The 57671-nt window shown below is 62.6% G+C and carries 31 protein-coding genes (2 of these 31 running past the window's edge); 23 read left to right on the top strand and 8 right to left on the bottom strand.

Annotated elements, in window-relative coordinates; all coding sequences use genetic code 11:
• The 3 genes in view from U862_RS0110615 to U862_RS0110625 are tightly spaced (at most 59 nt apart) and all read left to right on the top strand, a layout consistent with a single transcriptional unit that may run on beyond the window.
• Positions 1–2975 carry the end of a non-ribosomal peptide synthetase gene (locus U862_RS0110615; RefSeq protein WP_025110384.1) on the top strand. It extends 8032 nt beyond the left edge of the window, so only the last 2975 of its 11007 coding nucleotides appear in the window; the start codon falls outside the window, past its left edge; it ends in the stop codon at positions 2973–2975.
• Positions 2975–14737: an amino acid adenylation domain-containing protein gene (locus U862_RS0110620; RefSeq protein ID WP_025110385.1), complete on the top strand. Its 11763-nt coding sequence runs from the start codon at positions 2975–2977 to the stop codon at positions 14735–14737. Before U862_RS0110615 ends, U862_RS0110620 begins: the two co-directional genes overlap by 1 nt.
• 59 nt (positions 14738–14796) lie before the next feature.
• A complete protein-coding gene (locus tag U862_RS0110625) occupies positions 14797–15753 on the top strand; it encodes an alpha/beta hydrolase (RefSeq protein ID WP_025110386.1) in 957 nt (318 codons plus the stop codon).
• A gap of 135 nt (positions 15754–15888) precedes the next feature.
• Here the strand turns inward: U862_RS0110625 and U862_RS0110630 are convergent, their stop codons facing one another.
• The 5 genes from U862_RS0110630 to pvdM all read right to left on the bottom strand — a co-directional run bounded on the left by U862_RS0110630 (position 15889) and on the right by pvdM (position 23982).
• Positions 15889–18354, bottom strand: coding sequence for a TonB-dependent siderophore receptor (locus U862_RS0110630; protein WP_025110387.1), 2466 nt, complete (start codon positions 18352–18354; stop codon positions 15889–15891).
• Between the two features lie 185 nt (positions 18355–18539).
• A complete protein-coding gene (locus U862_RS0110635) occupies positions 18540–20189 on the bottom strand; it encodes a cyclic peptide export ABC transporter (protein ID WP_025110388.1) in 1650 nt (549 codons plus the stop codon).
• 208 nt (positions 20190–20397) lie between these two features.
• Positions 20398–21291, bottom strand: a complete 894-nt coding sequence (locus U862_RS0110640) for a formylglycine-generating enzyme family protein (RefSeq protein WP_025110389.1) — start codon at positions 21289–21291, stop codon at positions 20398–20400.
• Positions 21292–21323: 32 nt separating this feature from the next.
• Complete coding sequence (locus U862_RS0110645) at positions 21324–22604, bottom strand: aminotransferase class V-fold PLP-dependent enzyme (RefSeq protein ID WP_025110390.1); 1281 nt, start codon at positions 22602–22604, stop codon at positions 21324–21326.
• Between the two features lie 28 nt (positions 22605–22632).
• Positions 22633–23982, bottom strand: a complete 1350-nt coding sequence (pvdM, locus tag U862_RS0110650) for a pyoverdine-tailoring dipeptidase-like protein PvdM (protein WP_025110391.1) — start codon at positions 23980–23982, stop codon at positions 22633–22635.
• A 173-nt stretch (positions 23983–24155) separates the two neighbouring features.
• Here pvdM and U862_RS0110655 point away from each other — a divergent pair, with 173 nt between their 5' ends.
• Positions 24156–25784, top strand: coding sequence for a hypothetical protein (locus tag U862_RS0110655; RefSeq protein WP_025110392.1), 1629 nt, complete (start codon positions 24156–24158; stop codon positions 25782–25784).
• Positions 25785–26077: 293 nt separating this feature from the next.
• On the opposite strand, the gene U862_RS0110660 is transcribed toward U862_RS0110655, so the two are convergent.
• Genes U862_RS0110660 through U862_RS0110670 form a run of 3 tightly spaced genes read right to left on the bottom strand, consistent with a single transcriptional unit; the run spans position 26078 to position 30632 of the window.
• Entirely contained in the window at positions 26078–27478 is a 1401-nt protein-coding gene (locus tag U862_RS0110660; RefSeq protein WP_025110393.1) for an efflux transporter outer membrane subunit, read from the bottom strand.
• 7 nt (positions 27479–27485) lie between these two features.
• Entirely contained in the window at positions 27486–29459 is a 1974-nt protein-coding gene (locus U862_RS0110665) for a MacB family efflux pump subunit (RefSeq protein ID WP_025110394.1), read from the bottom strand.
• A complete protein-coding gene (locus U862_RS0110670) occupies positions 29460–30632 on the bottom strand; it encodes an efflux RND transporter periplasmic adaptor subunit (RefSeq protein ID WP_025110395.1) in 1173 nt (390 codons plus the stop codon).
• Positions 30633–30955: 323 nt separating this feature from the next.
• On the opposite strand from U862_RS0110670, the gene U862_RS0110675 reads away from it, so the two are divergent.
• The 19 genes from U862_RS0110675 to U862_RS0110770 all read left to right on the top strand — a co-directional run.
• A complete protein-coding gene (locus U862_RS0110675) occupies positions 30956–31438 on the top strand; it encodes a sigma-70 family RNA polymerase sigma factor (protein ID WP_025110396.1) in 483 nt (160 codons plus the stop codon).
• Between the two features lie 134 nt (positions 31439–31572).
• Positions 31573–32910 (top strand): lysine N(6)-hydroxylase/L-ornithine N(5)-oxygenase family protein, encoded by a 1338-nt coding sequence (locus U862_RS0110680; RefSeq protein ID WP_025110397.1) that lies wholly within the window; start codon positions 31573–31575, stop codon positions 32908–32910.
• Between the two features lie 589 nt (positions 32911–33499).
• On the top strand, positions 33500–36199 hold the full coding sequence (gene mgtA / locus U862_RS0110690; protein ID WP_025110399.1) for a magnesium-translocating P-type ATPase: 2700 nt from the start codon (positions 33500–33502) through the stop codon (positions 36197–36199).
• Positions 36200–36275: 76 nt separating this feature from the next.
• Complete coding sequence (locus U862_RS0110695; protein ID WP_007968289.1) at positions 36276–36992, top strand: MgtC/SapB family protein; 717 nt, start codon at positions 36276–36278, stop codon at positions 36990–36992.
• Between the two features lie 109 nt (positions 36993–37101).
• Complete coding sequence (locus U862_RS0110700; protein ID WP_025110400.1) at positions 37102–38289, top strand: EAL domain-containing protein; 1188 nt, start codon at positions 37102–37104, stop codon at positions 38287–38289.
• A gap of 162 nt (positions 38290–38451) precedes the next feature.
• Positions 38452–39078, top strand: a complete 627-nt coding sequence (locus tag U862_RS0110705; RefSeq protein WP_025110401.1) for a response regulator transcription factor — start codon at positions 38452–38454, stop codon at positions 39076–39078.
• Positions 39079–42708 (top strand): transporter substrate-binding domain-containing protein, encoded by a 3630-nt coding sequence (locus U862_RS0110710; protein ID WP_025110402.1) that lies wholly within the window; start codon positions 39079–39081, stop codon positions 42706–42708.
• Positions 42709–42886: 178 nt separating this feature from the next.
• Entirely contained in the window at positions 42887–43432 is a 546-nt protein-coding gene (locus U862_RS0110715; RefSeq protein ID WP_025110403.1) for a fimbrial protein, read from the top strand.
• Positions 43433–43502: 70 nt separating this feature from the next.
• On the top strand, positions 43503–44243 hold the full coding sequence (locus U862_RS0110720; protein WP_025110404.1) for a molecular chaperone: 741 nt from the start codon (positions 43503–43505) through the stop codon (positions 44241–44243).
• Positions 44244–44277: 34 nt separating this feature from the next.
• Positions 44278–46875, top strand: coding sequence for a fimbria/pilus outer membrane usher protein (locus tag U862_RS0110725; protein ID WP_025110405.1), 2598 nt, complete (start codon positions 44278–44280; stop codon positions 46873–46875).
• Positions 46875–47975 (top strand): fimbrial protein, encoded by a 1101-nt coding sequence (locus U862_RS0110730; protein WP_025110406.1) that lies wholly within the window; start codon positions 46875–46877, stop codon positions 47973–47975. Before U862_RS0110725 ends, U862_RS0110730 begins: the two co-directional genes overlap by 1 nt.
• 83 nt (positions 47976–48058) lie before the next feature.
• Positions 48059–48472, top strand: coding sequence for a DUF4398 domain-containing protein (locus U862_RS0110735; protein WP_025110407.1), 414 nt, complete (start codon positions 48059–48061; stop codon positions 48470–48472).
• A gap of 10 nt (positions 48473–48482) precedes the next feature.
• Positions 48483–49256, top strand: a complete 774-nt coding sequence (locus tag U862_RS0110740; protein WP_025110408.1) for an OmpA family protein — start codon at positions 48483–48485, stop codon at positions 49254–49256.
• Positions 49257–49425: 169 nt separating this feature from the next.
• The gene (locus tag U862_RS0110745) at positions 49426–51738 is read left to right on the top strand and encodes an autotransporter outer membrane beta-barrel domain-containing protein (RefSeq protein WP_025110409.1); all 2313 of its coding nucleotides are present in this window, start codon (positions 49426–49428) and stop codon (positions 51736–51738) included.
• Between the two features lie 143 nt (positions 51739–51881).
• Positions 51882–52271, top strand: a complete 390-nt coding sequence (locus tag U862_RS0110750) for a hypothetical protein (RefSeq protein WP_025110410.1) — start codon at positions 51882–51884, stop codon at positions 52269–52271.
• Between the two features lie 94 nt (positions 52272–52365).
• A complete protein-coding gene (locus tag U862_RS0110755; protein ID WP_025110411.1) occupies positions 52366–53574 on the top strand; it encodes an EAL domain-containing protein in 1209 nt (402 codons plus the stop codon).
• Between the two features lie 87 nt (positions 53575–53661).
• On the top strand, positions 53662–54096 hold the full coding sequence (locus tag U862_RS0110760; RefSeq protein ID WP_025110412.1) for a hypothetical protein: 435 nt from the start codon (positions 53662–53664) through the stop codon (positions 54094–54096).
• Between the two features lie 143 nt (positions 54097–54239).
• Positions 54240–54866: a response regulator transcription factor gene (locus tag U862_RS0110765; protein ID WP_025110413.1), complete on the top strand. Its 627-nt coding sequence runs from the start codon at positions 54240–54242 to the stop codon at positions 54864–54866.
• Between the two features lie 8 nt (positions 54867–54874).
• Positions 54875–57671, top strand: the 5' portion of a protein-coding gene (locus U862_RS0110770; RefSeq protein WP_025110414.1) for a transporter substrate-binding domain-containing protein. The gene runs 422 nt beyond the window's last position; only the first 2797 of its 3219 coding nucleotides appear in the window; it begins with the start codon at positions 54875–54877; the stop codon falls past the right edge of the window.

A 57671-nucleotide genomic window follows, 5' to 3' on the forward strand; every position in this document is an offset into this window, starting at 1 on the left:
TGCCGCTGCAACTCGATCAGCATCAGATCGACGCGGCGTCCCTTGACGCGGCTATCGCTGCGCAAATCGCCCGGCCGTTCGACCTGCGCAACGGCCCGTTGTGGCGGATGCTGTTGCTGCAGCTCGGCGCCGAGGAACATGTGCTGGTGCTGACCGTGCACCACATCGCCGCCGATGGCTGGTCGATGCAGGTCATGGTCGATGAGTTCAGTGCGCTGTATCAGGCCGCTGTCGAAGGGCGTGCCGCCGACCTCAAGCAACTGCCGGTGAGCTACAGCGATTACGCGCTCTGGCAGCGCGACTGGCTGGAAGCGGGCGAGGGCGAGCGTCAGCTCGGTCAGTGGCGCGAGCGCCTGGCCGGCAGTCAGGCGCCGCTTGAGCTGCCAAGTGAGTTGAGCCGTCCGGCGCGCCGCAGCGAGCGTGGTGCCAGCCTGTTGCTGAACGTTGATGCGCCATTGCTGGCAGCGCTGCGTGAATGTGCACAGGCGCAGCAAGTGACCTTGTTCATGTTGTTGCTGGCGAGCCTGCAAACCGTGCTGCACCGCCAGAGCGGGCAGGCGTCGATCAACGTCGGCGTGCCGAGTGCGGGCCGTTCGCGCCTGGAAACCGAAGGCCTGATCGGCTTCTTCATCAACACCCAGGTGCTGCGTGCCGAGATCGACGGTCAGCAATCCTTCAGCAGCCTGCTGCAACAGATCAAGCAGGTGGCGTTGCAGGCGCAGGCCAATCAGGACCTGCCGTTCGAGCAACTGGTCGATGCGTTGCAGCCGGATCGCAGCCTCAATCACAGCCCGTTGTTCCAGGTGCTGTTCAACCATCAGCAGCAACTGGGCGCCAGTGTCGAGCGCACGGTGGCCGATTTGCAGGTCGAGCGTCTGCACTGGCAGCAAACCACCACGCAGTTCGACCTGGTCCTCGACACGCAGGAGCAGGGCGACACGCTGGACGCGAGCCTGACCTACGCCACCGACGTGTATGACCCGGCCTCGATGCAGCGCTTCGCCGAGCAATGGCTGAACCTGCTGCGCGCGGTGGCGGCTGATCCGCAGCAGCGAGTGGCCGAGTTGCCATTGCTGCCGAGCGCCGAGCGTCAGGCGTTGATCGCCGAGTGGAACCCGCGGTTCGAGGTGCAACCGCCGTCGCCGACCCTGCACCAGTTGTTCGAAGCACAGGTCGCGCTGCGTCCTCAGGCGATTGCGCTGGTCTACGAGGGCGAACGCCTGAGTTATGCCGCACTGAATGCCCAGGCCAACCGCCTGGCGCGCAAGCTGCGCGAGCAGGGTGTCGGTGCGGAAGTGCGGGTCGGTATCGCCACCGAGCGTGCGTTGCCGCTGGTGGTTGGTGTGCTGGCGATTCTCAAGGCCGGTGGTGCCTACGTGCCGCTCGATCCGCAATACCCGGCAGAGCGCCTGAGCTACATGATCGAAGACAGCGGCATCACCTTGCTGCTGACTCAGCAACACCTGCGCGACGGCTTGCCGGCGCGCGATACGGTGCAGGTGCTGTGCCTCGACGCGCTGGCGCTGGACGCCTACAGCGCGGACGATCTGCCGAGCCTGAGCAGCCCGGACAATCTCGCCTATGTGATCTACACCTCGGGCTCCACCGGTCGGCCAAAAGGGGCGTTGCTCAGCCACGCCAACGTCGGGCGCCTGTTGAGCGCGACCGCCGGTGAATTCAACTTCGGCGCGGACGATGTCTGGACCCTGTTCCATTCCTACGCGTTCGATTTCTCGGTGTGGGAACTGTTCGGTGCGCTGTGCACCGGCGGGCGTCTGGTGATCGTGCCGTATTACATCAGCCGCGAGCCGCAGGAGTTCCATCGCCTGCTGTGCGACGAAGGTGTGACGGTGTTGAACCAGACCCCGACCGCGTTCCGCCAACTGTTGCCGATTGCCTGCGCCAGTCCGCGCCACCTTGCCCTGCGCCAGGTGATTTTTGGTGGTGAAGCGCTGGAAGTGGCGAGCCTGCGGCCATGGTTCGAGCGCTTCGGCGATCAACAACCGACCCTGGTGAACATGTACGGCATCACCGAAACCACGGTGCACGTCACCTACCGTGCGATCCGCCTGGCGGACCTCGACGGCAAGGCGCAGAGCCCGATCGGCCTGCCGATTCGCGACCTGCGCTGGTACTTGCTCGACAGCCAGTTGCAACCGGTGCCGGTGGGCGTGGCGGGCGAGTTGTACATCGGCGGTGCAGGCCTGGCGCGCGGTTACCACGGACGCTTCGACCTGACCGCCGAGCGTTTTGTGCCGAGCCCGTTCGATGCCGCGCAGCGCCTGTATCGCAGCGGCGATCTGGCGCGCCAGCGGCACGACGGCAGCATCGACTACCTGGGGCGCATCGACCAGCAAGTGAAGATCCGTGGCTTTCGCATCGAACTGGGAGAGATCGAGGCCGCGCTGCTCGCGCAACCCGGCGTGCGCCACGCGGTACTGAGCGTGCACAGCGACGAGGGCGGCCCGCAACTGTGCGCCTACGTGGTGGCCGAGCAACCCCCGGCCGACCTGATCGCCTGGCGTGACGACCTGCGCGCGGCGCTCAAGGTCGATCTGCCGGACTACATGGTGCCGAGCCACTGGTTGCTGCTCGATGCCTTGCCGCTGACCAGCAACGGCAAGCTCGACCGCAAGGCCCTGCCGTTGCCCGATGCCCAGGCCCTGCAGCGTCCTTATGAAGCTCCCGAAGGCGACCTCGAACGGCAATTGGCGGCGATCTGGGCCGACGTGCTGGGCGTGGCGCAAGTCGGGCGACGCGACAACTTCTTTGAATTGGGCGGGCACTCGCTGCTCGCCGCCCAGGCCAGCGCCCGTGTGGAGCTGGAACTGGGCATCGAGCTGGCGCTGCGTGCGCTGTTCGAATCCAGCGACCTTCAGGCTTATGCCGCCATGGCCGGGCAACTCGCCCCGACTGACAACGATGCACGTCTGGATGCGCTTGAGTCGCTTCTCGACGAGATGGAGATCAACTGATGGAACACACTACCGCCTGGCGCATCGCTACCCGTTTTGCCGCGTTGCCGGCAGACAAGCGCCGCGAATTTCTGCAACGCATGCAAGAGCAGGGCGTGAGCTTCGGCCAACTGCCGATCCCGCCGGCCGCCGAGCCACAAACGACGTTCGAACTGTCGTACGCGCAGCAACGCCAGTGGTTTCTCTGGCAGCTTGACCCGCAGAGCGCCGCCTACAACATTCCTGCTGTCCTGCGTCTGCAAGGGCCGCTGAACGTCGCTGCGCTGCAACACAGTTTCGACGTGCTGCTGGAGCGTCACCAGAGCCTGCGCAGCCGCTTCGTCGAAGACGACGGTCAGGTCAGGCAAACCCTGGCGGCGGTGACCTCGCTGCCGATCGAACGGCATGACCTGCGCGCGCAGCCAGCGGCCGAGCGTCTGGCCTGCGCCCTGCATCAGGTGCAAGCGGACATTGCCCGGCCTTTCGATTTGCAGCACGGTCCGCTGTTGCGCGTCAGCCTGTTGCAACTGGATACCGAAGACCACGTGCTGGTATTGACCCTGCACCACATCGTCACCGACGGCTGGTCGATGGGCGTGCTGATCGAAGAATTCTCGCGCCTGTATGCCGGCCATTCGCAGGGCCAGGACGCGCAGCTTGAGGCGTTGCCGATCGAGTATTCGGACTACGCCGCCTGGCAACGCCGCTGGATGGAGGCCGGCGAGCTGGAGCGCCAGTTGAACTGGTGGCGCGAGACCCTGGGCACCGAGCAGCCGCTGCTGGAACTGCCTACCGACCGTCCGCGTCCGGCCCAGCCAAGCCAGCGCGGTGCACGCCTGGAATTCGCCCTGGAGGCCGATCTGGCTGCCGGTCTGATGTCCTTGGCGAAACAGGCCGGTGTCACCCCGTTCATGTTGCTGCTGGCCAGTTTCCAGGCTTTGCTCTATCGCTACAGCGGGCAGTCGGACCTGCGCATCGGTGTGCCGATCGGTAACCGCAACCGCGCCGAAACCCGTGGCCTGATCGGCTTCTTCGTCAACACCCAGGTGATGCGTGTCGAGGTCGATGGGCGTCAGACCTTCAGCCAGTTGCTCGAGCAGACCCGCACCGCCTCGCTGGACGCGCAGGACTATCAGGACTTGCCGTTCGAGCGTCTGGTGCAGGCGCTGCAAGGCGATCGCAGCCTCAGCCACAGCCCGCTGTTCCAGGTGATGTTCAACCATCAACAGACCAAAGCGAGCGCCGTCGGTGGCTTGCTCGCCGGGCTGCGGGTCGAGGCGCTGAACGCCACGACGCCGACCACCCAGTTCGATCTGCAACTCGATACTCAGGAAGTCGGCGACCAGTTGTTCGCCAGCCTGACCTACGCCACCGATCTGTTCGACGCCGAGCGCATCGAACACCTGGCCCGGCATTGGCGCAATCTGCTGGCCGGGGCGCTGGCGAACCCGCAATGCCCGCTGGCCGAGCTGCCGCTGCTGGACGCGGAGGAGCGTCTGCACATTCTCGATGAACTCAATGACACCGCGCAGACGTACCCTGGCGAGGTCTGTGTGCAGCGCCACTTCGAAGCGCATGCAGCACGGCAACCTGACGCGACGGCGCTGGTGTTCCAGGGCCAGAGCCTCGGTTATGCCGAGCTGAACCGGCGCGCCAACCGTCTGGCCCATCACCTGCGTGCGCAAGGCGTCGGTGCGGAAGTGATCGTCGGGATCGCCTGCGAGCGCTCGCTGGAAATGGTCGTCGGCTTGCTGGCGATTCTCAAAGCCGGCGGCGCCTATGTGCCGCTGGACCCGGAATACCCGCTCGATCGCCTGAGCTACATGATCGAAGACAGCGGCATTTCCTTGCTGCTGACCCAGGAGCATCTGCTGGCGCAACTGCCGACGCCGGACTCGGTGCGCACCCTGTGCCTGCAAGCGGATGCCGACTGGCTGAACGAACTGCCAGACAGCGACTTGCCCAATCTGGCGCTGGCGGAAAACCTCGCCTATGTGATTTACACCTCCGGTTCCACCGGCAAGCCCAAGGGCGCCGGCAACCGTCATGTGGCGCTGCACAACCGTCTGGAATGGATGCAGCAGGCCTACAACCTGCAACCGAGCGACCGGGTGCTGCAGAAGACCCCGTTCAGTTTCGACGTGTCGGTCTGGGAGTTTTTCTGGCCGTTGATGAAGGGCGCGACACTGGTCATCGCCGCGCCTGGCGAGCATCGCGATCCGCAGCGTCTTGCTGCGCTGATCGTCGAACAGTCGATCACCACGCTGCACTTCGTGCCGTCGATGCTCTCGGCGTTCATCAGCGCCGACGAGTCGCTGGCCTGCACTTCGCTGACGCGGATCATCTGCAGCGGCGAAGCGTTGCCGATGGAGTTGCAGCGCCAGACCCTGCGCAGCCTGCCGCAAGCCAATCTGTACAACCTCTATGGCCCGACCGAAGCGGCCATCGACGTGACCCACTGGACCTGCGTGGAAGAGGGTCGTGACAGCGTGCCGATCGGTCTTCCGATTGCCAACCTGCGCACCTTGATTCTCGACAGCGAATTGCAGCCATTACCGCTGGGCGCCGTGGGTGAGTTGTACCTGGGCGGTATCGGCCTGGCTCGCGGTTACCATCGACGCGGCGCGTTGACCGCCGAACGTTTTGTCGTCGACCCGTTCGGCAGCGGCGAGCGTCTGTACCGCACCGGTGACCTGGCGCGTTACCGCGGCGACGGGGCCATCGAGTACTGCGGCCGGATCGACCATCAGGTGAAGATTCGCGGGCTGCGTATCGAACTCGGCGAGATCGAAGCGCGCCTGCAAGAACACCCCGAAGTTCAGGACGCGGTGGTGCTGGCGCTGGACGGGCCGAGCGGCAAGCAGTTGGTGGCGTACGTGGTGCCGCAGGATCGGGCGCTGCCCAATGCCGATCTCACGCGGCAGAATGCCTGGCGCGAAACCCTGAAAACGCATTTGCTGGCGAGCCTGCCGGACTACATGGTGCCGGCGCAGACCGTGCTGATCGAGCAGATGCCGCTCAGCCCCAATGGCAAACTCGAACGCAAGCGTCTGCCGGCGCCCACGCTGCAAGTCAGTCAGCGTGCGTTCGAGGCACCGCAAACCACGCACGAACAAGCGCTGGCGCAGATCTGGCAGGACGTGCTCGGCGTCGAGCAGGTCGGGCGTCAGGACAACTTCTTTGAGCTGGGCGGCGACTCGATCATCTCGATTCAGGTGGTCAGCCGCGCCCGCCGCGCCGGCCTGAGCCTGCAACCGCGTGATCTGTTCCAGCAGCAGACGCTGCAGGCGCTGGCCGCCGTGGTCAAGGTCCAGGCCGCACCGCTGGCTCCACAGGGGCCGGTGGAGGGCGGGCAGGTGCTGACGCCGATTCAGCGCTGGTTTTTCGACGAGCCGATCCCGCAACGCCAGCACTGGAATCAGGCGGTGCTGCTGGCACCGCGTCAGCCGCTGGAACTGCCGCGCCTGCAAACGGCGTTGCAACGTCTGCTCAAACAACACGACGCCTTGCGCCTGCGCTTCAGCCAGGTCGACGGTCAGTGGTCGGCGCGCTACGTGGGTGCCGACAGTGCCGACGTCATCGACATGCTCTGGACTGCCCGGGTCGCCAGCGATGCGTCGCTGGAATCGGTGTGCGAAGAAGCCCAGCGCAGCCTGAGCCTGCAGGACGGCCCGTTGCTGCGCATCGCCTTGATCGCGCAGGCTGACGGCAGCCAGAGACTGTTGCTGGTGATCCACCATTTGGCGGTGGACGGGGTCTCCTGGCGGGTGTTGCTGGAAGACTTGCAGGCGGCTTATCAGGACAAGGAACTGCCGGCCAAGACCAGCGCATTCCAGACCTGGGCGCTGAAGCTGCAAGACTATGCGCGCAGTGAGGCGGCGCTCGCTGAACTGGCGTGGTGGCAGGCGCAACTGGGCCAGGCCAGCGACCGCTTGCCGGCGGCCAATGCTCAGGCCAGTCAGGCCGGGCATTTGCGTCAGGGCGTGAGCATTGCGCTGGACCGCGAGCAGACCCGTCGTTTGCTGCAGCAGGCACCGGCCGCCTATCGCACCCAGGTCAATGACCTGCTGCTGACCGCGCTGGCCCGTACCCTGAGTCGCTGGAGCGGGAACGCGTCGGCGCTGATCCAGCTCGAAGGGCATGGTCGCGAAGACCTGTTCGACGACATCGACCTGACCCGCACGGTCGGCTGGTTCTCCAGCCTGTTCCCGGTGTGCCTGACACCGACGGCGGACATCGCCGGTTCGATCAAGGCGATCAAACAGCAGTTGCGCGAGATCCCCGGCAAAGGCCTGGGTTACGGGTTGCTGCGCTACATGGGCGATACCGCGGCCCAGGCGGCGCTGAGCGAATTGCCGCAGGCGCGGGTGACGTTCAACTACCTGGGGCAGTTCGACCAGAGTTTTGCCGAGGACGCGCTGTTCAGCCCCGCCAGCGAAGCCAGCGGCGCTGCGCAAGCGGCCGATGCACCGTTGCCCAACTGGTTGTCGGTGGACGGTCAGGTGTATGGCGGTGAACTGAAGCTGGACTGGACCTTCAGCCGCGAATGCTTTGACCACGTTGAAATCGAACAACTGGCGGCAGACTATCGCCAAGAGTTGCTGGCGCTGATCGAGCACTGCCTGAGCGATGAGGCCGGTGGCGTGACTCCGGCGGATTTCCCGCTCGCACGTTTGAATCAGGCGCAACTCGATGGCTTGCCGGTGACGGCGACGCAGATCGAGGACCTGTACCCGCTGTCGCCGATGCAGGCCGGCCTGCTGTTTCACAGCCTGTTCGAGTCGGCGTCCGGGGCCTATGTCAATCAACTCAATGTCGAGGCCAAGGGGCTGGACGCCGAGCGACTGGGGCAGGCCTGGCAGGCGGTGATCGATGCGCATCCGATTCTGCGCAGCAGTTTCCACTTCCCGCAGGGTTTCGAGGCGCCGGTGCAACTGGTGCATCGTCAGTTGCAACTGCCGTTCCGTTGCCTGGACTGGCGTGGCCGTGCCGATCAGGCCGAGGCGCTGGCGCAACTGATCGACAGCGAGCGTCTGCAACTTGACCCGGCTCAGGCGCCGCTGATGCGTTTGAGCCTGGTGCGGCTGGACGATCAGCGTCAGCAATTGATCTACACCCACCACCATTTGCTGCTCGATGGCTGGAGCAACTCGCTGCTGCTCAGTGAAGTGCTGCAGCGTTATGCCGGGGAAGCGGTGCAGGCCCCGAGCGGGCGGTTTGCCGATTACATCGGCTGGCTGCAACGCCAGGATGCACAGGCTGACGAGCGCTTCTGGCTGGAGCAACTGGCGCCGTTGGACAACCCGACCCTGTTGGCCCAGAGCCTGGCGCATGGCGATCTGAAACAGTCGGACAGCCAGGCCTTTGCCGACCATCTGCAGCGCTTCGACGTGGCCGCGACCCAGCGCCTGAGCGAGTTCGCCCGTCAGCAGAAAGTCACCCTCAACACCTTGCTGCAAGGCGCCTGGGCGCTGCTGCTGCAACGCTACAGCGGCCAGCGTTGCGTGGCGTTCGGTGCGACCGTTGCCGGGCGCCCGGTGGACCTGCCGGGAGCGGAGAGCCAGTTGGGCCTGTTCATCAACACCTTGCCGGTGATCAGTTGCCCGGACGCGGTGGAAACCGTCAGCCAGTGGCTGAGCCGTTTGCAGGCGCAGAACCTGGAGCTGCGTGAGCACGAGTTCACCGCGCTGGGCGATATTCAGCGCTGGGCCGGACGTGCCGGTGAGCCATTGTTCGACAGCCTGCTGGTGTTCGAAAACTTCCCGGTGGCCGAGGCCTTGCAACAGGGCGCGCCGGCCGGCCTGAGCTTCTCGATCCCGCAGAACCATGAACGCACCAACTTCCCGCTGACCCTGGCGGCCACCGCAGAAAACACCCTGAGCCTGAACTGGAGTTACCAGTGCGGCCACTTCAGCGCCGAGGCCATTGCCCGCATGAGCGCGCATCTGGCGGCGTTGCTCAATGCAATGGTCGATGCACCCGAGGGCGCCTTGAGCGAACTGGATTTGCTGACCGCCAGCGAGCGCGTGCAGCAATTGCATACCTGGAACCCGGCCTTTGCCGCGAACGAAAATCCGCTGTGCGTGCATCAACTGATCGAAGCCCAGGCCGAGATCCGGCCGCAGGCCACGGCGCTGATTTTTGGCGAAGTGGAGCTGACCTTCGCCGAGCTCAACCGCCGCGCCAATCGCCTGGCCCATCGCCTGCGCAACCTCGGTGTCGGCCCGGAGGTGCGGGTCGGCCTGGCGATGCAGCGGTCGCCGGAAATGATCGTCGGCCTGCTGGCGATCCTCAAGGCCGGTGGTGCCTACGTGCCGCTCGACCCGGCGTACCCCGCCGAGCGCCTGCAATACCTGATGCAGGACAGCGGCATTGTGCTGATGCTCAGCCAATCGTGGCTGCGGGAAACACTGGCGCTGCCGGACGATCTGCCGGTACTGGACATCGACCGCGAGCCGCTGGAGATGATGGCCGACAGCAACCCGGTCAACCTGACCTGCGGGGAAAACCTTGCATACCTGATCTACACCTCGGGTTCCACCGGGCGGCCGAAAGGCGTCAGCGTGGCCCACGGCCCGCTGGCGATGCACTGCCTGGCGATCGGCGAGTTGTACGGCATGACCCCCGAGGATCGCGAGTTGCAGTTTGCCTCGATCAGTTTCGACGGCGCCCACGAACGCTGGTTGACGCCGTTGGTGTTCGGTTCGGCGGTGATGCCGCGTGACGATGAGTTGTGGAGCGTTGAGCGCACCTGCGCGGAAATCCAGCAGCACGGCATCACCATCGCCTGCTTCACCCCAAGCTATCTGCTGCAGATCGCCGATTTCATGGGCGAAGCGGGGCGAGAGCTGCCGATCCGTTCCTACACGCCGTGCGCCGAGGGCATGCCCAAGCATGCGTTCGACGAAGTTCAGCAGGTGCTGCAACCAAAGCGCCTGATCAATGGTTACGGCCCGACCGAAACCGTGATCACGCCGCTGATCTGGCTGGCCTACCCGGACACCGAATTCGATTCGGCCTTCATGCCGATCGGCCGGCCGGTGGGTAACCGCAGCGCCTACATTCTTGACGGCGGCTTGCAGCCATTGCCGGTGGGTGTGGCCGGTGAGCTGTACCTGGGCGGCGAGGGCGTGGCCCGGGGTTATCACCAGCGTCCGGACCTGACCGCCGAGCGTTTCGTGCCGGATCCGTTCGTGCCGGGTGCGCGCCTGTATCGCAGTGGTGACCTGGCGCGCTTTCGTGCCGACGGCGTGGTGGAATACCTGGGCCGTATCGACCAGCAAGTGAAAATTCGCGGTTTCCGCATCGAACTGGGTGAAATCGAAGCCTGCCTGCTTGAGCACGAAGGCGTGCGCGAAGCTCTGGTGATCGATCGTGACGGACCGGTGAGCCGCCAGTTGGTCGGCTACATCGTGCCGCGCGATCCACTGGCCAACGAGCAGGATCTGCAGGCCGCGTTGACCGCGCACCTGCGCAGCCGTCTGCCGGCGCACATGTTGCCGGCGCACCTGATGTGCCTGGCGGCATTGCCGCTGACCCCCAATGGCAAGCTCGACCGCAAGGGCTTGCCGGCACCGGACGTCGCGCGCCAGAGTCAGGACCAGGTGCCGGCCGCGACACCGGCCGAAGCGCTGCTGGTGGAGATCTGGCAGGAGCTGCTGGGCCTGGACGCGCTGGGCGTTACCGAAAACTTCTTCGAGCTGGGCGGTGACTCGATCATCTCTCTGCAAGCGGTCAGCCGCGCCGGGCAACGCGGGTTGGTGTTCAGTCCGAAGCAGTTGTTCGAACAGCAGACCATCCGTGCATTGGCAGCCGTGGCGGTCACTCGTGAAGCGACCTTGAGCGAGGCGCCGACCGTCGCGCCGTTCGCACTGGTGCCGCACATCGACGTCGCCGCTCGCGAAGGGTTGCAGGACCTGTATCCGCTGTCGCCGATGCAGCAGGGCATGTTGTTCCATTGCCTGGATTCACCGGAACTGAACCCCTACGTCAACCAGTTGAGCGTGGCGGTGGACGGCTTGCAGGTGCCGCGTTTCCGTGCAGCCTGGCAAACCTTGATCAAGCGCCATGAGGTGCTGCGTGCGGCGTTCCGCTGGCGCGACGGCCTGGCCGATCCGCTGCAGGCGGTGTTCGCCGATGTCGAGCTGCCAATCGAAGAACTCGACTGGCGCGAGCGCAGCGACACCGAACAGGCGCTGAGCGAACTGGCCGCTGCCGAGCAGGCCAAGGGTTTCGACCTGAGCTGCCCGCCGCTGATGCGTTTTGTGCTGGTGCGTCTGGACGCTGAGCGTTATCAGATGATCTGGGTCTACCATCACCTGTTGCTCGACGGCTGGAGTGCGTCGCGCCTGCTCGGCGAGATGCTGCGCCTGTATCACCACGCCAGCCTGCCGGCACTCAATGGCCGTTACGCCGATTACATCGGCTGGCTGCAACGTCAGGACAGCGCGCAGGCCGAAGGCTTCTGGCGCGAGCGTCTGGCGCTGCTGGAAGCGCCGACGATTCTGGCCAAGGCCAGCGGTGCGACCGGTTCCGGGCACGGCGTGATGTACACCGATCTTGACGCCGAAGCGACACGCAAACTGCACGGTTTTGCCAAGCGTCAGCGCGTGACCCTCAACACCTTGGTGCAGGCCGCCTGGCTGCTGCTGTTGCAACGTCACAGCGGCCAGCGCAGCGTGGCGTTCGGCGCCACGGTGGCGGGGCGCCCGACTGGCCTGCCGGGTGCGCAGGAAATGCTCGGCCTGTTCATCAACACCTTGCCGGTGATCCAGACCCTCGACCCGCAACAGCCGTTGGGCGAGTGGTTGCGTGAATTGCAGGACTACAACCTGACCGTACGTGACTATGAACATACGCCGTTGTCGGACATTCAGCGCTGGGCCGGACTCGGTGGCCAGGGCCTGTTCGACAGCATCATCGTGTTCGAAAACCATCCGGTTGATCGTGCCTTGCGCGGTGGCGAGGAGGGCGAGTTGCGCTTTGCCGAAGTCGGCAGCGCCGGCGTCACCAACGTGCCGATGGACTTGATGGTCAGCGCCAACGAAGACGGCCTGGAGGTCGAATACCTGTACCTGCGCGATCGCTTCAGTGACGCCGAGGTCGAGCAGATCCGCGCGCAACTGGAAGGTTTGCTGCGCACTCTGCCTGAAGATGAGCACTGCCTGATCGGCAATCTCGGTCTGCCGGGCGCGCGTCTGGGCCTGCCACAAGCATCGGCCGACGACAGCGATCTGTTGCATAGCTTCAATGAGCACGTGCGCAACCAGCCGCAGAAAACCGCGCTGTTCTGTGAGGATCGTGAAGTCAGCTACGCCGAGCTAGAAGCACGGGCCAATGGCCTGGCCGCGCAATTGATCGAGCGTGGCATCGGTGCGGAAAGTCTGGTGGCGGTGGCATTGCCGCGCTCGGAACGCACGATCATTGCGTTCCTCGCGGTGCTCAAGGCTGGCGCGGCGTACTTGCCGCTGGACCTGGCGTATCCGCCGGAGCGTCTGGCCTACATGCTTGACGATTCGGCGGCCAGCCTGTTGCTCTGCGACAGCGATCTGGGTGAGCGCCTGACCCTGGCCGACAACGTGCCGCGCCTGTTGCTCGATCAAATGCCGCACGACAACAATGCGCAATGCCCGTTGTCCCAGCCGCTGGCAGGGCACCTCGCGTACCTGATCTACACCTCCGGTTCCACCGGCCAGCCCAAAGGCGTGGCGGTGGCGCGCGGACCGATTGCCCGGCATTGCCGCGGCATCATCGACCTGTACGAACTGGTGCCGGACAGCCGTGAATTGCACTTCATGTCATTTGCCTTCGACGGTGCTCAGGAGCGTTGGCTGAGCGTGTTGCTGGCCGGTGGCAGTCTGGTGGTTCGCGAGGACAATCTGTGGACGCCGGAGCAGACCCTGCAAGTGCTGGAACGTCATCAGGTCACCGTCGCCTGCTTCCCGCCGGCCTACCTGCAACAGATGGCCGAAGTGGCTGAGCGTCTGGGCAATCCGCCAGCGGTGCAGGTGTATTGCTTTGGCGGTGATGCGGTGCCGGAAGCCAGTTTCGAACAGGTCAAGCGTGCCCTGCGGCCACAGCGTCTGGTCAACGGCTATGGCCCGACCGAAACCGTGGTCACGCCGCTGCTGTGGCGAGCCGAAGCCAGCGAACGCTGCGAGGCGGCCTATGCGCCGATTGGCCGTGGCGTGGCCGGGCGTGGTTTGTACGTGCTCGACGCCGACCTCAATCCGTTGCCGGCCGGGGTCAGTGGCGAGTTGTATCTGGGCGGCGAATGTCTGGCGCGCGGTTACCACCAGCGTCCGGGCATGAGCGCCGAACGCTTCATTCCCGATCCGTTCGAGGCGGGCGGCCGCATGTACCGCACCGGCGACCTGGTGCGCCAGCGTGAATGCGGCTTGATCGACTACCTCGGTCGTCTCGACCAGCAGGTGAAGATTCGCGGTTTCCGCATCGAACTCGGCGAAATCGAAGCACGCCTGCGTGAATGCGCCGGGGTGCTGGATGCCGCCGTGGTGGTGCACGACACGCCGACCGGCAAGCAGTTGGTGGGCTATGTGGTCGCGGCAGGTGTGACCGGTCTGGATCGGCGCATCAAGGCTGAGCTGCAGGCGCAGTTGCCCGACTACATGGTGCCGGCGCGGATCATGGTGCTGGAGCGCTTCCCGCTGTCGGCCAACGGCAAGATCGACCGTCGGGCGTTGCCACAACCGGAGTGGGCGCTGGGTGGCTATCGCGCCCCGCGCAATGCGCTGGAGCAAGCACTGGCAACGATCTGGCAGGAAGTGCTCGGGGTGCCGCAAATCGGCATCGACGATAACTTCTTCGAACTCGGTGGCGACTCGTTGCAGGTGCTCAAGGTCATTTCGCGGGTGCGCAGTCAACCGCAACTGGGTTTCGAACTGAAGCTGCGCGATCTGATGCAGAAGCCGTGCATCGCCGAACTCAGCGGCTATCAGGCGCAGGAGACGGCCACCGCGCCGGATCCGCTGCTGGCGCTCAATAGTCGCCTCAGCCATGTGCCGGCGCTGTTCTGCCTGCACGCCGGTTTCGGCACGGTGTTCGATTACGAGCCGCTGGCCCGGCGTCTGGAAGGTCGGCGCACAGTCTACGGCCTGCAATGCCGGATGCTGCTCGACCCGCAATGGCAGGATGAATCGTTGCTGGCGATGGCCCAGGCCTACGCCCAGCGCATTCGTGCGCAGCAACCGGAAGGCCCGTATTACCTGTTGGGCTGGTCGCTGGGCGGGGCGTTGGTGCAACTGGTGGCCCACGAGCTGGAAAGCCAGGGCGAAACCGTCGCGTTTGCCGGTCTGGTCGACAGCTACGTGGCCGGCACCGCCGAGGCGGGAGACTGGCGTGAAGACCTCGCGGACTTCCTGAAGTTTGTGCTCGGCCTGTCGCTCGAAGAGGCTCAGGTGCTGATGGCTGAAAAAGCCGCTGGCCTCAACGAACAAGCCGCCGCCGCTGCAGTCATCGAGGCCGCCATGCACGGTTCCAGCGGCGATGCCGCGTTGGGCGCCGATGAGTTCACGCGGATCTTCGTCACCGGTGCTGCGCTCAAGCAACTGGCGCTGGCCCAGCGGCAATTGCCGATGGCTCAGGTGGCGGCGCATCGCTGGTGGGTGGCTGAACGCGACGATGAACGCGAGGTGTTTGCCGCCCAGGTCGGGCGCCACGGCGTCGACCGTTTACTGGCCGGCGGGCACTACGAACTGATGCGCGGCGACGAGTTGCTCGATCAGTTGCAAGCGTTGCTCGAACGGCGCACCACTGTCGCTTGATAACTGCCGTGCAGCCAAGGCTGCCCGGTCATTCACCTGTTTTTGGAAGGATGTAAACGATGGCTGTACTGCCAGAACTGCAAGCATTTCTCGAACTCGCCGAGTTTGGCCGACTGACCGGTAAAAGCCGTGCGATGCATGAGCAGACCCCGCAACAGGCACGTGTCGATTTCGAAGCGGCGTCGGGCTTTCTCGATGTGCCGCTGGACAGCGTCAGCTGTCAGGATTTCACCCTCGCTGCACGCGATGGTCACAGTCTGGCGGCGCGCCTGTATCGCACCGGGCAAGCCGCCGACGGTCTGCAACCGGTGATGTTGTACTTCCACGGTGGCGGCTACGTGGTCGGCAGTCTCGATTCTCATGATGCACTGTGCCGACGTCTGGCGGCGCAGGGTGGTTTCGCGCTGTTGACGGTGGACTATCGCCTGGCGCCGGAATGGCGGTTCCCGACCCCGGTACAGGACGCTTGCGATGCCGCCAACTGGCTGGTGCGCGAAGGCGCAAGTCTGGGTCTGGACGCGGCGCGGACGGTGCTGGCCGGTGACAGTGTCGGAGCGACGCTGGCGACGGTATTGGCGTTGATCGCGGTTCGTGAGCCTGAGGCGTTGAGTCTGCGGCCCAAGGCGCAGGTCCTGGTGTACCCGGTGACGGACGCCACGACGCATCGCGCCTCGCATCGCGATTTCGCCGAAGGCTATCTGCTGGAGACCCCGACGCTGGACTGGTTCTACGCACATTACGCCCGCACCCCGGAAGATCTGGCCGACTGGCGCTGCTCGCCGTTGCTGGCGGACGACTTGTCTGGCATCGCGCCGGCGCTGGTGTACCTGGCCGGCCATGACCCGTTGTATGACGAAGGCCGTGCCTATGCCGAGCGTCTGCGCGCCGCCGGCAATGATCTGACCCTGCTCGAACAACCGGGCATGACCCACGACTTCCTGCGCATGGCCGGGCTGCTGAGTGAGGTCGAGGCGATCCATGCCGAGGTGGCGCAGTGGGTGCGCTCACACCTCTGACCTGATCCCGGAACCGCCATTGCCGAGTCGGCAATGGCGGTTTTTTTGTGCCCGACACACAGCCCGCGAGGCCAACGACAGGACAAAAAAAATGCCCGCATCTTGCGATGCGGGCATTGGCGTTTGCGATGTGAATCAGAAGTTGTACTTGGCGGTGAGTTGCAGGTTGCGCGGCTCGCCGTAGAACGTGGTGTCGAAGTTGCCCAGGCCCGTCAGGTACTTCTTGTCGAAGACGTTGTTGGCGTTGACGGTGAAGCTCAGGTGCTCGTCGTACTCGTACTTGGTCATCAGGTCCACCAGCGAGTAGCCGCCTTGCTTGATGCGGGTGTAGTCGCCGGCCGGTGCGCTGTAGATCTTGCCGTAGAACGCGCTCTGCCAGCTCACACCGCCGCCGACTGTGACCTTGTTCAGCACACCCGGCAGGCGGTAAGTGGTGAACGTGCGGAACACGTGCTCGGGTTTGGTGGTGGACAGCGGGTAGCCGTAGATCCGTTGCTCGTCCTGGTCACGGGTACGGGCGTAGGTGTAGCCGGCGGACAGGTTCCAGCCTTCTTGCAGTTCACCGGCCAGTTCCAGTTCGACACCGTTGGTGGTGGCGCCGTCGATGGCTTTGTAGATGCCTTCGTTGGTCACCGGGTTGGTGCCGATCGATTCGGCAACGTTGTCCTGCTCGATGCGGAAGAACGCCAGGCTGGCGTTGAGGCGGCCATCGAAGTAGGCGGCCTTCAGACCGGTTTCGTAGGCGTTGCCTTCGACCGGCGCGAGGGTCTTGCCGTCGGCATCCTTGTAAATCTGCGGCTGGTAGATGTTGGTGTAGCTGCCGTACACCGAGTAGGTGTCGTTGAGGTCGTAGACCACACCGGCGTAAGGCGTGACGACGCCGTGTTCCTTGTAGCTGGCATGGGTGTCGGACATGCCGGTGCCCGCATTGTAGGAGTAGTCCTCGTTGTACTTGAAGGTACTCAGGCGGCTGCCGAGGATTACCGAGAGGTCGTCAGTCGGGCGCAGGCGCGTGGCGAGGTAGATGCCGTTCTGGCTCTGGGTGCGCTCGTATTTGCCGTTCTTCGGGAACTCCTGTTTCGGCAGATGGCCGTTCCAGTCATAGATGCTGCCCGGTACCTGGCTGAAAGCGCTGGTGTCAAACGTCGCACCGGTCTGGCGCGAGTGCGAGGCCATGATGCCGGCCACCAGTTCGTGCTCGCGACCGCCCAGGGTGAATGGACCGGAGACGTTGATGTCCGCCGAATCCTGGACGCGGTGACCTTCCCAGCGGCCCCAGTAGAGGAACATGCCTTCGCCGGTGGCGCGATTTGGATTGCCGCCGCTGGCCGAGGCCAGTTGCGTGTCGTGATCGGTGATTTTTTCGTTGAGGCTGACCTTGAGTTTCCAGTCGTTGGCCAGGGCCTGCTCCAGCGAGGTGAAGTAGGTCACGGAGTCGAAATCGCGACGGCTCCAGTCGGCGCCCGGGTTGAAGCTGCGCGGGAAGTCAGTCCGTCCGCCGTCGGAGAAGTACACCGGGTTGCCGGTCCACGACGAACCGCGCGGGGTCACGCTCTGTTTGTCGATGCCGAAGGTCAGCAAGGTGTCTTCGCTGAGGTCGGCTTCGAGGATGCCGTAGTACACATCCTTTTTCTGCGTGTAGTGATCGATGTAGGAGTTCTTGTCCTGATAGGCGCCGACGAAGCGCCCGCGCACCGAACCGCTGTCGTTGAGCGGGCCGGAGATATCGCCTTCGGTGCGATAGTTGTCCCACGAGCCGGCCGTGCCGGTGACCGACGCCTTGAATTCCTTGGTCGGCTTCTTGCGCACCAGGTTGACGGTGGCCGACGGGTCGCCCGAGCCGGTCATCAGGCCAGTGGCGCCCTTGATGATTTCGACGCGATCGTAGGTGGCCATGTCGACGTGGGTCGCGCCTTCGTCGTACACGCCGTCGTAGACGTTGTTGACGCCGTCGTACTGGAAGTTGGTGATGGCAAAGCCGCGAGTCGCGTATTCGGTGCGGTCGCTGTCATATTGCTGCACGGAGATGCCGGGGGTGTTGCGCAGCACGTCGCCGATGTTCTTTTCGCCACGGTCGTCCATTTGCTGACGGGTGACCACGGTCACCGATTGCGGCGTTTCGCGAATGGTCAGCGGCAGCTTGGTCGCGGTGGTGGTGGCGCCGGTGGTGTAGGAGCCGCTGTCTTCGGTGGTCAGGCCCAGCGCCTGGCCGGAAATGGTGGTCGCGCCCAGTTGCAGGGTCGAACCTGCGCCGCCCGAGACCAGGGTGACGCTGCTGCCATTGATCTGGAAGGAAATCCCGCTGTCCTTGAGCATTGCGGCCAGCGCTTCGGAAGGCTCCAGCGAACCGGACACCGCACGGGATTTGATCCCGGCCACCTGGTCCGGGCTGTAGAGGATCTGCAGGTTGGTTTGCAGGCCCAGTTCGGTCAGCGCGCTGGACAGCGGTTGCACCGCAATGTTGACCTTGACCGGTGCCGCATTGGCCATCGAGCTCCCCAGCAAGGTGGCGGTCAGCAGGACACTGGTCAGCAGGGTTTTATGCAAAGTCGGACGCTGTACGGCCAGCGCGAGAGGTGTGCGGCGTGGAAGAGGGTGCATTACTTGCCTGAGCTCCTGAACGTGTTGTGCAGAGTTTTTGTTAATAGGAATTATTATTAAGACGGAGTGATGGCGAAAAACCGGAAACAAACCCGACAAATAAATCGCTGCCGGTCCGGTTCTGTGCGCTGAAAAGAGGGGGGGCGCCTTGCGGATCAAATCGCGCAAGGCGTCTGGCGGGTGTGTCAGGCCGGGGTCAATTCACTGACCACCCGGCCGCGCTCCATGCGTACCAGTTGATCGGCGACATCGAAATAGCGGTCGTCGTGGGAAATCACGATGATGGTTTTGCCCAGTCGCTTGAGGTCGGGCAACAGCTCGGTATAGAAGATGCGGCGGAAGGTCGGGTCCTGATCGGCCGCCCACTCGTCGAACACCAGCACCGGGCGTTCTTCCAGCCACGCATTGACCAGCGCAAGGCGCTTGCGCTGACCGGTGGACAGGTCGGTGGTGGTGAAATTGCCGTCCTTGACGCTGACCTTGTGCGCGATCTCCAGCCGTTGCAGATATTTGTTGGCATCTGCCGGGATCTGCATGTCGCCCTGGACCACGTCGTCGAACAGGTAGTAGTCGGCAAAAATCGTGGTGAACAACTGGCGGTAGTCATCGCGATTGTGCGCATCGATGCCTATGCCGTTGACGCGAATCTCACCCTGTTGCGGGGTGTACAGGCCCAGCAGCAATTTGATCAGGGTGGTTTTGCCGCAGCCGTTTTCACCGACGATGAAGGTGATGTCTCCTTGCTTGATGGTCAGGTTGACCGGGCCCAGTTGAAACGGCGCGGCGCCATCGACAGCCGGGAAGGCGTAACGCACGTCGGCCAGTTCCAGGCTGTGCACGGTCTTCTCGGCCTGACCCTGATCGCTGAGCAACAGGTGCGCTTCCGGGGTGGAAAACTGTTCGGACAGTTCAGCGATACGGCGGAAGGCGATCTGCGCCCGGCTGACAATCGGCAGGGTGCTGATCAGATGCTCCAGCGGGCCTTTCATGTACAGCAGCACCAGGACGAAGCCGCTCATGACGGTCTTGTCGGCGCTCGGCCAGAAGGTTTGCAGCGCCAGGGCCAGGCCGATGACCACGAAGAACAGCATCGAACCGAAGGTCTTGGCGATCACAAAGGTGTTGATCGAGCGCACTTGAGTGTTGCAGATGAATTCGGCGGTGGCCTTGATCCCCGACACGAACATGCGCTGACGGCGCGGGCGGTGAATGCGCAGCTCCTTGGCGCCTTCGGCAATTGCGTTGTAGTGCTTTTGCAGTTCGTCTTCGGCATCCCGTGCGGCCATGAAACCTTGCACGCCCTTGCTCTGGGCGTAGGCCTGGATCGCCGTGCCGATCAGGATCGCCGCGACCATGATCAGGAACATCGGCCACGACAGCAGCGCCAGATAACCCATGCAGCCGAGCGTCACGGTGACGGAAATCGCCAAAGGCGCGAAGGCGAAGGCAAAGTCGCTGATGGTGTCGACGTCGTGGGTCAGCACCGGGATCAGCCGATGGCTGCGGTAGCGTTCGATCTGTTCGATCGGCGCCGAGAGGACTTTCTCACCCAGCTGTTTGCGCAGTTTGGCGATGATGTGCTGGCCGACGTAATTGGTGCCGATGTCCGAGCAGATCGAACTGGCCAGGGCCAGCAGGCACAGGCCGGCGAACAGCGCGACCACGCCTTGGGTCAGGCCGCTTTGCGAATGCAGGGCGTTGTTGATGGTCGCCAGCAACACCGTGACGCTCAGGCCGCCGACCATGCCCAGGAAAATGGACGCGGCGACGATGAGCCGAAACGGTTTCAACAGGGCGAACAATTCGCCGATGGCGCCACGGGTAGGCTGGGTCATGGAAGACAGTTCCTTGGGTATAAAGGCAGATACCCAGTAGAACGTCTGGTGGCAGGCTTAATTTAGCCGGGTGCCGACTGGCGGCGACCCGTTACAAACCTGTGGGCGCGGGCTTGCTCGCGAAAGCGTTGTGTCAGTCAACCTTGTCGGCGGCAGACCGTTTGCATTCGCGAGCAGGCTCGCTCCCACAGGGGCATTTCGGTGCTGGTCAGAGTTCGCGCACTACGCGAAAGCCCATCCAGTCGCCACGCTCGTTCGGGTACTGGCTGTTGCGGTTGCCGGAGCGCGAGAACACTGGCGCTTCACCCCAGTCATTGCCGCGAATGCGCACGGCTTCGCAATTGGCTTCCAGCCACGCACTGCCATCGGTCGGCGCGCCGACGTAGTCCGGGTGTTCGCAGTCTTCAACCCATTCGTAGACGTTGCCGTGCATGTCGTACATGCCAAAGGCATTGGGCGGGTAGCTGCCCACCGGCGAGCTGTAGCTGAAACCGTCCGCCGGGCCGTAGGTGTTGGCGTGCTTGGCAATGCTGTATTCCTTGCCTTCGTCGAACGGGAAGGGGAACGGGCCCTTGGTGCCGCCGCGTGCGGCATATTCGCGCTGGGCCTCGCTGACCATCTGGTATTTCTGCCCGGTTTTTTTCGACAGCCAGGCGACGTAGTTCTTCACGTCATAGTAGTTCATGCACACCGCCGGTTGCCGAGGCCCCTGCGGGTAGCGCGGCTTGCTGGCGACGCATTCGCGCCCCGGGCGGGTATCGCCATTGGCGATGGTCACGCCGCTTTCGCGCACGTAGTTGTCCCACTCTGCGGCGGTGACCTGGAAGCGGCTCATGGCGAAGGGTCTGGCGAAGGTCACGTCATGCATCGGGCCTTCGTCCGGTTCACGACCGACTTCATCGTCCGGGGTGCCCATGGTGAAGGTGCCGGCCGGCAGCACGACCATTTCCGGGCAGTCCTTGCAGTCCTTGAAGACTTTGCCCGGCACGGGCGGTGTGGCGGCCAGCGCGGCACTCGGCAGCAGGCTGCCCAGCAGGGCCGTGAGGGCCAGGGCCTTGAGTGCGCCGATGCCGGTGACGGGGGACAACAGATCACGTTTCATGAGTCATCTCGATTAAAGGAAAGCGGGGCGCTTCACAGGTGCTTGTTGAGCACGGCCATGAAGCGCTCGATGTCGTTTTCGCTGTTGAGCAGGCCCGGGGCGATGCGGATCACCGGACCGACGTCGCGATCCACCGCATCGCACACCACCCGGTCCGCCATCAGTTGCGCGGCGACCTGATCGCAGTCGCGGCCCCTGATCCGGAAGAAGGTGAAACCGGACGACAACGCTGCGCTGCGCGGTGTCACCAGCTCGATGGAGGGCTGTTCCAGCAGGCGATTTTTCGCGTAGGTGTTGAGCGCGTGGATGCGCGACTGCACCTCGTTCTTGCCCAGCTCCAGATGCAGCTTGAACGCTTCGTCCAGCGCCCAGCGGTGCTCGAAACTGTGGTAACCGCCCGGGGTCATGGTGGTCGAGAAAGTGGTGGCTTCGGAGAAGGTCGGGATGATCGGGGTGACGTCCTTGAGCTCGCTGGAGCGTGCGCAGATGATCCCGGTGCCGCGCGGGCCGAACATCCATTTGTGGGTGCCGGCAATGAAGAAATCGCAGTGCATGTCGGGGAAGTCGATGTCCTCGACGCCGAAGCCATGCACACCGTCGACCACGTACAGAATGCGGTCTTTGTCGTCGCGCTGGCGATTGTGTTGCTCGACCAGTTTGCCGATCTCGCCGATCGGCAGTTTCACGCCGCTGCCCGATTGCACCCAGGTCATGCCGAGCACGCGGGTTTCGGGGCGGATGCCGCGATCGATGCCGCTCAGCACTTCGTCGACCGAAATCTTCGCGCTGCTCTCGAACAGCTTGAGCTTGCGCACCTTTACCCCATCGCGTTGCTGGCGATAACCGAGGGTGTAGTTGGTCGAGTAGTGCTCGTGTTCGGTGGTGAGGATTTCCTGCCCCGGGCGCACGTGAATGCCGCCGTAGATCATTGACAGGCCTTCAGTGGTGCTGCCGGTCAGGGCGATCTGTTCGGGTTTGGCCTTGAGGTAACGCCCGGCCCATTCGCGCACGAACTGTTCACGCTTTTCGGTCTCGCCCAGGTCCCAGTCCATCGCTCGGCCGGGGTTGCGATCGAGTGTGGCGCGATGGCGTTCGATGGCTTCGCGCACCGGTCGTGGGTGCGAGGTCACGAGGAAGTTGGCGAAGTGCAGATAGTCCGGGTCCTGCTCGAACAACTGGCGCAGTTGCACCCATTTGTCTGCGGACTCCGGTTGCGGGGTGGCGGCCCGCGCCGGCAGGTTGATGGCGGCGCCCAAGGGCAGGCCGGCGGCCAGAATCCCGGCCTGCTTGAGGAAAGAACGGCGGTTGGTCATGAAGTCGGTTCGCTTGTTCAAATGGGCGTCAGTGGCTGGCCACGGGTTTCGACGATTGCTGCACCTGTTCCCAGACCCGCAGGAAGTTGCCGCCCCACAATTTCGCGATGTCGGCTTCGCTGTAGCCCCGCGAGATCAGTTCGGCGGTCACGTTGCGCGCCTCGCTGACGTCCTTCCAGCCGTCGATGCCGCCGCCATCGTTGAAGTCGGAGCTGATGCCGACGTGGTCGATGCCGATCTTCTTCACCGCGTAATCGATGGCGTCGCCCAGATCCTTGAGGGTGGCTTTCGGTTCTTCGTCGACAATTCCGTAGAGCTGACTGGCGTATTCGCCAAAGCGCTGCTCGGGCCACACGGTGATGATCGGATCGCCGGGCATCAGCGCCATTTCCAGACCCTGCAGCGGCTGCAGGTCGAATTTGGCACGCAGGGCGTTGAGCTTGTCCTGGGTGTGCTGGCTCAACGGGCGCAGGTAGGTCGGGAAGCCGACAATCTGCACCACGCCGCCGCTGTTCTTGATCAGCTGCATTTCCTGATCGCTGATGTTGCGCGGGATGTCCACCAGTGCCCGTGGCGCCGAGTGCGAGGCCACAATCGGGGCGCGGCTCAATTGCGCGACTTGCTCCACGGCCTTGGTCGACATCTGCGACACGTCGATGATCACCCCCAGATCGTTGAGCCGGTGTACCGCCTGCTTGCCGATATCGGACAGCCCGCCGAGGGCGTCGCGGGTGTCATTGAAAAACGGCAGCGGTCGCGACGAGTCGGCCCAGGCGTTGTTGCCCACGTAACTGAAGCCGAACATGCGCATGCCACGCGCTGCCCATTTGTCGAGGGCGTTGAGGTCGTTGCCCAGCGGATAGGCGTTGAGCATGCTCATGAAGATCGCGAACTTGCCTTCGCCGTGCAGGCGCCGGAAGTCGTCCGGGGTGTAGGCGATGGCCACCTGATTGGGGAAGTCGCGCACCAGCGTGGTGATGATCTTGTAGCGGGTCTCCTGCTCGAAGCGCGCTTCCTCGATGAAACCCGCGGTAGGCCGGTGCGGGGCGTTGGCGCCGTTCCAGATTTCCGGCCAGCCGAAGATTGTCAGCGCTGCGCCGGAAAGCCTGCCCCGAGCGGTCTTGATCAGGTCGAACTGACCGCTGCCGTCTTTGTCGGCTTCGTTGCCGGCAGTACCGAAATCCAGCGGCACGGTGATGTGGCTGTCGAAGGAAATAATCCGGTCCTGCAACTCATCGGCCTGCTTCATGACTTTGGGCGGGTAGCCGGGGTTGTCCTTGAACCAATGCTCCCAGACTGCAAAGCCTGCCGCGGCGCTGATCGCCAGGGCCAGCGGCAGGCCGATGTAAAGAGCCTTTTTCGAACGTGGTTTTGTCATTGCCATCTCAGTCAGGTTCGCCGTCGAGGTGCAGGCACGTGGGCCTTCGCTATCTGGGAGGAACGACTGGCTGCAAGGGAAATTTAGTCCGGTGCCCAAGCGCTTAAATTTGCACGCGCAGCAAACGTTCTAGCTTGGATAAAGCCTGCTTCATGGCTGACACAGGTAGGGCAATGACGATTTCTCGACGATGGTTCATGGCGGGTCTGGCACTGACCGGCGCCGCCGTGCCTGCAGCGTATTTTGGGCATCGTGAATGGACGAAGCCGGACCCGACGATCACCCCCGGCGAAGCTTCGTTCGACGTGGCGGATGTGGCTGGCCAGCGTCTGGCCGATACCCTGCGAGGTGTCTGGCAGATCCGTTTCGAGGGTCGTGATGCGGGCATTGCCGGGGTGCCGAAGGATGGCCTGGAGGTGTTCCTCGACATCGCTCACAAGGGCCGTGGGGTGATCGGTTTTCTGGATACCGCCGAACGTCTGCGCTCGCCTGAACCGCCGCGCTACCGGGTGCTCGCCGATCTGGCCGATGTCAGTGCCGCGCAACTGAGCTGGCGGCTGGTCAGCAACACGGCGGTCGATGGTGCCCCCGATTATGAATTCAGCATGGCCCTGGATGAGGTCTGGGCCGGTTTCGGCAATGCCGGCAGCGGCAGCCTCAGCGGACGGGTGTTGAATCTGGATCGGCCACTGATGTTGCCGGCGCAGGACAACCGCTTTGTCGCGGTCAAGCGGGTGTTCCCTGAAGCACGCGAGCGCATCGGTCTCAACCCGACCTTGTTGGCGTGGCTGATCTCGCCCGAGCACCGTTTGTTCCACCAGCTCTGGCATGCCTCACGTGACAAGTGGCACACCTTGTCGGAAGAGAAGCGCGGTGCCTTGCGCGGTATCGGCTGGCAACCCGGCCCCCGCGACAAGGAGCGCGACGCGCGTGGCGCGAAAAAAGACCGCAACGGTTCGGGCATCGATTTCTTTTTCATGCACCGGCACATGCTGGGCACGGCGCGGTCGATGCAGGACCTGCCGTCGTGGCAGCATTTCCCGTTGCCGCAGCCGGAGCTGATTCGCGATCGCCGGGGCTTTGCCGACTATTTCGACAACCACGACGGCACCTCGCTGCCGCCGACCTGGCTGGCGGAGGAGGATGACGAGTACTCGCAATGGGTCAGCGACATCAAGACTGCCGAGACCTATCACAGCAACTTCCTGGTCTGGGAGTCGCGTTACCGCGATCCGCGCTATCTGGCGAAGCTGACGTTGGGGCAGTTCGGTTCAGAGGTTGAGCTAGGGCTGCACGACTGGTTGCACATGCGCTGGGCGTCGGTACCGCGCGATCCGTCCAACGGGCATCCGGTGCCGTTTGCCCGCGACCCGGCAGACTTTTCCGCACGCTGGTACGCCGCTGAAAACGACTTTCTCGGCGACCCGTTTTCTTCTCACGTAAGTCCGGTGTTCTGGGCGTTCCATGGCTGGATCGATGACCGTCTGGAAGACTGGTTCCGCGCCCACGAGCGCTTTCATCCGGGTGAGGTCACGCGTCTGCAGGTCAATGGCGTGCCGTGGTTCGCTCCGGGACGTTGGGTCGAGGTCAATGACCCGTGGCTCGGCCCGATCACCCACGGCTGCAGCACCGTGCCGGGGTTGCAGGTGGGCAAGTCGGTGGAGATGGACCCGGAAACCATGAAGCTGGCGCTGCGCATCACCTTCAGCGATGACGAGAAAAAGCTCTCGGAGTTGTTCCGCAAAGTACCGAAGCGGCCGTGGTATGCGCGGCATCTGAAGGCTAAACAAGCACCGGTCTGAAACCGCGTCATCGTTCATTCGCGAGCAAGCCCGCTCCCACATTTGATCTGTGTATCGCTCAAGCCCCGGGCGCTACAAAAATCCCGTGGGAGCGGGCTTGCTCGCGAAAGCGGTGGGTCATTCAAGGATGATTCCCCTGACACAGCCCAATCCCTGACCACCAGCTCCGCACATTTACCTGCCGGCGTGGAACACAAATCCCGTGGGAGCGGGCTTGCTCGCGAAAGCGGTGGGGCATTCAAGGATGAGTTTTCTGACACACCCCCATCGCTGGCAGTCCTCTTGCCGAGGGATTACCGGCTCGCCGTCTGCCATCCACCCCCCAGCGCCTTGTACAACGCGATGCTCGCTTGCAATCGCGCCAGGCGCAGTTGCACGTTGAGGTCCTGCGCGGCGTACAAGGTGCGCTGGGTTTCCAGCACGGTCAGCAGGTCGGTGGCACCGGCCTGATAGCGGCTCTGGGCTATGTCGAATGCGATCTGTGCCTGATTCAGCTCTTCGCTTTGCCATTGCCGTTGCTGGTCGAGGCCGCGAATGCTGTTCAGGGCTTTTTCCACATCGGCGAAACCATTGATGATCGCCCCGCGGTAGCTTTCCAGCAGTTCCTGCTGGCGTGCTGTGGCCTTGTCGCGCTCGGCGCCGAGACGGCCATTGTTGAAGATCGGGGCAACCAGGCCGGCCGTGAGGTTGTAGAACGGGCTGCGAAGCAGTTGATCGAACTGGTCAGCACCGGAGCCGAGTTGAGCGGTGAGGGTCAGGCTCGGCAGCATCGCCGCGCGGGCGATTTTGACGTCGGCCTCGGCCGCTGCCAGTTGCGCTTCGGCGCGGGCAATGTCCGGGCGGCGGTTGAGCAGATCGCTGGGTACGCCACTGGCAATCTCTGGCCATTGCAGCCGATCGAAGGGTTGCTGAGTGGCCGGCAGTTGCTGCACCGGTCGACCGAGCAGGGCGGCGAGGCTGATCAGCGCTTCCCGGGCCTGTTGTTGCACCAGCGGCAATTGCCGTTGCTGCGCGGCCACCAGGCTTTTCTGCTGAGCCAGCTCCAGGGCGGTGGCTGAGCCTGCGTCGTAACGGGTCTGCACCAGTTGCAAGACGCTTTGCGCGTTGCTCAGATTCAGCTCGGCGATGCGCGCCTGTTCGCGCAGCGACAAGGTTTGCGCGTAGGTGCTGGCGACCCCGCTGAGCAACGTCAGCTCGACGGTGGCGCGATCAAATTCGCTGGCCTGCAAGGTGAACTGCGCGCTGTCGCGAGAGGCGCGTTTGCCGCCCCAGAAATCGACTTCGTAGCTGGCGCTCAGGTTGGTGTCGAAGTAATCCACCGCCTGATTGCTGCTGTCCGCGTCCAGTTGGCTGTAGCCGCTGCCGCGCAGCAGTTTCTGCCGATTGGCGTTGAACCCGGCCTTGATTTCCGGCAACTGCGAGCCGCCGGCGATCACCGTTCCTGCCTGCGCCTGACGCACGCGGGCGACGGCGGCGGCGAGGTCAAAACTGCCCAGGCGTGCCTGTTCGATCAAGTGGTCGAGTTCGGGGCTGCCGAACCGCGTCCACCATTGTGGATCGATACGTGCCACGCTGGCTGCATGGGGCGATTGCCAGGCGGCAGGCGTTGGCACGCCACTGTCCGGACGATGAGCGGGGCTGCCGCAGGCGCTGAGGATCAGGCACACGGTCAACAGGCTGAGGCGCGGTTTCATAGATCGATCATTCACTGGTAAGGGCCGTGACCGGGTCGAGCCGGGCAGCTTTGCGGGCAGGCATGAAGCCGAAGACAACACCGGTCACCAACGCGCAGCCGAATGCGCCGAGCACCGCCATCAACGAGAACGCGACGGCGACTTCGCTGAGGATCAGCACGCCGCCGACGATCAGCGCCAGGGCAATGCCGGCAATCCCGCCGACCACCGAGAGCATCACCGCTTCGGTGAGGAACTGGCGCAGGATGTCGCGCTGGCGAGCGCCGGTGGCCATGCGGATGCCGATCTCGCGGGTCCGTTCGCGCACGGTCATGAGCATGATGTTCATCACGCCGATGCCGCCGACCAGCAGCGAAATCGCGGCAATCGAACCGAGCATCAGCGACAGGGTGTTCTGGGTGCGCGCCTCGGCCTGGATCATCGCGGCGTTATTGGTCAGTTCGAAATCCTTCTTGCCGTTGTGCAGGCGCAGCATCATGCGCTCGATGGCCTGCTCGGTTTCCTTGACCTTGCGCGCATCGGCGGCGGCAATCGCCACGTACTCGGGGTTGTAGGTGCCGAACAACCGCGTGCTGGCGGCGGAGTAGGGCACGGCGATGCGGTCGTCGCTGTCGGAATCGCCGGAGCTGGCGCCTTTTTCCGCGAGCACGCCGACCACTTGAAACGGCACATTCTCGATCAGGATGTATTGGCCGATCGGGTTGGCGACATCCTTGAGCAGCTTGGTCCGGACCTTGTGCCCGATCACTGCCACGGCGGCACCGGCGGCTTCATCGGCGGCAGTGAAATAGCTGCCTTCGGCCACCGGCCAGTTGAAGATTTTCGGGAAGTTGGTGTCGTTGCCGCCGACATAACTGTTGTGGTCGAGGTTGCCGAAACGCACCACCGCTTCGGCGCCGTTGACCGGCATGATCTGCTTGATCAGCGGCAGGGTGGCGAGCACCGCCAGATCGTCCAGAGTGACGATGCCCAAGGGCGCCCGTGGATGCGGGGACGCACCGCTCAAGTAAATGATGTTCGAGCCGAACGCGCCCATTTGCGCCATCACCTGGCGCTTGCTGCCTTCGCCGACCGCCAGCATGACCACCACCGACGCCACGCCGATGATGATCCCGAGCAGGGTCAGCGCGGTGCGAAAGCGGTTGATCCACATCACCCGCCATGCCGCGTGCAGGGCATCGACCAATTCACCTTTCCAGGCGCCGGTAGCTTCGGCGCCCTCGGCCAGGCGCTTGCGCAGGTCGACCGCTTGCAGGGCGCCGGGGTTGGCGCTGGTCTGGGCGTCGGGGTTGTCGCGGGCGCTGTCGCTGATGATCAGGCCGTCACGAATTTCGATGATGCGCTTGGCTCGGGCGGCGACTTCGCGGTCGTGGGTGATGAGGATCACCACGTGGCCCTGGCTCGCCAGTTCGTCGAGCAGTGCCATCACCTCTTTGCCGCTGTGGCTGTCGAGGGCGCCGGTGGGTTCGTCGGCGAGGATGATGTGGCCGCCGTTCATCAGCGCCCGGGCAATCGACACCCGTTGCTGCTGACCGCCGGACAACTGATGCGGACGGTTGCCGGTGCGCGAGGCCAGACCGAGCCGGTCGAGCAGGGCAGCGGCGCGGGCGTGACGTTCGGCGGCGGGGGTGCCGGCATAGATCGCCGGCATTTCGACGTTTTCCTGGGCCGAGCCGGATGGAATCAGGTGATAGCCCTGAAACACAAAGCCGAAGGCTTCGCGACGCAGCCACGCCAGCTCGTCACTGTCGAGGCCGGCGACGTTTTCCCCGGCAAAGCGGTACTCGCCGGAGGTTGGGCGGTCGAGGCAGCCGAGGATGTTCATCAGGGTCGATTTGCCGGAGCCGGAAGCGCCGACAATCGCCACGAACTCACCGGCGTGGATCGACAGGTCGATGCCGCGCAGCACGTGAACCTCGGGGGCGTCGCCGCCACCGTAGGATTTGCGGATGTCCTGCAGGTCGATCAGAGGCGTTTGCATTCAGCCCCCGTTGCCGTCGGCCGGGCCGATCAGCAGGTGATCGCCTTCGTTGAGGCCGTCGACAATCTGTACCTTGAGTCGGTCGCTGATGCCGGTGCGCACCTCGCGGTGCTGGATGTCGCCATTGGCAGCGATCACCTGTGCGGTCTGCAGGTTGGCGGTGGCGCTGCCCTGCAATGCGGCGACCGGCGCGGTGAGTACGTCCCTGGCCTGGTCGGCGACGAAAAACACCTGGGTGGTCATCTCGGCCATCAAGGCGTTGTCGGCGTTATCGACGTCGAGCAGCACGGTGTACAACACCACCCGCGCGCTGCCGCTTTTGCTGGTGCTGGCCGGGCTGCCGCCGCCCTGGCTGGTCTGATCCAGTGGCTTGGGCGGCACCGGCAGAATCTGCCGCACAGTGCTGCTCCAGCGTCGCTGACCGCCGCTGAGGGTAGTGAAGTAGGCGGTCATGCCCGGTTTGACGTGGCCGATGTCGGCCTCGGACACCTCGGCCCACACGGTCATCGGCGACAGTTTGGCGATGCGCAGGATCAGCGGTGTCTGTTGTTGCGCGTTGAGGGTCTGGCCTTCGCGGGCGTCGAGGGCGACCACGGTGCCGGCCATCGGCGCGTAGATCCGGGTGTAGCCGAGTTCGGCCTGATCGCTGCGCAGGCTGGCTTCGGCCTGGCGGATCTGTGCCTGGAACATGTCGATGCGCGCCTGAGTGGCTTTCAGTTCGGCGCGGGCGGTCTGCACGTCCTCTTCGCGGGTGGCGCCGCCGGCGGCCAGATGCTGCTGGCGCTGGTACTTCTGTTGCGCCAGTTCATGCTGGGCGCGTTGTTCCTGCAATTGCGCCTTGAGGTTTTCGATGGAGAAGCGCCCGGCGTCGAGTTTGGCCTTCTGCGTGGACGGATCGATTTCCACCAGCAACTGGCCTTCCTTGACCACATCACCGACTTCCACGTGGATTTTCTGGATCTGTCCCGAGGCCTGCGCACCGACATCGACATAGCGTCGCGGTTGCAGGGTGCCCAGCGCGGTGACGCTGCTTTCGATGTCGCCACGGGTGACTTGTACGGTGGCGAAGCGGTCCCGGCCCGGCGGCATGATTTGCCACGCGGCGTAGGCAACAACAGGAATCAGACAAAGGACTACGAGCAGGGCGCGTCGGGCGGGGCGGGGACGTTTCATGCAGGGTTCCGGCCAGTGGAATTCGGCCCGTCGTTCGGGTACACGCAGAAAGCGGGCAGCCGCTGAACGCTGTCGCAGGGCGCGACAGACACGGGGAGCTGTCCTGTAAACGATGAAAGCTGCGGGGAATTTAAGCGGAGACACAGGATGTTACAGGTATAGAACGGCACTATTTGGCGGGCAACGACAAACGCCACTTTAAATCTATATGAGAATTACTATAAATTACGCACCTCAAGTTGCCACTATCTTGCTACCCCGTAATCGGGGGCTTTCGATCAGTGTGCTCAAGGATCGAATCCGCATCGAAGCGGCCGGGAGTCATGTTGGAAAACTACTATCGCGAGCTGGTGTGTTTCCTGAACGCCAAGCTCGGCAACCGCCAGGTCGCCGAAGATGTGGTGCATGACGCTTATGTGCGCGTACTGGAGCGTTCCAGCGACACGCCGATCGAGCAACCCCGGGCCTTTCTTTATCGCACGGCGTTGAATCTGGTGATCGACGATCATCGGCGCAACGCCTTGCGCCAGGTCGAACCACTGGAAGTGCTCGACAGCGAAGAGCGCTATTTCACCCCCTCGCCCCACGGCACCCTCGATCATGGCCAGCGTCTGGAGATGCTCCAGCGCGCATTGGCGGAACTCTCGCCGTTGTGCCGCGACAGTTTTCTGCTGCGCAAGATCGACGGCCTGTCCCACCCTCAGATCGCCGAACATCTGGGCATTTCCAAGGCGCTGGTGGAAAAACACATCGTCAATGCGATGAAGCATTGCCGCCTGCGCATCAAGCAATGGGATGCCCATTGAGCCGGCGTCGTTAAATTTTATTTCACTGTCCTCGTTCCTACTCAACAGACGACCTGCTGTCCTGCTCAAGGCCGGTCAGGTCACTTAGGCTCTCCTTTCCCCTTGTTGAGGGGTTCATCCAGAGGACACTGGAAATGACTCAGGCAATTGCATCGCCCATCGTTCACGACCTGATCGGCGTCGGTTTCGGCCCTTCGAACCTGGCGCTGGCCATCGCTCTGCAAGAGCGCGGCCCGACCCACGGCGAGCTGGATGTGCTGTTCCTCGACAAGCAGGCCGACTACAGCTGGCACGGCAACACCCTGTCGACCCAGAGCGAGTTGCAGATTTCCTTCCTCAAGGATCTGGTAACCCTGCGCAACCCGACCAGCCCGTACTCGTTCGTCAACTACCTGAAGGCCCACGGCCGTCTGGTTGACTTCATCAACCTCGGCACCTTCTATCCGTGCCGCATGGAGTACAACGACTACCTGCGCTGGGTCGCCGGGCAGTTCACCGAGCAGAGCCGTTATGGCGAAGAAGTGCTGACCATCGAGCCGGTGCTGCACAACCATCAGGTTGAAGCGCTGCGCGTGATCTCCCGTGACACCGCAGGCCAGCAATTCGTGCGCACTGCGCGTTCGGTGGTGGTCAGTGCCGGCGGCACGCCGCGTATTCCCGAAGCGTTCAAGGCGCTCAAGGGCGATAGCCGCGTGTTCCACCACTCGCAGTACCTTTCGCAGATGGCCAAACAGCCGTGTGTGAACAATCAACCGATGAGCATCGCGATCATCGGCGGCGGGCAGAGCGCGGCGGAAGCGTTCATCGACCTCAATGATTCGTTCCCGTCGGTACAGGTCGACATGATCCTGCGCGGCTCGGCCCTCAAGCCTGCCGACGACAGCCCGTTCGTCAACGAAGTGTTCTCGCCAGAGTTCACCGACCTGGTGTTCCAGCAGAACAGCGCCGAGCGTGAACGTCTGGTCAACGAGTACCACAACACCAACTATTCGGTGGTGGACATCGACCTGATCGAACGCATCTACGGCATCTTCTATCGTCAGAAAGTCTCGGGCATTGCCCGTCATGCGTTCCGCACCCTGACCACCGTCGAGAAAGCCACCGCCACCGAGCGCGGCATCGAACTGGCGGTGCGCAACAACGCCACCGGCGAAGTCACCGTGCGCATCTACGACGCCGTGGTGCTGGCCACCGGTTACGAGCGCCAGATGCACCGCAAACTGCTGGCGCCGCTGCAAGAGTACCTGGGCGACTTCGAGGTTGATCGCAACTACAAACTGATCACCGACGAGCGCTGCAAGGCCGGTCTGTACATGCAGGGCTTTTGCCAGGCCAGCCATGGCCTGAGCGACACACTGCTGTCGGTGTTGCCGGTGCGTGCTGACGAGATTGCCGGCTCGCTGTATGAGCATGGCAAGAACCGCGGGCACAGCCGTTCGATGGCGGATCTGTTGTTGGCGACTGCCAGCTGATTTTTGAGCGCCTGACACACCGCTTTCGCGAGCAAGCCCGCTCCCACAGGGGATCTTCATTGAACACAGATTTTGTGGTCAGCAGAGATCCAGTGTGGGAGCGGGCTTGCTCGCGAAGAGGCCTTCAAATACACCGCAAAAACTCATTCCTGAACCCTTCCTGAACATCCCCGACATTCCCCGATACACCTCCTTTCCCGGGTTTACTCTCGCATCATCGAGGCGTAAGCTTCGCGCGTTTTCATCAATAGCGGAGACCCACAGTGGGTACTTGTTCGAGTGACAGTTGTCGGCCGGTCTCGGTAACCGGCAGATTCTCGGCAAGATAACGCGCAGCCTTTCTCTGCCGTTGTCTCGCCGTAAAGCGAGCAGCGGCATCCCGATCATGACCAGCAAGGTCATGTCCCGACGTCCTTCTCATCGACACTGAAAAGTGTGGTTTCGACCTTTATGGTCGTCATCGCAACTCTATCGACACGCCAGTCTTTCCTGACTGGCGCGCCAAGCCTTGCCGTGCCGGTTTTTCCGGCGCACGAGGCGCGGTCGTACCTGCTCGACGGTTTCCCGGCTGACCATAGGGGCAACAGCCATGAAACTTACGCTCAAGGAATTTTTCGCAGGTTTCCTGCGTACACGCCACATCGCCCGGCACTTCCGCCGTCTGGCGCTGCTGGAGTCAATCAACGACACCACGGTCAGCCGTGAAGTGCCGCCCACCCTGGCCAACACCCTGGTCGATGCGGCCCATCGCGACAGCGGCGAACTGCTGTCTTCGCTGGGCACCCACACTGACGGCCTGACTGACTTTGAAGTCGACGCACTGCGAGCGCAGTACGGCCTCAATGAAGTCGAACACGAGCAGCCGCTGCCGTGGTGGACCCACCTGTGGCACTGCTACAAAAACCCGTTCAACCTGCTGCTGACCCTGTTGGCGGTAATCTCCTGGCTGACCGAAGACCTGAAAGCCGCCACCGTGATTTTCTCGATGGTGGTGCTGTCGACGCTGCTGCGTTTCTGGCAGGAAAGCAAATCCAACCAGGCCGCCGACGCGCTCAAGGCCTTGGTCAGCAACACCGCCACGGTGATGCGCCGCGATGAGCCGCGCATCGAACTGCCGATCAAGCAATTGGTACCGGGCGACCTGATCGTGCTGTCGGCCGGCGACATGATTCCAGCCGACTGCCGGGTATTGAGCGCCAAGGATCTGTTCGTCAGCCAAGCGGCGATGACCGGCGAATCGATGCCGGTGGAGAAATTTGCGCGCCAGGCCGACCGCGACACGCGCAATCCGCTGGAGCTGGACAACATCCTGTTCATGGGCACCAACGTGGTGTCCGGCACCGCCGTGGCAGTGATTCTCACCACCGGCAACAGCACCTATTTCGGTGCCTTGGCGCAACGGGTCGGTGCGACTGATCGGGCAGTGACGTCGTTCCAGCTGGGCGTGAACAAAGTCAGCTGGCTGCTGATCCGTTTCATGTTCGTCATGGCGCCGCTGGTTCTGTTCATCAACGGGTTCACCAAGGGTGACTGGACCGAAGCGCTGCTGTTTGCGCTGTCGATCGCCGTCGGCCTGACCCCGGAAATGCTGCCGATGATCGTCACCTCGACGCTGGCCAAAGGCGCGGTGTTCCTGTCGCGCAAGAAAGTCATCGTCAAGCGCCTGGATGCGATCCAGAACTTCGGCGCGATGGACGTACTGTGCACTGACAAGACCGGCACCCTGACTCAGGACAAGATTTTCCTCGCACGCAACGTCGACGTCTGGGGTGACGATTCCGACGACGTACTGGAAATGGCCTACCTCAATAGCTACTACCAGACCGGGTTGAAAAACCTGCTCGATGTAGCGGTGCTGGAGCATGTGGAAGTCCACCGTGAGCTGAAAGTCGGCACGGCGTTTCGCAAGGTCGATGAGATCCCGTTCGACTTCAATCGTCGGCGCATGTCGGTGGTGGTCGAAGGGCGCGGCGAGCCGCATCTGCTGATCTGCAAAGGCGCGGTGGAAGAAGTGCTGGCAGTGTGCACCCGTGTGCAGCACGGTGACGTCGAGGAAGCCTTGAGCGATGAATTGCTGACCCGGATTCGTCAGGTCACTGCAGCATTCAACGCTGAAGGCTTGCGCGTGGTGGCGGTGGCTGCCCGTTCGATGCCGCAAGGTCGTGACACTTACAGCCTGGCGGATGAGCAGGAGCTGACGCTGATCGGTTACGTGGCCTTCCTTGATCCACCGAAGGAAAGCACCGCGCCGGCGCTCAAGGCGCTGGCCGAGCATGGCGTGGCGGTCAAAGTGCTGACCGGCGATAACGAGCTGGTGACGGCGAAGATCTGCCGCGAAGTCGGCCTCGCGCAGCAAGGCTTGCTGCTGGGCAACGATGTCGAGCGCATGAGCGATGCCGAACTGGCCGTGGCGGTGGAGAACACCAACGTGTTCGCCAAGCTGACGCCGTCGCACAAGGAGCGCATCGTGCGCATCCTCAAAGGCAACGGGCATGTGGTCGGTTTCATGGGCGACGGCATCAACGACGCCCCGGCGCTGCGCACTGCCGACATCGGGATCTCGGTCGACAGCGCGGTGGACATCGCCAAGGAAGCCGCCGACATCATCCTGCTGGAAAAGAGCCTGATGGTGCTGGAGGAGGGCGTGCTCGAAGGGCGTCGGACCTTCGCCAACATGCTCAAGTACATCAAGATGACCGCCAGCTCCAACTTCGGCAACGTGTTCTCGGTACTGGTGGCCAGTGCGTTCATCCCGTTCCTGCCGATGCTGCCGATGCACCTGCTGGTACAGAACCTGCTCTATGACATTTCGCAGATCGCGATTCCGTTCGACAACGTCGACGAGGAGATGCTGAAAAAGCCGCAACGCTGGCAGCCGGGGGATGTTGGACGCTTCATGCTGTTCTTCGGCCCGATCAGTTCGATCTTTGACATCCTGACGTTCGCCTTGATGTGGTATGTGTTTGATGCCAACACGCCGGATCACCAGACCCTGTTCCAGTCCGGCTGGTTCGTGGTGGGGCTGCTGACCCAGACACTGATCGTGCACATGATCCGCACGCCGAAGATTCCGTTCCTGCAAAGCCGTGCAGCCATGCCGCTGCTGGTGATGACCGGGATCATCATGGCGGTCGGGATCTTCCTGCCGATGGGGCCGCTGGCCAACTACTTCAAACTGCAGGCGCTGCCGTCGATGTACTTTGTGTTCCTGCCGATGATCCTGCTGGCGTACATGGCGCTGACCCAGGCGGTGAAGGGCTTCTACATCCGCCGGTTCGGCTGGCAATAACAGCAGGACAACACTGTTTCCCTGTGGGAGCGGGTTTGCTCCCACAGGGGATTTGTGTTTTTTCAAGGAGATGACGATGCAAGCCATCAACAACCTCAACCTCACCTCGCTGCTCGACACCCTTGTCAGCCTCAGTGCGGCGTTCATCCTCGGTGGCCTGATCGGTTTCGAACGCCAGTATCGGCAACGTACGGCGGGCCTGCGCACCAATGTGCTGGTGGCCGTCGGCGCGGCCATTTTTGTCGACATGGCCAACCGCCTTGGCGGCGCTGAAGGCGCGGTGCGGGTCGTCGCCTACGTGGTCTCCGGCATCGGTTTTCTCGGTGCCGGGGTGATCATGCGCGAGGAGGGCAACGTGCGCGGCCTCAATACCGCCGCCACCCTGTGGACTTCAGCCGCCGTCGGCGCCTGCGCCGGTGCCGACCTGCTGGCCGAAGCGGTGCTCGGTACGCTGTTCATTCTGGCCGCCAACACCTTGCTGCGGCCGATCGTCAATAACATCAACCGCCAGCCACTGGACGTGGTGTCGGCCGAAGTCACCAACATCGTTTACGTGATCGCCCGGCGTTCACAGCAGAAAGCCGTGTTCGCCTTGCTCGAAGCCGAGCTGGAGCGCAGCAACTACCCGGCCAGCGACGTCGATGTGCATGCTTTCGGCGCCGACGAAATCGAGATCGAAGCCACGCTGGCGACCACTTCGGTGGACGGCGACGAACTGGATGCGCTGGTGGCGCGGATTTCCACGTCGGCGCTGGTGGTGCAGGCGTTCTGGAGTCCGAGTACCACCGAGTAAGGCCTCGCTTGGGAAATTTCCTACAAGCACGCAGGATTAATCCGTCAGATACATTGCGCCTCGGCCGTCACTATGCCGATCCTCGGGTCTGCGCAGCGACGGATGGAAAATGACCTCACCCCGCGTACTGGTACTGGAAAATCATGCTTTTGCCCGCAGCGTCCTGGTCAAGATGCTGCATCGTCTGGGTGTGCGCGAAGTGGTGCAGGCGAATAACGGTGAGCAGGCGATGGTGCAGATGCACCTTTGCGGCGGGGTCGACATTGTGGTCTGCGACCTGATCGATAAAGACCTCGATTGCCTGGCGTTCCTCGCCCATGCCCGGGAAACCGGCATGGTGCGCGCGGTGATTCTGTGCAGCGATTTGCGCCCGGCGCTGCATCGCACGTTGAGCCAGATGCGTTCGTTGTCCGGCCTGCAATTGCTCGGGGTCATGCCGGCGCCGCTGCAGTTGCGCCTCTTGCACAAGCTGTTGCAGCGTTACCGGTTACCGCATCCGGCGTTGACATTGCTGGAGCCGCCCAGGGAACTGCCCGGCGAAGACGAAGTGCGGCGCGGCCTGGCCCTCGGCGAGTTTCGTGCCTGGTTCCAGCCGCAGCTCTTGCTCGCCAACGGTGCTGTCGCTGGCGCCGAAGTGCTGGTGCGCTGGGAACATCCTGGCAAAGGCGTATTGCTGCCGGGTGAGTTTCTCGCGGCGGTGCTGGCGTATGACCTGATCGATACGATGTTCAAGCAATTGCTGGAACAGGGCCTGTGCCTGCTGGGCATCCTGCGGCGCCAGGGTACGAACCTGACGCTGTCGTTCAACCTGCACGCTTCGCAACTGGCCGGCACTGAACTGGTCGGGCACATCCAGCGTGCGCTGCAGCGCCATGGCTTCAGCGGTTCGGTCCTGCAATTCGAATTGAGCGAGAACGGTCTGCTCGAACTGCCGCCCGACACCCGGGAAAGCCTGTTGCGCCTGCGTCTGCTGGGGTGTGGTCTGGCCATCGATGATTTCGGTAGCGGATTTTCTTCACTGAAACTGCTCTGCCAATTGCCGTTCAATCAGCTCAAGTTTGACGGCGAACTGCTGCAGCACAGCTACGAGCCATCCTGGCAGGCGCTGGTCGCTACCACCCTGGCGCTGGCCCGTTCGCTGGACATGCAACTGGTGATCGAGGGCGTCAGCAGTCGTTCGATGCAGGAGGCGCTGCTCGCCCTGGGCTGTGAAATGGGGCAGGGATTTCACCTCGCGCGGCCGATGACCGGGCATGTCCTGCTGCAGTGGTTGTCGTCTGCCGACAGCACGCTGTGAGCCTTCGCGCAGACTTCGCGGAAAAGCTCTAGAAAGTTCCTACACTGTCCGGATGCTGGTGTATTTTTGAACCGCGCTCCGGACGGTCTCCATCCCGGTTTTTTCACTTCATGGACGATCGTATATTTCGGGGTCATTCCGGCGTGCCTTATAGGGGTTCACATGTTTAAAGCGTTGGTTGTAGACGATCATCCGTTTATCCGCTCGTCGGTGAAAATGCTGCTCAAGCAGGAAGGCTTCGACGTGGTGGCCGAGGCCGACAACGGTGCCGACGCGGTGCAATTGACCCGTGAGCACGCGCCGGACCTGATCATCCTCGACATTGCCATGCCCAAGCTCGACGGGCTGGAGGTGATCGGCCGCATCGGTGCGCTGGGCGTCAAGAGCAAGATTCTGGTGCTGACCTCGCAATCGGCGCTGTTCTACTCCATGCGCTGCATGAAGGCCGGTGCGGCGGGTTACCTGTCCAAGACCAATGACATCGATGAGTTGATCAAGGCGATCAAGGCGATCATGGATGGCTACACCTACTTTCCCAATCTTGCGACCAGTTCCGTGCGCCGCTCCGACGTCGAAGCGACCGAACAGGAAATGATCCAGAGCCTGTCCGATCGCGAGCTGACCATTTTGCAACAGCTGTCCAACGGTCTGACCAACAAGGAAATCGGTGACGCCATGCTCCTGAGCAACAAGACCGTCAGTACCTACAAGACCCGCCTGATTGAAAAGCTCAATGTAAAGTCGGTGGTGTACCTGGCCGATTTTGCCAAGCGCAACAACCTGATCTGAATGCGCCCGATCATTCGAACCTGGCTACTGGCGCTGGCGCTGACCGGTACGTTCAATATGGCGTTGGCGGCCCCGGCCGAAACCCTGCGCGTACTCGGCCGTTCGACGGTGGACAATTACAGTGTCAGCCTCGACGGGCAGGACTGGAGCTGGTTGCGCAGCAAAGGCGTTTTGCATCTGGGCGCTTCGGCGCCGGATTACTCGCCGTTTGCAATCACCAGCAATGGCACTGACTACGAAGGGCTGACGGCTGATTACGTGCAATTGCTCGCCGAGTTGCTCAACGTGCGTGTCGAGGTGCGACGCTATGCCTCGCGCGCCGAAGTGCTGCAAGCGCTGAAGAACGGTGAAGTGGACCTGGTCGGCACCGCCAATGGTTTCGAGGCGGCCGACCCGGAACTGGCGCTGTCCCGCGCTTATGCCGATGACCTGCCAACCCTGGTAACCCGGGTCGGCGACAGCTCCGATCTGCCCCCGGACCTGGCCGGCAAACACGTGGCAATGCTCTATCACTACTTGCCGCCGGAGACGGTCAAGGCCTTCTATCCCAAGGCCGATGTGCAGCTCTATCCGTCGACCCTCAGCGCCATCGGCGCCGTGGCGTTCGGCAATGTCGATGTCTATCTGGGCGATGCGATCAGTGCCAATTACCTGATCAGCAAGAACTACCTGAACAACGTGCAACTGGCCGACTTCTCGCAGATGGAGGTGCAGAACTTTGCCTTCGCCCTGCCGCGTGACAATGAGCAGCTGTTGCGCATCGTCAACGCGGCATTGGCGAGTATTCCGGTGGGCGAGCGGATGACCATTCTGCGGCGCTGGAGTGCCGGCGGTTCGAGCATGCCCGGTCAGCAGACACTGCATTTCAGCACCAGCGAGCAACGCTGGATGGCGCAGCATCCACGCCTGCGGGTGGCGATTGATGACAGTTTCCTGCCGCTGTCGTTTTACGGTCAGGACGGCGAGTTCCGTGGTATCAGCGCCGACGTGCTGGCGAAGGTCGCGCTGCGAACCGGGCTGAAATTCGACGTGCAACGTGCGCAGTCGGTGTCGGAGCTGGTCGAGCAGATTCGCGATAATCGTGCCGACCTGTTGATCACCCTGACCCCCAGCGCCGAGCGCGAAGGCACCCTGCGCTTCACCCGTCCGTACCTGAGCATGCCGTTCGTTCTGGTCAGCCGGATTGGCGCCGACAGCCCGGGCACGCTGGATGACATGGCGGGCAAGCGTCTGGCGCTGATCCGCGGCAATCCGCTGCGTGAAATGCTGGTGGCGGATTACCCGCGCGTGACGCTGGTCGATGCCGAAAACGCTCAGCAGGCGATGACGCTGGTGGCCAACGGTCAGGCCGATGCGGCGGTCAATTCGCTGATCACCGCGCGTTACATGATCTCGCGCCAGTACCGCGAGCGTCTGCGCATCACCAGCACCGTCGGTACCCAGTCGGCACAGGTGTCGTTTGCCACCGCACGCGGCTCGCTGGAGCTGTATTCGATCCTGGAAAAAGCCCTGCTGAGCATCCCGCCCGAAGAGCTGGATGAGGTGACCAATCGCTGGCGCAGCGAAGTGGTGGTCGATGACAGTTACTGGCTGCGCAACCGCACGGCGATCATTCAGGGCTTTGCCCTGGCGGCGGTGCTGTTGCTGGTGGCGCTGGGCTGGATCGCCTATCTGCGGTTGCTGATGCGCAAACGCCGGCAGGCGGAAATCGCCCTTAACGATCAACTGGAATTCATGCGCGTATTGATCGACGGTACGCCGCACCCGATCTATGTGCGCGACCGCGACGGCAAGCTGCTGGTGTGCAACGAAGGTTATTTGCAGGTGTTCGACGTCCAGCGCGATGCGGTGATCGGCAAGACCGTGCTCGAAGGCGTGCTGAGTAATCGCGATGAGGCTCAAGCCTATCACCGCGACTACCTGCAAGTGATGAGCGAAGGCTTGCCGCGGGTACAGGATCGCAGCCTGAGCATGGGCGACAAGGTGCTGACCATCTATCACTGGATGCTGCCGTATCGCGGCAGCGACGGCGAGGTCAGCGGTATGATTGGCGGCTGGATCGACGTCAGTGAACGTCAGCATCTGCTGCAGGAACTGCGCGAAGCCAAAGAGGGCGCCGACGACGCCAACCGAGCGAAAACCACGTTCCTGGCAACCATGAGCCATGAGATCCGCACGCCGATGAACGCGGTGATCGGCATGCTCGAACTGGCGATGAAAAAAGCCGATCAGGGCATCATGGATCGCTTCGCCATCGAAGTGGCGTCGGGGGCTGCCCGGGGGTTGCTGGACCTGATCGGCGACATCCTCGACATCGCGCGTATCGAGTCGGGGCGCCTGTCGCTGACTCCGGAACGTGCCAATCTGCGCGAACTGGTGGAGTCGGTGGTGCGCATCTTCGAAGGGCTGGCGCGGCAGAAGCATTTGCGTCTGGTGCTGGAACTGGATGCAGCGGCCAATCGCGATGTGCTGATCGATCCGCTGCGCTTCAAGCAGGTGCTGTCGAACCTGCTGAGCAATGCAATCAAGTTCACCGAACAGGGCCGGGTGCGGATCAGCGTCAAGGTCGAGCCGGGCCGTGACGATGAGCGTCTGAACCTCGCGCTGCAGGTCGAAGACAGCGGCAGCGGCATCAGCGCCGAAGACCAGCAGCGCTTGTTCAGCCCGTTCACCCAGGCCAGCAACAACACGCAGTCGGCGCGCAGCGGTTCCGGGCTGGGCCTGGTGATCAGCCGTACGTTGTGCGAAATGATGGGCGGCCAGTTAAGCCTGCACAGTGAGCTGGGGCAGGGCACGCGAATCGACGTGCAACTGGCCTTGCCGACCCTGCAACCGCTGAAGGAAGTGCCTCGTGAAAACGCTGAGCCGGCAGCTCCCGGGCATGCGTTGAATATTCTGGTGATCGACGATTACCCGGCCAATCGCCTGTTGCTGGCGCAGCAATTGAGTTATCTCGGGCACCGGGTCAAGGATGCCGAGGACGGTGCCCATGGTTTGCGCGCCTGGCGTGGCGAGACCTTTGATGTGGTGATCACCGACTGCAACATGCCGATCATGAACGGCTATGAACTGGCCCGGGCCATCCGCGAAGAAGAGACGACGCGTCAGTTATCGCCCTGCCTGATTCTCGGCTTCACCGCCAATGCCCAGCCCGAAGAGGTCAGCCGCTGTCGTGTGGCCGGGATGGACGACTGCCTGTTCAAGCCGATCAGCCTCAAGGATCTGAATGCGCAACTGGCCCAAGTGAAACCGCAACCGGTGCAGCAGGCCACTAAGTCTGCGGATACGCCGTTGACCGATGAGATTGATCTGACCAGCCTCGAACAGTTGACCCGAGGCGACCGCGCATCGATCAAAAGCCTGCTCGGTGATCTGGCCAACAGCAATGACGAAGACATGGCCCGACTGATGCGTTTGTTCACCCGCAACGATTTGCCGGGCATGGCCGACCTCGCGCACCGGGTCAAGGGCGGGGCGCGGATCATCCAGGCGCGTGCGCTGATCAATGCCTGCGAGCACCTCGAGACAGCCTGCAACGGGCTGGATCCGGCGCAACTGACCGAGGCCGTCGATGGCTTGCAGCAAGCCATGGAACGGCTGGCCGATCAGTTGGAACCGTTACTCGTTTAAGTTGTTGCTGGGAAATGTCCTACATGCCGCAGGGAATGCGCCTACGGGACTGACCTCTCCAAAAGACCAAGATAACTCCGTCGCCCAGGCAGATGGCTTGTAACTCTCGACGCATTTCGCGTCGGACAACCATCCAGACTTTCGCGACAGATTCGTCTCTTACTTTTGGAGTTGTCCCATGAATCGCAAAGCTCTCGCCATCGCCGTACTGGTTGCCGCCACTGGCGCTCAATTCGCCAACGCCGCCGACGGCACCATCAACTTCAACGGTGAACTGCGCAACCAGACCTGCACCATCGCCGTTGACGGCGTGGTTTCGCCAGCCATCGCCACCGTGACCCTGCCGACCATCTCCACCGGTCTGCTGACCGCTCCAGGGCAGGTTGAAGGCCAGACCGGTTTCAACATCCAGTTGAGCAACTGCGTCGGCACCGCGACCACCGCCGCTGCGTTTTTCAACTCGGGCGCCACCGTTGACCCGATCAGCGGCAACCTGAAGAACATGACCGGAACCGCCAACAACGTGCAACTGCAACTGGTCGACCAACAGGGCGGCGCTGTGATTCAGGCCGGTAACACCAACCAGATCACCAACACCACCCGCAACACCATCGACGGTACTGGCGCGGCCAACATGCCGTACGCCGTGCAGTACTTCGCCACCGGCGCGACCACACCGGGCACGGTGATCAGTTCCGTGACCTACAACGTCGACTACCAGTAAGCCGAAGTCACACTGACGCGTCCGGCCAGGGGGGGCAATGGCGCGTCAGCGTGCGGGCAATGAGGTGCGCATGCGTTACGCAAGTGTTATTCGAATCGGCGCAATACTGACGCTGTCCATGCTCATGTATGCGCAAGCCAAGGCCGGTGTGGTGATCACCGGGACACGTGTGGTGTATCCCGCGAGTCAGAAAGAAGTCACTGTCAAATTGAACAACAACGGCGCACGTCCGGTACTGGTGCAGTCGTGGGTCGACAGCGGTGATCTGCAATCGAGCCCGACCAGTTCCAAGGCGCCGTTCGTGCTGTCGCCGCCGGTGTCGCGTATCGACCCGAACAAAGGCCAGAGCCTGCGCCTGATGTTCACCGGTGCGGCGCTGCCGGCCAGCAAAGAGTCGGTGTTCTGGCTCAACGTACTGGAGATCCCGCCGAAGGCCGAAGGCCCGACGGACCTCAACGTGTTGCAGATGGCGTTCCGCTCGCGGATCAAGATTTTCTATCGTCCCGACGGACTGCCCGGCAACCCCAATGAAACACCGCAGCAGATGCAGTGGAAAGTCGTCGCGGTGGACAAGGGCTATGCGTTGCAAGCCTTCAACCCGAGCGCCTTTCACATGTCTCAGGTCGAGCTCGCACTGACGGTCGGCACCCAGCGCTACGACAGTGAAAACGGCATGGTCGAGCCGGGTGAAACCAAGCTGTTTGCCGTGCCCGGGCTCAAGTCGATGCCCGCAGGTGCTGCCCAGGTCGAGTTCAACGCGATCAACGACTACGGCGCGCTGGTGCCGATCAAACAACCGCTCAAGCCCTGACCTCTCCGCGAACGTTTTAGTGCACGAGTAACCTATGAAAGCTCATCCACGCCTGGGGGCCAGCCCGCAGGCTCGCCCTCGCTTTGCCCTGAATCCGCTGACCGCGCTGGTGCTGCAGACGCTGGCGGGGTTCTCGGGCGCGTTCGCCACCCCGGCCGCGCTGGCCGAAGACGTGCAGTTCAACGACGCGTTCCTGCCGGAAGACTCGCGTACGCTCGATCTGAGCGCCTACCAGCAAGGCAACCCGGTGTTGCCCGGTGAGTACCGCGCCGACGTCGCCGTCAACGGCAAACTGGTGACCCGTCAGGACATTCGTATCAATGCCGAGGCCGATGGCAGTCACCCGACCGTGTGTTTCAGCCGGGGCGTGCTCGAGCTGATCGGCGTGGACTTGCGCCGGTTGTCTGCCCAAGCCACGGCCAGTGTCGAGAGCGGCGCTGCGTGCCTGGACATCGCACAGTTGATCGAGGGCGCGAGCGCGGTGTTTTCGCCGTCCACCCAGCAGTTGGATGTCAGCATTCCGCAAGTTGCCCTGCGCCGTGATGCCCGTGGTTATGTCAGCCCTGATCTGTGGGATCGCGGTGTGACCGCCGGCACCCTGAGCTACAACTTCAACGCCAACCATAACAAGACCGACACCGGTAACTATGACTCGGCGTACCTGGGCTTGAACGCCGGGCTGAACGTCGGTGACTGGCGTTTGCGCCACAACGGCTCGCTCAGTTGGGACAAGTTCAACGGTCAGGACTACCAGACCCTCAACACCTATGCCCAACGCGACATCACCTCGCTCAAGAGCCAATTGACCGTGGGCGAGGCCAATACCAGCGGCGAGATCTTCGACACCCTGGCCTATCGCGGTGTGCAACTGGGCACCGACGACCGCATGCTGCCCGAATCCCAGCGCGGTTACGCCCCGGTGATCCGTGGTATCGCTCGCACCAGTGCGCGGGTGGCGGTGCGTCAGGCCGGCAATCTGTTGTATGAAACCACGGTGGCGCCGGGCGCCTTCGTGATCGATGACCTGTACTCCACCGGTTATGGCGGTGACCTCGATGTCACCGTCTACGAAGCCGATGGCAGCGAGCAGACGTTTATCGTGCCGTTCGCCTCGACCGCGCAATTGCTGCGTCCGGGCACCTCGCGTTTCAGCGTCACCGCCGGTGAAACCCGCAACAACTACATCGACAGCCAGGCGAAGCTGATTCAGGGTACGTATCAGCTTGGCCTGAGCAATATCTTTACCGGTTACGGTGGTTCGCAACTCAGTGATGATTACCGATCGGCCCTCGGCGGTCTGGCGTTCAGTACGCCGGTCGGAGCGATGGCGGTAGACGTCACGCACGCCCAGACCGACCTCAAAAGCGGCACCGCCAGCGGCCAGAGTGCGCGCCTGAGCTACAGCAAAAACATCCTTGAAACCGGCAGTAACTTTGCCGTGGCAGCCACCCGGTTCTCCACGCAAAACTACCTGGATTTCAGCAACGCCGTGCAGTTGCTCGACGCCGAGCGCAATGGGCTGGACACCAGCCTGTTCGGGCGTCCGCGCAGTCGACTGTCACTGACCGCCAACCAGAGTCTGGGCGACTGGGGGCAAGTGGCGTTCAGTGGTTATTCGCAGAATTACTGGAACCTGCCGGGCCGCGATCTGCAGTACCAGTTCAGCTACAACAAGCAGGTCGGCGCGGTCAGTTATGGCGTCAGCGCCAACCGGGCACGGGTCGGTCTGGGCGAGATGGACACCAGCCTGCTGTTCACCGTGAGCATGCCGCTGGAGTTCGGTTCCTCCGTGAACCGCCCGCAGCTGTCGGCGCGGGTCATGCGTGACACCGATGGCCAGTACAGCCAGCAGGCGACCCTGAGCGGCACCGCCGGTGAAGACCGCCAGTACAACTATGGCGTGACTGCCGGCCACGATGGTGCGAGCCGCACCAACAGCTCGTCGGTCAACGGTCAGTACATCGGCCCGAAAGCCATCGTCGGTGCGACTGTCAGTCAGGGCGCGGGTTACGACAGCCTGTCGCTCAATGCCAGCGGCAGCGTGGTCGCGCACCCCAACGGCGTGACCCTGACCCCGTATCGCGGCGAAACCATGGCGGTGATCACTGCCGAAGGTGCCGAGGGCGCCAAGGTCGTTGGCTTCCCGGGGCTGAAACTCGATCGCCATGGCAACGCCGTGGTGCCGTACCTGCGTCCGTATGAACTGAACGAAGTGGCAATCGATCCGCTGGGCACCTCGCTGGACGTTGAGCTCAGCGAAACCAGTCAGCAAGTCGCGCCACGTGCCGGTGCCGTGGTCGCGCTCAAATACGGCACCCAGAACGGCCAGGCCCTGCTGCTCAACGTGACGCTGGACGATGGCAGTGCGTTGCCGTTCGGCGCCGGCGTGGTCGATGACCGTGGCGTTTCGGTGGGGGTGGTCGGGCAGGGCGGGCAGCTGTATGCCCGGGTCAAGGAAGGTGCACGCCGCTTGTTGATCAGCTGGGGCACCAAGGCCGATCAGCAATGTGCGTTGCCGTTGCCGCCGGGCAAGAGCGAAGGCAAGCAGCTGCAACAAGTGAGCGCGGTGTGCTCGGTGAACCATTCAGATAATCGCGTTGCTTCTGTGAACAGCGCACAGGGGTACAAGTGATGAAGATGATGCGTTTGCTCAAATCGGGTGCTGCGGTGGCGGGTTTGTCGTTGGCAGCGGGTGCTGCCATGGCTGACTGCGGCTTCATTGATGGCACATCGAGCATGGTCAGAACCCAGCCGTTGCTGGGCGGCAATTTGACCGTCGGCCGCGACGTGCCGCTGGGCGCGGAGATTTATCGGCAGACGTTTCAGGCGGCCACGTTTGTGCGGTTGTCGTGCTCTGCCGGGTTGTACAACATCGAGACTCGTCGAGGTCTGCCGGTCAGGCCGCTGGCCTTGTCTTCCTGGGCTGGCACGCCGTGGGCGGGAAATGTCTATCAGAGCGGCGTGCCCGGCATTGGCGTTGCGATCTGGTATGCCGGTAATGCATTGCCATTTTCCGGGAATGGGACCAACTGCGGCAGCGGCACCAATGTGTGTGTCTGGACGTTACAGAACACCCTGACTTTCGACATGTCCTTCATCAAAATTGGTGACGTGTCTCCTGGCACTATTCAGGGCGCCCAGCTACCAACGGTTGACCAGCGCTGGGTGACCAGCAACAACCTTGAAGTCAGCCGTGTGAACTTCTCCGGCAGCATCAACATCGTCTCGCGTACCTGCCAGACCCCGGACGTTTCAGTGCCGATGGGCACGCACATGCTCAACGAGTTTTCCGGCAAGAACTCGTTTACGGCGTGGAAGGATTTCGCCATCGCGTTGAACAACTGCCCGGCGTTCAATGGTTACTACCAGAATACCGGCCCGCGTTGGTTGAGCGACGGCAGCAGCAACAACCTCGACTCGCGCAGGAACAACGTCCTGCAGGTGCGCCTGGATCCGACCCGCGCGGCCATCACCCCCAACCTCGGGATCATGAGCCTCAACCCCAGTGCACCCGGCGAAGACCCGGCGGCCACCGGCGTCGGCCTGCAAGTCGCTGACAGCAACGGCACGCCGCTGCCGCTGGCGACGCTGCGCGCCAGCGGCATCACTCCGCGTGCCGTCGAGGGCGCCAGTTACACCATCCCGTTGAAGGCCCGCTACATCCAGACCGGGGACAGCATCACCGCAGGTCCCGCGAATGCCACGGCGACCTTCACCATCAATTACTACTGATTGGCCGACTTGATTGAGCGCAACTCGTCCGGGTCCACAGATCAATAACGACCGGCCCCGGACTCCACTGTTAGGAGTGTTAGATGACTATTGAACGTGTGTTTTCCCACGCGCGCGTATCGGCCTGCCTGCTGATCGTGGCCGGGGCCTTGAGTGCCTGTGCCAGCGCACCGGTGCCCGAGCAGCAGATCACCCTGTCGAGGGATGCCGTCAGTCGCGCGGTGTCCGCCGAAGCGACGCAATACGCGCCACTGGAGATGAAAGCCGCGCAGGACAAGATGTTTCTGATGGAGCGGGCCATGGGCGAACGTGATTACGTTCAAGTGCGAACCCTGGCCGAACAGATCGAAGCCGATGCCAACCTCGCCGAGCGCAAGGCGCGCGCGGTCAAGTGGCAGAAACAACTGGTCGATGCGCGCAGCGGCATTCAGGTGCTCAAGCAGGAAATGCTGCAAGACCCGGCCACCGGTTTCAACCCGCCAGCCAGCGCTCAATAAGGAACGTTTCATGTCGACTTTCAAATTACTGCCCGTCGTTTCGTTGTGCGCGCTGGTGCTCGCCGGCTGCGCCACACCGCCGGAGAACCCGCAATTGCTGCAAGCCCGTGCGCAGTTCGCCGCACTGCAACACAAACCTGAATCGAACACACTGGCAGCCCTCGAAACCCGCGAGGCGTTCATTGCCCTGAACAAGGCCGACCAGGCTTCACTCAAGGATCGCAAGGCTCCGGACGTCGAGCAGTTGACCTACCTCGCCAGCCAGAAAATCGCTGTCGCCGAGCAGACCATCGCCATGCGCCAGGCAGAAGGCGGGCTAAAAAAGATTGATGCCGAACGCACGCAGGTGCAACTGGACGTGCGCACCCAGCAGCTCAAGGCCTTGCAGGCAATGAAGGCGCAGAAGACCGAGCGTGGCGAAGTGGTGACTTTCGGTGACGTGCTGTTCGACACCGGCAAGGCCGATTTGAAGTACGGCAGCCAACGCAACTTCGAGCAGTTGGCGCAGTACCTGACGGCCAACCCGGAGCGCAAAGTGCGGATTGAAGGCTTTACCGATGACGTGGGCAGCGATGACTTCAATCAGCGTCTGTCGGAGCGGCGTGCCGATGCGGTGGCATTTGCGCTGAAGCGCATGGGCATCAGCGCTGATCGCCTGATCACCAAGGGTTACGGCAAGCAGTTTCCGATTGCCGACAACGGCAGTGCGCACTCGCGTCAGCTCAATCGTCGGGTGGAGGTGATTATTTCCTACGGTGCGGCGCCCGTCGGCACTCGCGGTTGATCCATGGCAAGCGAGCCTGCAATGGGCTCGCTTGTTTGATTGTGCTGACACTGGCGGTCAACACCGATCAGTTCTCTTGGGAAATTTCCTACAAGCATAGGGAATTTTCCTACTCAGAATTTTCGCTCAGCTCTCTAAATTGGCAGCCTCTTCGGGTTTGAACCGTGCCATGGCGTGTTTCGAACTCAGTCCGAAAAGCGCCGATGTCGAGATCGGCCCCCCTGAGGTCAAGCGCATGAAAGCCTTTGTTCCTGCATTTCGTCGAACGCCTGTCGCGGTAGCGGTAGCCTTGCTTGTACCGCTGCACGCCAGCGCCTATACCGCTTCGGTCAACAGCGGAGCAGTGGTCTATGACGAAAATGTCACCGCCGGACTGCAATCGATCGGCACCTCTGGCACGGCGTATCGTACGACCGTGAGTGGCAGTGGCTCGCAAAATGTGTTCATGAATGGCGTCACGCACGACACCTTGGTCGACGGTGCGACGCAGAGTGTCTCCAGTGGTGTCAGCCATGGCACGGTGGTCAACAACGGCGGTACACAACTGGTCGGTGCCAGCGGCACTGCCAATGACACCGTTCTCAACGACAGCCAGCAGACGGTGACCCGTTCTACGGCCAATCGCACGCTGATCAACGCCGGTAGCGTGCAGACCCTGGATGTCATGTCCATCGCCAATGACACACAGATTGGCAATAACGGCGTGCAGAACCTGATCAACATGGCCGTTGCCAACGGTAGCGTGATCGAAGCCGGCGGCGAACAGACGCTGCGCAGAGGTGTTTTGGGTGGGGCGGTGGCCAATGACACTCAGGTTCAGGGAGGTACCCAAAGCGTTTACGACACTGGCACGGCCAACCGCAGCACGGTGAGTAACGGCGGCCAGATCAATCTGTACAGCGGCGCGCAGGCCAACGGTGTAGTGGCAGGTGCCGGTGGTACGGTCAATATCATGGACAACGGCGTGAAAACCGTGGACTCGCTGACCCTCGACGGCGGTCGCCTGGCCTTCGTGCCGAGCACCGACGGCAGCTTCAAGACCTTCACCGTCAACGCCTTGTCCGGCAGCGGCAGCATTCTGATGAACACCGATATCGCCAGTCAGCATGATGACTTGCTGGTAGTGCAGGGCGCTGGCCTGGCCAGTGGCGACCACACGCTGATCGTCGGCGATTCAGGCCGCGAACCGACCTCGGCGGACGGGCGTCTAGTGCTGGTGGACACCCATGGCGGCAGCGCGAAGTTCGGCCTCTATGGCGGGCATGTCGATGCCGGCGCGTTCCGCTACACCTTGCAGCAGCAAGGCAATGACTGGGTGTTGGCCAGTTCCGGGAACACGCCAGTAGATCCGGGTACGCCCGTAGATCCGGGTACACCGGTTGATCCGGTAACGCCTGTCGATCCCGGCAAACCGGTGGATCCGGTAACGCCTGTCGATCCGGGTAAACCGGTGGATCCGGTGGCGCCTGTCGACCCGGGTAAACCGGTGGGTCCGGTGACGCCCGTCGATCCGATAACGCCGGTTGATCCGGTCACTCCGCCGCGTCCGGTGGACCCGGGTCCGGAGCATCTGTCCAAGGGCAGCAACGCCGCGATTGCCGCACACACCGCAAGTGCCGGTCTGTGGAGTGCGCAAATGAACGCACTGGTCAAACGCCTGGGCGAGTTGCGCATGGGCCAGGATGACGGCGGTATCTGGACTCGGGCCATCGGCAAGCGCTTCGATGTCAGCGAGCACTCCAGCCGTGCCTACCGCCAAGACATCAGCGGTCTGGAAGTGGGCGCCGACAAGGCGTTCGCCCTCGACAGCGGCAAAATCTATATCGGTGGCATGCTCGGCACGGCCCGCTCGGACCTGGACTTCGGAGAAGGTGCGTCCGGCGAGATCGACAGCCGTATGTTCGGTGTCTATGCCACCTACCTGAACGACAACGGTGTCTATGTCGACAGCGTGTTGAAGTACAGCCGCTTCGACAACGACATCAAGACCCCGAGCAATCTGGGCGAGTCGGTCAAGGCGTCCTACAACACCAACGGCATCGGTGCGGACATCGAGGTGGGTAAACGCATTGCGCTGAAGGACGGTTGGTTCGTCGAGCCGCAAGTCGAAATCACCGCCACCCGCGTACAAGGTGCGAGCTACACCGCCAGCAACGGGCTGCGGGTCAAGTCCGATGACCTCGATTCGCTGCAGAGCCGCGTAGGCTCGTTGTTTGGGCGCAGTCTGGAACTGAGCAACGGCATGAAAGCCCAGCCGTACGTCAAGGCGTCCTACGTCACCGAGCATGCAGGCGCCAGCAAGGTGCGGGTGAATGGCAATTCGCTCGATGCCGAACTGCCGGGCAATCGTGTCGAACTGGGTTTCGGCGGTGTATTGCAGGTCAGCGAGAAGAGCAAGATTTCGCTGGATGCCGAATACGCCAAAGGCAATGACATCGAGCAACCCTTCGGTGTGACCGTGGGCTATCGCTACCTCTGGTAAGAATAATCGCCGCATGGGTCAGACCTGTGCGGCGATCTTGTCGGCTTTCCAGAGGTTTCTGCCTGTCTTTAGGACTTGTCCTACATAGATCACCAGGGGACTTGGTTAGCGTGATCAGCACATTTCCCACGCTGTTGAATTCTATGTCCTACAAGTGCAGGCGAATTGTAATCGTCGAAGAGCAGCCCGTTCTGCAGTCCCGGATTGTTCGAGTCTTTCACGGGCTGGGCTATCGCGATCTCACGCCAATCCGTTCGTTTCGTGAACTGCTGGCGTTGACGCACTACGCCCATGACCCGTTCGAGCAATACGATCTGTTGATCATCAATGGCGAACTGATTGCCGCCGCAGGGATTGATCCGGTGCGGTTCTTTCAGGGCAACCCGCAGATCCGCCATGGCGTGATCCACGATGCCCGGCGTGGTCAGCCCCGGGCCGAGGCGATATTCGTAACCGGTCGAAGACAGCTGTTGATGCTGCGTACGCCGGATCGCCAGAGCCTTGGCGCCGTGCTGGAGCACCTCAATGTCTAGGACGTTTCCCACGCAGCTTCAGACCTTTCCTCACGAGTTGAACGCTCAGGTAGCGGACACTCACAGGCCTTTCACCCACAACGAGCCCACCACCATGTGCAACCCGCCGCTTCGTATCCTGGTGCTTGAAGACCACCCGTTCCAGCGTTCGGTGGCGGTGAGCATGCTGCAGAGCCTGGGATGCCATCAGGTGTTTGAAGCCAGTGATGGGGCGCAGGCGCTGGCGCTGCTGGATGTGGTTGGCACGGTCGATATCGCCCTGTGCGATTTGCAGATGGAGGGCATGGACGGCCTGGAATTCCTGCAACGGATCGGGGCATCGGGGCAAGTGAAGGCGGTGATCATCTGCAGTTCGTTGTCGGCGGATCTGCGTCGCGCGGTGCATCAGATGGTGACGCTGCTCGGCCTGAAGCTGTTGGGCGATGTCGGCAAACCGATGCAAGCGCAGGTGTTGGCCGGGCTGTTGGACACGTTCATCGACCGGCCGCCCGTCGCCGATAGCCCGGCGGGGGCTGTGACGTTGGCCAGTGAGGCTTCGGTACGCCAGGCGTTGGCCGAGCAGCAACTGCATGCCTGGTATCAACCCAAATTCAATCTGCACACCGGTGAAGTCTGCGGTGTCGAGGTGTTGTGCCGCTGGCTGCACCCGACCCGGGGAATTATTGCCCCGGCGCAGTTCATGCCGGTGCTGGAGCGCTGCGGCTTGCTCGACGACTTGCTGTTTTCCCAGCTGGAGCAGGCGCTGAAGCTGCATCAGAGCGCCCGGGCCAAAGGCTTTGCACTGAACATGGCGTTCAATCTGCAAACCGTGCAATTGGCCCATCCGGAACTGGCCAACACCCTTAAAACCACGCTGGCGCGGCATGCTGTGACGGGTTCGAGCCTGACTTTCGAACTGACCGAAAGTGGCTTGCTGGAAGCACCGGCCACCAGTCTGGAGAGCCTGGTGCGGCTGCGGATGATGGGCTGTCGCTTGTCCATCGATGACTTCGGCGCCGGGTTTTCTTCATTGCAACGTCTGTGTCAGTTGCCGTTCAACGAAATCAAGCTCGACGCCGAGTTCATCCGCAGCCTTGAGCATGAGCCACGTTGCCGGGCGGCAATCAGCAGCACCCTGGCGCTGGGTGAAACACTGGGCATGGCGGTGGTGATCGAAGGCATCGAAACCGATGCGCAGCGTCGTGAATTGCTGGCGCTGGGGTGTACGCAAGGGCAGGGCTACTGGTACGCGCGGCCGATGGCGGGGGCCGATCTGTTGAATTGGCTGCAACGGCGCAACCATGGCAAAGGAACAGATGAATGAGCGGATTTTTAGGAAAGATCCTACAGAGCAGTTCTGGCGCGATGCGTAGTCTTGGCGCACCCCCACCTGACCTTCGGGAGATCGAGCATGATCAATAAAACCCTGCGCATCCTGATTGCCGACCCACAGCATTTTCACCGGATGAAAATCGAACGCCTGTTCAACCACCTCCAATACTTCCGCGTCGCTCCGGTGCAGAGTCTGCTGGAGTTGCTGACGCTGGTTGAATACGGCTGCGAGCCGTTCGACGCGGTGGTCATCAATGCCGAATTGGCGGCCGGGTCGTTGGACCTCTCGGGCTTTTTCCTGAACAACCTGCATGTGCGTCATGTGCTGATTTACAACGAGCCATCAGCCCCGGTGCAGACCCCAGCAGGCTTCGCTCAGGAGAACGTGCAGATCAGCCATGCCGCATTGCCGAACCTGGCAGCGATCGAGCACCTGATGGCCCGCGTCGATGTTCGGCCGGTGTGCGCATCGAATGTCTGGAACCCGGCGTCGGCCTTGCAACGACGGGCCTGAGCACGGTTTGGCGTATGTCGCAACTGTCAGATCTGACAGGTAGATCCCATGTGGTTCCCGTGTAACAGTCATAGCGCAGCCACTGCGTCAGGAGCAGCCGATGCCGGTGGCGCCTTTGTCATGTTGTTGCACGGGGAGCCGTCATGAAGTCAGCGCTGATCGTCGACGATCACCCGGTGGTGCGGGCTGCCGTGAAACTGGTGCTCGAAACCGAGCGCTTCAAGGAAATTCACGAAGCAGCGAGCGCCAGCGAAGCCATGGCATTGCACCGAGAGCACAAGCCCAAACTGGTGGTGCTCGATCTCAAGCTGGCAGGGGTCGGCGGCCTGGAAGTGCTGGAGCGGCTCAAGGCCAACGATCCCGGGTGCAAGGTGCTGATCTTCACTTCCCAGGACCCGCAGTATTATCAGGACCGCTGCCTGCGTGCCGGGGCCTTGGGCTACGTCGCCAAAACCAACCAACTGCTGCAATTGCACAAGGCGATCCAGGCACTGATGTCGGGCTATTCCTATTTTGCAGCGCCGTCTGACAACGACTATACGTCGGCCCCGTTGCACCGCAGCGAAAAGCAGATGATCGACGAACTCTCCAATCGCGAGCTGAACATCCTTGAGCAATTGGCGCACGGCAAGCCCAACAAACTGATCGCCGAAGACATGCACCTGAGCCATAAAACCGTCAGCACCTACAAAACCCGCTTGATGAAAAAACTCGGGGTGAACTCGACGGTGCACTTGCGCGAATTCGCCAAACGCAATCATCTGATCTGAGTGACCTGATGAGTTCGCGAGGTTGGTTGTGTGTGTTGTGGTTGAGCATCACGACCACCTGTTGGGCCAGTGACTCGCCGCAACGCCTTGAGTTGTTGCCGCAAGCCGGACTGGACAATATCCACATCGCGCTCGATGAGCGCGACCGGCAATGGCTGCGCCAGCACCCGGTATTGCGCATGGGCATCTCCGGCCCGGATTATCCACCGTTCGAAATCACCCGCAATCAACAAGAGCTGGAAGGGCTCACCGCCGATTACGCCGAGTTGCTGGCGCAATTGCTCGGTGTGCGCATCGTCGTGCAACGCTACGCCAACCGTGACGCGGTGATGGCCGCGCTCAAACGCGGCGAGCTGGACCTGCTGGGCACTTCCAACAACTTTGAACTGGCCGACCCGGACTTCAGGCTGTCGCGCCCCTACGCCGAAGACCAGCCGATGCTGGTGACCCGGCTCGATGAAACGTTACCGGCGGATCTGGCGGGCAAACGCATCGCCATGGTCGAGGACTATCTGCCACTGGCCAGCGTGCAGGCGTTCTATCCCCGGGCGGACGTGCAGCGCTACCCCTCCGCGATGGACGCACTCGGTGCGGTGGCGTTCGGGGTCGATGACGGGTACCTGGGTGACCTGATCAGCGCCAATTACCTGATCAACACCAATTACCGCAATGACCTGCAACTGGCCGGGCCATCGGGGCTGGACGCCAACCCCTTCGGTTTCGCCCTGTTGCGTAGCGAGGTACGCCTCAAACGCATCATCGACAGGGCGCTGGCGGTGATTCCCATGGAACGCCGGCAACTGATCGAGCAACGCTGGAGTGCGGGGCGCGCGCAAGTGGCCGCACAGTCTCGGGTACGCCTCAGTGTCAGCGAGCGGGAGTGGCTGGACCAGCATCCGGTGGTACGAGTGGGGGTGATCGAAGACTTCGCGCCGCTGACGTTTTTTGATGCAGAGGGGCGTTTCAGCGGGTTGTCGGCGCAACTGCTCAACCTCATCAGTCAACGCACCGGGCTGCATTTCGAAGTTGTCCGGGGGCGATCGCTGGACCGCCAGATCGAGCAGCTCAAGGCCGGTGAACTCGACGTGTTGCCGGTGGTGACGCCCAGCAGCGAGCGCGAAGCCGAGTTGCAGTTCACCCGTGCATACCTGAACAATCCGTTTGTGCTGGTCGGATCGACAGCGCCCCGCAGCCCTCGTAGCCTCGACGACCTGCAAGGCAAACGGCTGGCGATTTATCGCGGTCATCCGTTGCGCGACTACATTCTGCGGCGCCTGCCGCGAGTGCGTCTGGTCGAGGTCAGCAGCCCCGCCGAGGGCATGGAACTGATTGTCAAAGGCCAGGCCGATGCGACCGTCAGTTCATTGCTGGTGGCGCGCTTTCTGATTGCCCGTCATTACCGCGAGCGCCTGCGCGTCACCAACACCATCGGCGATCAGCCGGCTCGCATCGCTCTGGCTACCGCACCGCAGGCCACGGCGCTGCACACGATCCTGAACAAGGCGCTGCTGAGCATCGCACCGCAGCAGATGGACGAACTGGTTGAGCGCTGGAGCCATGATGTGGTGGTGGAGGAGAGCTATTGGCTGCGCCACCGGCGCGAGATTGTGCTGGGGTTTGCCGCTGCAGCGGGGTTGTTGTTGCTGGCACTGGCCTGGATCGGTTTTCAGCGCTGGCAATTGCGTCAGCGTCAGCAATGGCTGCATCAACTGCAGCAGGCCAAGGATGCCGCCGACGACGCCAACCGGGCCAAGACCGCGTTTCTGGCGACCATGAGTCATGAAATCCGCACCCCGATGAACGCCTTGATCGGCATGCTCGAACTGGCGCTTAAACGGGCCGAGGAGGGTGTGACCGACCGCTTGGCGATTCAGGTGGCGTCCGGTGCCGGCCAGCAATTACTGGCGTTGATCGGCGACATTCTCGACATCGCGCGCATTGAGTCGGGGCATCTTTCTCTGGCACCGGAACGGGCCAATCTGCACGAGTTGGTGAACTCGGTGTGCCGGGTGTTCGAAGGGCTGGCGCGACAGAAACACCTGGTGTGGCGCATCGAACTGGATGCTCACAGTGATGTCGACGTGATGCTCGACCCGACACGCTTCAAGCAAGTGCTGTCGAACCTGTTGAGCAATGCGATCAAGTTCACCGAGCACGGCCAGGTGGGCCTGCAATTGTCGGTGAGCGCGACGCCGCTCGGGCTGTTGGACGTGACGGTGGAGATTGCCGACAGCGGCATCGGTATCAGCGCCGAAGACCAACAGCGCCTGTTCAGCCCGTTTGTTCAGGCCGGCAATCCTGGCCAGTCAGCGCGCAGCGGCTCGGGACTGGGGCTGGTGATCAGCCGCAGCCTCTGCGAAATGATGGGCGGCACGTTGCACCTCGACAGCACGCCGGGCCACGGAACCCGGGTGGAAGTCAGCCTGCAGTTGCCACGGCTGAGCCCGCGCAAGCTTGAGTCGACACGCCCCGAAGTCGTGGATAAACCCGCGCGCTCATTGAGTGTGCTGGTGGTGGACGACCACCCGGTCAACCGTCTGTTGCTGTGCTGGCAACTGAGTGAACTCGGCCACCGTACGGTCGACCTCGACGACGGGGAGCAGGGCCTGGAGCGCTGGCGGGCACAACCGTTTGATGTGCTCATCACCGACTGCAACATGCCGCGACGCAACGGGTACGAACTCGCTCGGGCGATTCGTGACGCCGAGGCGGCGAGTGGCAAGGCGCGTTGCCTGATTCTCGGCTTTACCGCCAATGCACAGATCGAGGAGAAGGTGCGCTGTCTTGCGGCCGGCATGGACGATT

The organism is Pseudomonas sp. H1h (assembly GCF_000633255.1).
GTDB lineage: Bacteria > Pseudomonadota > Gammaproteobacteria > Pseudomonadales > Pseudomonadaceae > Aquipseudomonas.

Bases quoted from the DNA above. Each gene is read 5' to 3' on its own strand.
- U862_RS0110620 (WP_025110385.1), top strand. From the start codon at position 2,975: ATGGAACACACTACCGCCTGGCGCATCGCTACCCGTTTTGCCGCGTTG.
- U862_RS0110625 (WP_025110386.1), top strand. From the start codon at position 14,797: ATGGCTGTACTGCCAGAACTGCAAGCATTTCTCGAACTCGCCGAGTTT.
- U862_RS0110630 (WP_025110387.1), bottom strand. From the start codon at position 18,354: ATGCACCCTCTTCCACGCCGCACACCTCTCGCGCTGGCCGTACAGCGT.
- U862_RS0110635 (WP_025110388.1), bottom strand. From the start codon at position 20,189: ATGACCCAGCCTACCCGTGGCGCCATCGGCGAATTGTTCGCCCTGTTG.
- U862_RS0110640 (WP_025110389.1), bottom strand. From the start codon at position 21,291: ATGAAACGTGATCTGTTGTCCCCCGTCACCGGCATCGGCGCACTCAAG.
- U862_RS0110645 (WP_025110390.1), bottom strand. From the start codon at position 22,604: ATGACCAACCGCCGTTCTTTCCTCAAGCAGGCCGGGATTCTGGCCGCC.
- pvdM (WP_025110391.1), bottom strand. From the start codon at position 23,982: ATGACAAAACCACGTTCGAAAAAGGCTCTTTACATCGGCCTGCCGCTG.
- U862_RS0110655 (WP_025110392.1), top strand. From the start codon at position 24,156: ATGACGATTTCTCGACGATGGTTCATGGCGGGTCTGGCACTGACCGGC.
- U862_RS0110660 (WP_025110393.1), bottom strand. From the start codon at position 27,478: ATGAAACCGCGCCTCAGCCTGTTGACCGTGTGCCTGATCCTCAGCGCC.
- U862_RS0110665 (WP_025110394.1), bottom strand. From the start codon at position 29,459: ATGCAAACGCCTCTGATCGACCTGCAGGACATCCGCAAATCCTACGGT.
- U862_RS0110670 (WP_025110395.1), bottom strand. From the start codon at position 30,632: ATGAAACGTCCCCGCCCCGCCCGACGCGCCCTGCTCGTAGTCCTTTGT.
- U862_RS0110675 (WP_025110396.1), top strand. From the start codon at position 30,956: ATGTTGGAAAACTACTATCGCGAGCTGGTGTGTTTCCTGAACGCCAAG.
- U862_RS0110680 (WP_025110397.1), top strand. From the start codon at position 31,573: ATGACTCAGGCAATTGCATCGCCCATCGTTCACGACCTGATCGGCGTC.
- mgtA (WP_025110399.1), top strand. From the start codon at position 33,500: ATGAAACTTACGCTCAAGGAATTTTTCGCAGGTTTCCTGCGTACACGC.
- U862_RS0110695 (WP_007968289.1), top strand. From the start codon at position 36,276: ATGCAAGCCATCAACAACCTCAACCTCACCTCGCTGCTCGACACCCTT.
- U862_RS0110700 (WP_025110400.1), top strand. From the start codon at position 37,102: ATGACCTCACCCCGCGTACTGGTACTGGAAAATCATGCTTTTGCCCGC.
- U862_RS0110705 (WP_025110401.1), top strand. From the start codon at position 38,452: ATGTTTAAAGCGTTGGTTGTAGACGATCATCCGTTTATCCGCTCGTCG.
- U862_RS0110710 (WP_025110402.1), top strand. From the start codon at position 39,079: ATGCGCCCGATCATTCGAACCTGGCTACTGGCGCTGGCGCTGACCGGT.
- U862_RS0110715 (WP_025110403.1), top strand. From the start codon at position 42,887: ATGAATCGCAAAGCTCTCGCCATCGCCGTACTGGTTGCCGCCACTGGC.
- U862_RS0110720 (WP_025110404.1), top strand. From the start codon at position 43,503: ATGCGTTACGCAAGTGTTATTCGAATCGGCGCAATACTGACGCTGTCC.
- U862_RS0110725 (WP_025110405.1), top strand. From the start codon at position 44,278: ATGAAAGCTCATCCACGCCTGGGGGCCAGCCCGCAGGCTCGCCCTCGC.
- U862_RS0110730 (WP_025110406.1), top strand. From the start codon at position 46,875: ATGAAGATGATGCGTTTGCTCAAATCGGGTGCTGCGGTGGCGGGTTTG.
- U862_RS0110735 (WP_025110407.1), top strand. From the start codon at position 48,059: ATGACTATTGAACGTGTGTTTTCCCACGCGCGCGTATCGGCCTGCCTG.
- U862_RS0110740 (WP_025110408.1), top strand. From the start codon at position 48,483: ATGTCGACTTTCAAATTACTGCCCGTCGTTTCGTTGTGCGCGCTGGTG.
- U862_RS0110745 (WP_025110409.1), top strand. From the start codon at position 49,426: ATGGCGTGTTTCGAACTCAGTCCGAAAAGCGCCGATGTCGAGATCGGC.
- U862_RS0110750 (WP_025110410.1), top strand. From the start codon at position 51,882: ATGTCCTACAAGTGCAGGCGAATTGTAATCGTCGAAGAGCAGCCCGTT.
- U862_RS0110755 (WP_025110411.1), top strand. From the start codon at position 52,366: ATGTGCAACCCGCCGCTTCGTATCCTGGTGCTTGAAGACCACCCGTTC.
- U862_RS0110760 (WP_025110412.1), top strand. From the start codon at position 53,662: ATGATCAATAAAACCCTGCGCATCCTGATTGCCGACCCACAGCATTTT.
- U862_RS0110765 (WP_025110413.1), top strand. From the start codon at position 54,240: ATGAAGTCAGCGCTGATCGTCGACGATCACCCGGTGGTGCGGGCTGCC.